Raw genomic sequence first — 55,020 nt, forward strand, 5'->3', positions numbered from 1 at the left:
GGGCTCCGTCTCGAACAAGACAGAAGGACTGGAGGATTTGCGTGCCGCCGTCGATGCAGTCAGCGACCGGTTAGGACGTAGGCTGAAGTTCCTTGTCGGCAAGCCTGGTTTGGACGGGCACTCGAATGGGGCCGAACAGATCGCCTTCCGCGCGCGCGATTGCGGTATGGATATCAGCTATGAAGGTATTCGCCTGACACCCGAGGAAATCGTAAGCGCGGCACAGGAAGAAGACGCCCATGTCATTGGCCTGTCCATCTTGTCAGGAAGCCATTTGCCGCTGGTCAAGGACGTCATGACGCGACTGAATGCGGCCGGCCTGAGCGACATCCCCGTCATTGTGGGCGGGATCATCCCTGATGAAGATGCCGAAGTGTTGCGGTCCATGGGGGTGGCTAAAATCTACACTCCCAAAAACTTTGAATTAAATACAATTATGGGAGATATCGTAACTTTGATTGACCCAAAGGAAATCGCCGCTGAGTAGAAATTAATTCTGCAAACATCTCCAATTCTATTTCCCAAATGTAAGGAATAGCGATATTTGGGAAAATAGAGCTTCCTTTGCATTCTGTGGGGGAATAATCGGAATGGAGCAAAATATGGCAATCGACTTAGAAAAAATGTCACGCAAAGAATTGCTCGAATTGCGCAATCGGGTCGAAAAAGCAATAAAGAGCGCTGAAACACGGGAACGAAAAGAAGCACTAAAAGCTGCCGAAAAGGCAGCGGCCGAATTCGGGTTTTCACTGTCCGAATTATCCCCAGATGGCGCAAAATCATCTAAAGGTGCAAAGGCAAAGCCGAAGTACCAAAACCCAAACGATCCGTCCCAAACCTGGACCGGGCGGGGTCGTAAACCGCAGTGGATTCATGATGCGCTGAAATCCGGCACTGACATATCTGATCTTGAAATTTGAGCTGGGGCATTTTGAATGACAATTCATATTGGTGCTGAAAAAGGCGCGATAGCCGAGACAGTTCTGCTACCTGGCGATCCATATCGCGCAAAATGGGCAGCCGAGACGTTTCTGGACGACGTCAAACTGGTTAATAACGTGCGTGGCATGCTGGGTTTTACCGGCACCTGGAACGGAAATCGCGTCACAATTCAGGGCAGTGGCATGGGGATGCCGTCACTGTCGATCTACGTAAACGAATTGATCCGTGACTACGATGCAAAGACTCTGATCCGGATTGGTTCATGCGGTGGAATGCAAAACAGCGTGAATGTGCGCGATGTCATTCTGGCGATGACGTCGACCACGCTCAGCACACCCTCGCGCGGGATCATGAAAGAGATGAATTTTGCCCCCTGTGCTGATTGGGGTCTACTGCAGGCTGCAGCGCAAGCGGCACAAGCCAAAGGCACACCGACCCATGTGGGCGGTATCTATTCGTCCGATGTTTTTTATGACGAACGCCCGGACCTGAATGAACAAATGGTTCGGCACGGAATTCTTGGAGTCGAGATGGAAGCCGCCGAGCTTTACATTCTTGCCGCACGCCACAAGTGCCGCGCATTGGCAGTGCTGACAGTTTCCGACCATTTATTAACCGGCGAGGCCCTGCCCTCCTCGGATCGGGAGAGCAGTTTTGGTGACATGGTAGAAATCGCGCTTCAGGCCGCCTTTCCCTCCAGTTGAACCTTAACGAGCCTAACGCCCATGCGTGCCGTCATATCCGTTGCGCGCGGGGCTGCTCCAACCCTCAAGTGCGCCTTCGGTCGGGGCAAAGGTCTCGACCAGTAAAGGATGGCACGATGCCGTATCCGATGAGTGCTCTGACGAGCAATCACCGCCGGGGCACGCGCTGAGAGTTCCCAGCAGATCAATCTCAGCAAAAAACTCAAGATAGTCACCGGGGCGAACGGGCGAAGCCTTCATGAAATACTGCCCTGTATCGCGCGTGAAGCCGGTGCACATGAACACGTTCAACACGTCATGAACGGCAGGTTCTGCTTCGGCCAACGAAATACCCAAATGATCCGCCAGCGCGCGCGTCAGGTTCGAGTGACAACAGTGATGATACTGAGTTCCTGATAGCAGATTGCCGGTATAGGGATCGCATCGCGTGCCGATCACGTCATGAACCGACCCGCCAAATGCGTCAATCCCGTACCAACCCAGCGTATCCGCAACGATGGTCGCCATGGGGCGTGTGTGCGGAAAACTTGACCACATACGCTCACCCGTCGTGATGTGTGTACCGTGCAGTGCACGTGTCTTGCCGGAATAGAACCGCTCGGACAGATCCTTGAGGTTCCACAAATTAAGGTCGCCAACCTGCGAACCCTCGACCGAGGTGATCCGAAAGAAATGCCCGGCTGGCACCTCAAAACAACCTGCATCCCGTGGTGGGACCAACACCTCACCTGTTTTCTGCGCACCAGCGCGAGCGGTCTGGTAAAGTCCAAGATCGGGTTTTGGCAACCCATCGTTCGGGTAGCAGACAACAGGTGCGATCGCGCGGCGCGCTTCAGCATCTGCGGGCGGGCGGGGAGTGTTCCGAGATTCTGTCATGGGCGGACAGTGGCTCAGTTCATCCCGACGGAAAAGCCCAAACTGCAGTTATTGCCCTTTCAAACATTGTGTTGGCTCGGCATCAGAATGCGAAACCGCACCACAGAACGCGCATCGCCACTCGCCCTCGCTTCGATGCTGCCGCCACCTGCAGTCGCGCGTCAGAGACGACGTGCGGGACCGCCAAAGGAAATAGGCAAAAACACCGGCGGCAAGAAGAAGCAGAAAAATAGGCATGCATCTGCTTTGCCGATTGCGGCGAGTTTATCAAGCCCGCACTGAACCGTCAGGCGGCATTGGCACAAACGCATTGCTTAGTATTACAGCGACAACATGCACTTGCCGAGATCCGGCAAGTGCTGTGTCACAAGTCAAACTGCCCGATCAACCATCATCATTTTGATCTCGGCAATCGCCTTGGCGGGGTTCAGGCCTTTGGGACAGGTTTTGGCACAGTTCATAATTGTGTGGCAGCGGTAGAGTTTGAAGGGATCTTCAAGCTCATCCAAACGCTCACCCGTCGCCTCATCCCGGCTGTCGATAATCCAGCGATAGGCATGCAGCAGCGCGGCAGGGCCGAGATAGCGATCCCCGTTCCACCAATAACTCGGGCACGAAGTTGAGCAGCTGGCGCACATCACGCATTCATACAAGCCATCCAGCTTCTTGCGGTCTTCGATCGACTGCTTCCACTCTTTCGCCGGACGGTTGGTCTTGGTTTCCAGCCACGGCATGATCGAAGCGTGCTGGGCATAGAAATGGGTCAGGTCAGGGATCAAATCCTTGACCACGGGCATATGCGGCAGCGGATAGATTTTAACGTCGCCCTTGATTTCATCCATGCCGTAAATACAGGCCAGCGTGTTGATCCCGTCGATGTTCATCGCGCAAGACCCACAGATACCTTCGCGGCATGAGCGGCGGAAGGTCAGCGTCGGGTCGATCTCGTTCTTGATCTTGATCAACGCGTCCAGAACCATCGGTCCGCAGGTATCCATGTCGACGAAATATGTATCGACGCGCGGGTTCTGCCCATCATCGGGGTTCCAGCGATAGATCTGGAACTTGCGCACATTGGACGCGCCTTCGGGCTTGGGCCAGGTCTTGCCGGTGGTGATCCGGGAATTCTTGGGGAGGGTCAGTTGTACCATTAGTTCCTCTCCTTAGAACGTACGCGCTTTGGGCGCGATTTTCTTCAGGCTGATGCCGCCTTCGGCTTCGGTGCTCAGCGGGTCGACGATCACGGGGCGATAACTGAGATCGACCTTGTTGCCTTCGACACGGCTGATGGTGTGTACGCGCCAATTCTCGTCATCACGCTCGGCAAAGTCTTCGTGGGCGTGTGCACCGCGGGATTCCTTGCGCGCCTCAGCCCCTACGATTGTCGCAAGCGCACTTGGCATGAGGTTGGTCAGCTCCAGCGATTCCATCAGGTCGCTGTTCCAGACAAGACTACGGTCTGAGACTTTCAGGTCATCCATCTTGGCCGCAATCGCGGTCATCTTTTCAACGCCTTCAGCCATGGTTTTGGCGGTACGGAAGACGGCCGCATCTTCTTGCATAGTCTTTTGCATCTCGAGCCGCAGATCGGCAGTCGGCACCGAACCGCTTGCGTTGCGCACCGCATCAAAGCGGTCGAATGCCTGATCAACCGACGGCTGGTTCAGTACAGGGTTCGGCGCCTCTGCATCCACCACCTTACCGGCACGGATAGCCGCCGCTCGACCAAACACCACTAGGTCAATCAACGAATTCGAACCCAAACGGTTCGCGCCATGGACCGACGCACAACCAGCCTCACCCACTGCCATCAGGCCAGGGACTACTGCAGTCGGGTCGTCAGCCGTTGGATTCAACACCTCACCCCAATAGTTGGTCGGAATGCCACCCATGTTGTAGTGAACCGTCGGCAGAACCGGGATCGGTTCTTTTGTGACATCCACGCCAGCAAACACGCGTGCGGATTCAGAAATCCCCGGAAGGCGTTCTGCCAACGCCTCAGAAGGCAGGTGGCTGAGGTTCAGGTGAATGTGATCACCGTTGTCGCCATGGCCTCGGCCTTCACGAATTTCCATAGTCATCGAACGCGAGACATAGTCACGCGGCGCGAGGTCCTTGTACTGGGGCGCGTACCGCTCCATGAACCGTTCACCTTCCGCGTTGGTCAGATAACCACCCTCGCCACGTGCACCTTCAGTGATCAGGCAACCCGAGCCGTAGATGCCCGTCGGGTGGAACTGAACAAACTCCATATCCTGCAGCGCCAGGCCCGCGCGGGCCACCATGCCACCACCATCACCCGTGCAGGTATGGGCCGAGGTCGCGCTGAAATAGGCGCGGCCATAGCCGCCGGTCGCCAGCACCACCATCTTGGCGTTGAACACATGCATCGTGCCATCGTCGAGCTTCCAGCAGACAACACCCTGACATTGCCCATCCTCGGACATGATCAGGTCGATGGCAAAATATTCAATGTAGAATTCGGCGTTGTTCTTCAGGGACTGGCCATAGAGCGTGTGCAGGATAGCGTGGCCGGTTCGGTCGGCGGCGGCGCAGGTCCGCTGCACGGCAGGGCCTTCACCAAATTCGGTGGTGTGGCCGCCGAAAGGGCGCTGGTATATCTTACCTTCTTCGGTCCGGCTGAAGGGAACTCCGTAGTGCTCAAGCTCATAAACCGCCTTTGGAGCTTCGCGAGCGAGGTATTCCATTGCGTCCGTATCACCCAGCCAGTCCGAGCCCTTTACGGTGTCATACATGTGCCACTGCCAATGGTCGGGGCCCATGTTCGAGAGAGAGGCGGCGATGCCACCCTGCGCCGCCACAGTATGGGAACGGGTTGGAAATACCTTGGTCACACACGCGGTGCGCAGTCCCTGTTCCGCCATGCCCAGAGTTGCGCGCAGACCCGCGCCACCGGCACCGACAACCACCACGTCATATTCGTGGGTTTCGTATTCATATGCTGCTGTCATCTTAGGTGATCCTTACCGCACGTTCTCAAAGGGCGAGCTTAACAAGGGCGAAAAGCCCCGCAGCAATCAGCGTGTATCCGAAAGCCGCCACCGCCATCAGGCTCAGTTTTTCAGCGACGCCGTGAACGTAATCTTCGATTGCTACCTGCGTTTCACGCACAAGGTGAAGAACGACGACAACCAATGTCAAAGCTGTCACGATGGCTGGAAAGGGACGGCTGTAGTAGGCCAGTACCTCTTCGTAGGTTCCACCCAGCCCAGCGGCAAAGGTGAACACGAATAAAGGAACCAGAAAAACCAACGCTGTTGAGCTGGCCATCATCTGCCAATGATGATGGGTGCCTTGACGGCCTGCTCCCATACCCTGTGCGCGTTTGCGTTCCGTGAGGTATTGCATGGCGAAACTCCTTATACCGCAAGCGCTGTGATGAAGGTAAGGATGGTGGCCAGCACGAACATGCCGATTGCCAGCTTCTCGGACACCTCGACATTCACGCAATAGCCCAAATCCCAGATCACGTGCCGCAACCGCCCCAGCATGTGATAGAAGATCGCCCAGGTTGCTGCGAACATGACCAGATCGCCCAGCCAACTGCGCATCAGGCCATCGATAAATGCAAACGCACCTTCAGATGTCGCTGCCGCCAATAACCACCAAACAACAAAAAAGGCGATCAACAACGACGCGATCCCAGTTATGCGGACCATGATCGAAGATATCGATGTCATCTGCGGACGATAGATCGACAGGTGCGGTGAAAGAGGGCGATTGCCCCGATTTACATCGGCCATGTTGGCTCCTTTTCGGTTGGCTACCGAATGTTTTACTGGTTTTTGCGACCCTGTCACGTGCTGCACGTGCAAAATCCAGTAAATTTAACGCAAAACCATCGATTAGGCACTTTTGTGATCACGCGAAATAATCTCGTGATCACAAATGGTGTCTGATACAGCCAATGTTAGCGATTTCAACGATAAAGCGATGTGATCACGAATCTATTGCAAGGGTGATCCCACGTGTGCCGTTTGCTGAGTGACTTCGCGCAAAAGCTTCTTTCGAATACGCTCGGGGTAGTCGGCGAAGCCCGCGGCTGAGACAACAAAAGCGCCCTCACCCACGATGACATTTTCGAAGAAATAGGCGGTGAGCTCTGGTTCACTTTCTTCGATTGCGATTGCATTCACGGTAATCCCGCTATCCCTCAGTTTGGCGTGCAGCTTTGCGGGTTCGACGCCTTCGTTTGAAACACCGTCGCCTGACAGATCAATCAAGTGTCGTTTGCACATGGACATGTCACCAAAACTGGCAATGGTGGTCTCAAGCGCCTCACCAATCGCTGTCGAGAAATTGCGCCAAACACGCGGGTCATTGGCGACCTGGTTTGCAAAACCGTCGAGCGCTGTAAAGCTGTCGATCCGGGTCCAGGGTATCGTAATCCGTTGGCGCGAACTGCCAGTCCACTGCACTAGCATCAATTGTGCCTCACCTCGTACCAGTGCTTCGGACACAACCGGATCCCGCAATCCGGCGGCAAGCCCGTCCATCTGTATGCGATATTCCTCGGAATCAACCGACCCTGACACATCTACAGCCAATGCAAGAGCCAGATCACAGGCATAGGCCTGCGAAGTCAAACAAAGCGTCGTAACAAGTGACCGCAACACTATCATGACCCGAACGTATCATGAATTTCGTTTAGCGCGATCACTTCGACGTCACTGGACAGGCTGTTGACCTACACTGGCATCAAGGCCCAGTAGTCCAGATCAAGCAACACGTTAGGCAGGTATTTGCCTTCTTCGTTACGCAGTTCAAATGGCGTCCCGCCTTTCGTGGCGACCAGACGTAGACGCACAGCACCGACACCGACACCGGGCGTAACGGTTTCAGCCTTGTCCAACACCTCGGACCAGGCTTTGATCGTGTCGCCAGCAAAGCAAGGATTGGCATGCGCACCGCCATTCAATCCCACGATCATCTGCGCATTTGCCAAGCCGTTGAACGATAAGGCGCGCGCCATCGAGATTACATGGCCGCCGTAAATCAGCCGACCTTCAGGGCGGAATGTCAGGTCGAAATGCACCTTCGCGGTGTTCTGCCAAAGGCGAGTGGCCAGCATATGCTCGGCCTCTTCGACGGTCACGCCATCGACGTGATCGATCTTCTCGCCTGTTTCGTAGTCCCCCCAGCGATGCACCTCACCCGCCTGAGTGAAATCATAGTTTGAGAAATCAAGACCATGAGGCACATCAAGATCGCTGACATCCAGCGCCTTTTTTAGATTGGGCACAACCGACTTGGGCGCGGGCGCATCGAGGTTCGATTTGCGCACCATCACCCAGCGCACATATTCGATAACGACCTCATCGCGCTGGTTCAGGCCGCGCGTACGAACCCAGACAACCCCGGTCTTGCCGTTCGAGTTCTGCTTGAGGCCGATCACCTCGGATTCGGCGCGCAGTGTATCGCTGGGATAGACCGGTCGCAGCCAGCGCCCTTCGGCATACCCCAGATTGGCCACCGCATTCAGCGAAATATCGGGCACCGTTTTGCCGAAGACCACATGAAGGGCCGCCAAATCATCAATCGGGCTTTGCGGCAGTCCGCAATTCCGGGCAAACTCATCCGAGGAATAAAGCGCGTGACGCGCCGGGTAGAGCGCGTGATACAGTGCACGCTCGCCATTTGTCACGGTGCGCGGCACGGCGTGATGCAGCACCTGTCCGACAGAATAATCCTCAAAAAAGTTACCCGGATTGGTTTTTGCCATTATTGCTGTCCCAATTTCATCTCAGCGGAATAGTCGGAATCGACCTCTTTGATAACCGCCTGAGCGCATCGCATCACGTTATTGGCAGCGTCGAACGCATAAGAGGGATCGCCATACAGCTCCCACCCCTTTGCCAATGCGTCTGAGACCTTGTGGCAGAAAGCCGATGTGTCTTCCTCAGTCAACAAACGATATAGTTTCGCCATTGTATCAACCTCTTACCCGCCGAACGGAGATGGGCCAACCAGCCCGTGAATATAACCCACGATGCCCAGCAATACGATGGAGGCCACAAAGAACATCGCGTCCTTGCCATAGGTGCCGGGCTCACCCGGGGTCCACTCTGGCTCGGATTTATTGATTACGATCACTTCGACTACAGCCCAGGCCAGCAAGCCGCCAAACAGCACAATTGAAGCCAGATCGCCATTCACCAACAAATGCGCAAACGCCCAAAGCTTGAAGCCGCCCAGCATCGGATGACGAAGCTTGTTTAGAAGGCGGCCTTTCTGACCTGCCGGACTCATCATATAAAACGCGATCAACATCAGCAGATTATTGATGTGAATCAAGAAGGTTGGCGGTGCCCAGACATAGATGAAATCGGTCATGCGATAGCCGAAGATCATCAGTAGAATCGACGCAACCAACGCCAGCGCAACCACGCCTTTGCCGCCATTGCCCAGCGCCGCACGCTGCGCAGGCATCACGCGTTTGAACAGATGTGCGGCCCACCACAACGCCACACCAAGAATCAGAAGAACAAAGCCCATGCTGGCTTACCCCGCTTGCAAAGCTGTTATCGCCTTTGCTTTTGCCAGAGTTTCACGGGCAGTTACAACGTGTAGGTTTTCAACAATCTTGCCATCAACAACAGCGACGCCCTGCCCCTGTGCCTCGGTCTCTTCAAAGGCGGCGATCTGACGGCGGGCCAGATCGATCTCATCTTCCGAGGGCGCAAAGGCCGTATTCGCGATCTCGACTTGCGCGGGGTGGATCAGCGTTTTGCCGTCAAAACCCATATCGCGGCCTTGGGTACATTCGGCCTGCAGACCATCGGCATCCTTGAAAGCATTGTAGACGCCATCGACGATGATCAGACCTTCTGCCTTTGCGGCCAGCAGACAAAGACCTAGCGAAGTCATCATCGGCAGGCGATCGGGGCGGAAGCGGGTCTGCAGCTCTTTCGCGAGATCGTTGGTGCCCATGACGAATCCTGCCATCAGCGGATGTGCTGCGATTTCAGCCGCATTCAGCATGCCACGCGACGTTTCCATCATCGCCCAGATCGGCAAGTCTCCGGTTATGGCAGCCAGCGCGTCCACATCCGCGGCCGAGTTCACCTTGGGCAGCAGAACGACATCCGCATCCATATCGCGGACTGCTTCAGCATCGGCGCGCCCCCATTCGGTGTCCAGACCGTTGATCCGCACGATCTTGACCCGTGCGCCGTAATTGCCCTCGGCCAGAGCCGCGTTCAAAGTCTCGCGTGCGTTTTCTTTTTCATCGGCAGAAACCGCATCTTCGAGGTCAAAGATGATCGCATCCACGGGCAATGTGCGCGCTTTATCTAAAGCCCGATCTCGTGAGCCGGGGATATAAAGTACGGAACGATAGGGGCGTTGGCGCGGATCCACGGGACTCTCCCATTGAAATAATATTGCGCGGAATGGGGCATTTTTTGATGGAAAGTTCAAGAGCAAAATCGCCGCAGCGCAGCATCCCAGCATCGTGACGCAACGCGCGCAGCCTTAACGCGATTTATTTCAGCCTGCAGCACGCTGTTTTCAGAAGGGAATCGAAAGGGGTGACTGATGAAGAAGATATTGCTGAATACGACGATCGGGTTGGGCATCATGGTATTGGCTGCGCAGCAGGTCAGCGCACAAAGCTGCGCGCCGCGCGCGGATGTGATCAAACGATTGGCGAAAACCTATGGCGAAACCCGCCGAGGCATTGGAATCGCGCGTCGGGGTGCGGTGATGGAGGTTTTTGCCTCGGATCAGACCGGCAGCTGGACCATTGTTGTAACCTTGCCCGAGGGTGTGACCTGTCTGATCGCCTCGGGCCGATCCTATGAGACATTGGCCGAGGCGTTGCCGCCCAACGCCTAGACCAAGGCGTCCCAGATCAATTTGCTTCCGGTCAGGGTCAGCAGGACATAGGCGATGCCAAAGAACAGGCGTTCGGATAGCATGAAATGTGCCCGGACGCCCAGCCAAGCGCCAAGGATGGCGAACGGGGTGAGCAGCAGATCAGCCAGAGCGGTGTGCCAGGTGAACAGGCCCAGATATGCGAAGGGCACAAATTTCGCCGCGTTGATTACCCAGAAGACCAGCACCGTCGTGGCCTGAAATTCGGTTTTCGACAGGCGTTGGGACAGCAGATAGACGGCGGCGGGCGGGCCACCCGCGTGGCTGACAAAACTGGTAAATCCGGCAACCAGCCCGGCAAACAATCCTGCCGAAGGTGGCAAGTGATTGGTAAAGCCGCGCACCCAGCCCCTTGTCTGGGCAACGTGCCAGATCACAAAGCCAACCGAAATCCCGCCGATCAGCAACCGCAGCAGATCGTCATCGGTTGCCCGATAGAGCCACGCGCCCAGCGCAATGCCAGGCACTGCACCAAGGATCAGCAGGCGTGAATCCGGCCAGCTCCAGCGCTTCCAATAAGGCTTTAGGGTTGCAAGGTCGATCACCATCAGGATCGGTAGCATCAACGCCAACGCCTGCCCGGGTGTCAGTATCAGCGCCAGAATCGACGAAGACGCAAAGGCCACGCCGGACCCAAAACCGCCCTTGGATATCCCTGCAAATATCACCGCCGGGATCGCCACCGCAAAAAACATCAGGTTCAGTTCGAACATGCGACGTCCCTTGATTTGACCTGTCTCACAAGACCTTTAGCGCAATCCGGTCAGGCGCCGCAACGGTATGCGGTTGCATGCCGCGCCGCTGGACCCTTGCAACAAAGCCATTTAGCGACTAGCACAACCGCGATTTCAAAACCCATCGGAGATTTTCCAAATGGCCAGACCCAAGATCGCGCTGATCGGCGCAGGTCAGATCGGCGGGACACTCGCCCACCTCGCCGCAATGAAAGAACTTGGTGACGTTGTCCTGTTCGACATCGCCGAAGGCACCCCGGAAGGCAAGGCGTTGGACATCGCCGAATCTGGCCCGTCGGAAGGCTTCGATGCCAATCTGAAAGGCACCCAGTCCTATGAGGACATCGCGGGCGCCGACGTCTGCATCGTGACCGCCGGTGTCCCCCGCAAGCCGGGCATGAGCCGCGACGACTTGTTGGGCATCAACCTGAAAGTCATGAAGTCGGTCGGCGAAGGTATCGCTGCCAATGCTCCGGATGCGTTCGTTATCTGTATCACCAACCCGCTGGATGCGATGGTCTGGGCACTGCGTGAGTTCTCGGGTCTGCCGCATAACAAGGTCTGCGGTATGGCGGGCGTTCTGGACTCGGGCCGTTTCGCCCATTTCCTGTCGGAAGAGTTCAACGTCTCGATGCGCGACGTCACCGCGTTCGTTTTGGGTGGTCACGGCGATACGATGGTGCCATCAGTGCGCTATTCGACCGTTGCCGGCATCCCGCTGCCCGATCTGGTCGAGATGGGCTGGACCACGCAGGAAAAACTGGACGCCATCGTTCAACGCACCCGTGATGGCGGCGCCGAAATCGTTGGCCTGCTAAAAACCGGTTCGGCCTTCTACGCGCCTGCCACCTCGGCTATTGAAATGGCCGAAGCCTACTTGAAAGACCAAAAACGCGTTCTGCCCTGCGCCGCCTATTGCGATGGCGAGCTGGGTGTGAGCGGCATGTATGTCGGCGTGCCCACAGTTATCGGTGCCGGTGGTATTGAGCGTATCGTCAACATCAAGCTGAACGAAGAAGAACAGGCCGGTTTCGACAACTCGGTCAACGCCGTGAAAGGCCTGATCGAGGCTTGTAAGGGCATCGATGGCTCGCTGGCCTAAGGTCGGGTAATCCTGACTATCGACTTGAATGCGCGTCTTCGGACGCGCATTTTTCTTTTTTGAACTACAGAGGAGAAGTTTTAGTGTTCACTACCATCTTCTTGATAACACTAAAGCTCACTCTCTATGTTTTGGCTTTACCAGCACTCTTACTTTTGTTGATATGGCAGACCTCCGGCAAAGCTCGGGGCATTTTCACTACAGTTCTTAAGGCCTACTCGGCGCTATGCATCGTACTTGGGGTCGGGCTGATCCCGGTATTTTTCCTCGCGTTCGGAATCGGTGGAGGAAACCCAACTGTGATGGACCTGTTGCTCGCAGCCATTATACGAACCGCGCCACTTTTCTTGGCGGGAGGGATTTCATTTTATCTGTGGTTTTTACAGAATCGTTACTTTCTGAAAAACTAGCTCAATGCACGCGCGTATATTTTTGTGATCACACCCGAAAAACCTGTGATCACAAATACTGAAAATCTTCGGCAATTTCCCATAACACGTCAAAAAACTCTTTATATTTGGCGCTTAGACACCCCTACTACGGTGTAATCGTAGTCAGACGGGACAATGTCGATGAACATTCACGAATATCAGGCCAAAGCTCTTTTGCGCAGCTATGGCGCTCCGGTCTCCGATGGTCGCGCAGTTCTGCGCGCTGAGGAAGCCAAAACCGCAGCCGGTGAACTGGATGGCCCTCTGTGGGTCGTCAAAGCACAAATCCATGCGGGTGGGCGCGGCAAAGGCTCGTTCAAAGAGACTGATGCCGGCGAAAAGGGCGGTGTCCGTCTGACCAAATCGGTGGAAGAAGCTGCCGAGGAAGCCAAAAAGATGCTGGGCCGCACGCTGGTCACCCATCAGACCGGCCCAGCAGGCAAGCAGGTGAACCGCATCTATATCGAGGCCGGCTCGGGCATCGAGACCGAGATGTATCTGGCCCTGCTGGTGGATCGCCAAACCAGCCGCATTTCGTTCGTTTGCTCCACCGAAGGCGGCATGGACATCGAAGAAGTGGCCGCCGCGACGCCCGAGAAAATTCTGTCCTTCTCGGTTGACCCCGCGACGGGTTATCAGCCCTATCACGGCCGTCGCATCGCGTTTTCGCTGGGCCTGCAGGGCGCGCAAGTCAAGCAATGCGTCAAACTGATGAGCCAGCTTTATGCCGCCTTCGTCGAGAAGGACATGGAGATGCTGGAAATCAACCCGCTGATCGTCTCTGACAAAGGCGACCTGAAAGTGCTGGACGCCAAAGTCAGTTTTGACGGCAACGCGATGTATCGCCACCCGGATATTTCGGAACTGCGCGACACAACCGAAGAAGATTCCAAGGAATTGGAAGCGTCGAAATACGACCTGAACTACATCGCGCTGGATGGTGAGATCGGCTGCATGGTCAACGGTGCCGGTCTGGCGATGGCGACGATGGACATCATCAAGCTCTATGGGGCCGAGCCTGCCAACTTCCTCGACGTGGGCGGCGGTGCCACCAAAGAGAAAGTGACCGAGGCGTTCAAGATCATCACCTCGGACCCGCAGGTCAAAGGCATTCTGGTCAACATCTTCGGCGGCATTATGCGCTGTGATGTCATCGCCGAGGGCGTTGTGGCTGCGGTGAAAGAGGTCGGGCTGCAAGTGCCGCTGGTCGTGCGTTTGGAAGGCACCAATGTCGAGAAAGGCAAAGAGATCATCAACACCTCGGGCCTGGACGTGATCGCAGCGGACAACCTGAAAGACGGTGCCGAGAAGATCGTGAAGGCGGTTAAGGGTTGAGGCAAGTGACCGAAGGTTTTCGCCATTCTCTTGCAACTGCTTGCCTAGTTTTGATGTCAGCGTTCTTCGGGTCTTCAGCCTCAGCTCAAGATCTCGAACCAGGCACCAAAGGCTTGGGCTTGGAGGACACTGCGAACTTGTTTATCGGTGTCTGCGCTAAAACTTATCCGAACTTTCGTAAGGCTAAGAAAGTGCTTGTCCAAAACGGGTTTCAAGCTCACTCGAAAACGGGAACGTTTTACGATGGCAAGCGAGATGTGTCTTTTAAACTGACGCGTAGCTCGTCCGGCAAAGTTTGCTCCATGGTTTTCTCGTCGAAAGAGAAACCAGAGGAGCTCGGTTTACTGCTTGCTGTAGGAAGTACACAAGGAACTGACGGTAATGCGAAAATCGACGTTGATCCGAACACCTACGCGACTCGAACAAACTCGCGCGGAGGTTCGGTTATGAACTTCACACCCACGATTGTGAACAACGGCAAACAATACTTTCGTGCGTCCTTGAGCGCATCAAACTGACAAGGAGACTCCAAAATGGCAGTCCTCATCGACGAAAATACCAAAGTGATCTGTCAGGGCTTCACCGGCTCGCAGGGCACATTCCACTCTGAACAGGCCATCGCCTATGGCACCAAGATGGTCGGCGGCGTGACCCCCGGCAAAGGTGGGATGACCCATCTTGACCTGCCCGTGTTCAACTCGGTCCATGAGGCCAAGTATTTGACCGAAGCCAATGCCAGCGTGATCTATGTGCCGCCGCCGTTTGCAGCAGACTCGATCCTTGAGGCGATTGATGCCGAGATGGAAGTGATCGTCTGCATCACCGAAGGCATCCCGGTTCTGGACATGATGAAGGTGAAGCGCGCGCTGGAAGGCTCAAGCTCGCGCCTGATCGGTCCGAACTGCCCCGGTGTCATCACACCCGACGCCTGCAAGATCGGCATCATGCCCGGCCACATCCACAAGCGCGGCTCGGTCGGCGTTGTGTCGCGTTCGGGGACCCTGACTTATGAGGCCGTCAAGCAGACTACGGACGTGGGTCTGGGTCAGTCCACCTGTGTGGGCATCGGCGGCGACCCGATCAAAGGGACCGAGCATATCGACGTGCTGGAATGGTTCCTGGCCGATGACGAGACTCACTCGATCATCATGATCGGTGAGATCGGCGGTTCGGCCGAGGAAGAAGCCGCGCAGTTCCTTGCGGATGAAGCCAAGAAGGGTCGCTCCAAGCCGACGGCGGGTTTCATCGCTGGTCGCACAGCCCCTCCTGGCCGCCGCATGGGCCACGCGGGCGCCATCGTCGCTGGCGGCAAGGGCGGTGCCGAGGACAAGATCGAAGCCATGCGCACAGCCGGTATCGTCGTGGCCGAAAGCCCGGCGCAGCTGGGTGAGGCTGTGCTGGAAGCGATTGGGTAAGCTGTGAGCCGGGGCGGTAAATTTCTGTATTGTCTAGTGGCTGCCATTGTGGCAGCCGCGCCCGTCTCTGCTATTGCCAGCAACACTGACATCGCCTCTGAAACTGTTGCCGCTTGCCAGTCGATAACCGATATGGCGACGCTAACCGATGCGGTCATTACGATTGGCTGGACGCCCAGCGTTCCCGCCGATCTTGATGACCGCGCGATACAGTCCTATGCGGCTACGCTACTTTCAGATCAATTTGGATTTGGTGACGTACCGGACCCACGCATAGCTAAAACATGGGAGCTTGCTCTCAAGAATGCGGCAGGCGTGCGCAATCTAAAGATTGTCGACGGGACACAAAAAAAAGACCGTTGGTTTGTTCTCGAACACAGCGGAAGCATTTTGCGCGTCGACAGTTTTGAACATGAGACATTCGGCCAAGTGAATTGCGTGATCGCACTGAAAGATGGGGACTCGCCAATTTCATTTCAAAAGCTGCTTGGGGATTCCGGACGTGACCCGCAGAAACTTCCGCCGGTGTACCGTCTTCGACCTCAATCATTTGAAAGCGATGGCCTCAAACGGAGTTTGAACGGAGCAATTCTGAATATCGAGCGTATTTCGGCTGTATCAGGTACCGAAGTTGACGTTTCATCCGTCTACTCGAGTTATGCCGTGACACAACCGGAGATATCAGAATGACCTTCTCCGACGCCATCCGCACCTGTTTCGCCAAGTTCTTCACCTTCTCGGGCCGTGCCTCACGGCCCGAATACTGGTTCTTTTTCCTGTTCATCGTGATCTGGAGCATCATTGCCGGGATCATCGACCTGCAATTCTTCACTCAGGTCGCAGTGACCGAGACCGCGACGTCCAAATCTGTCTCGGCCACGTCCTCTGGACCGGTGCAGAGCATCGTTGGCCTGATCGTGTTCTTCCCACATCTGGCCGTCGCGTGGCGGCGGATGCATGATAGCGGGCGCAGTGGGCTGTATGCTCTGTTACCGATCCTGCTGATTGTCGGGGCGTTTGCCGTTCTGATCTTTGGCATTGGTCTCGCCTCGCATTTCCAGCATGGCGGCAGTTTGGACATTCTGTTCACCCGTGCCACGCTGTTGATTGTCCTACCGACACTTCTCGTTCTGTTTGTGTCGCCCCTTCTGGTGCTGTGGTGGCTGGCCCGCCCCAGTCAGCCAGGCACCAATCAATACGGTCCCAACCCATATGAGGTAGCCCCATGACCGAACACTCGCCCAACGATCAGTTCCACGCCTCCAGCTTCATGCAGGGGCATAATGCCGAATATCTGGAACAGTTATACGCCCAGTACACCAGAAACCCCGGCGCTGTGGATGCAGCCTGGGCCGAATTTTTCAAGGCCATGGGTGATGCCACGCCAGATGTGCAGCGCGAGGCCGAGGGGCCATCGTGGGCGCGCAGTGACTGGCCACCGATGCCGGCGGACGATCTGACAGGGGCGTTGACAGGCGAGTGGGCCGAGATTGACGCCAACGCTGCCGGACAAAAGATTAAGGACAAGGCCGAGGCCAAGGGAGTCGCGGTAAGTGATGATCAAATCAAGCGCGCGGTGCTGGACAGCCTGCGGGCTCTGATGCTGATCCGGGCTTATCGCATCCGCGGCCATCTGGCCGCTGATCTGGATCCGCTGGGCATGCGTGCGGCCAGCACGCACCCTGAGTTGGACCCCAAGACCTACGGCTTCACCGATGCAGACATGGACCGGCCGATCTTTATCGACAACGTCTTGGGCCTGCAGATGGCCAGCATGCGCCAGATCGTCGAGATCGTGAAGCGGACCTATTGCGGCACCTTCGCGCTGCAATACATGCATATCTCGAATCCAGAAGAGGCTTCGTGGCTGAAGGAACGGATCGAGGGTTATGGTAAAGAAATCGCTTTCACCAAGGAGGGCCGCAAGGCGATCCTGAACAAGATGGTCGAGGCCGAAGGCTTCGAGAAATTCCTGCACGTCAAATACATGGGCACCAAGCGATTTGGTCTGGATGGCGGCGAGGCGCTGATCCCTGCGATGGAGCAGATCATCAAGCGCGGCGGTGCCTTGGGCCTCAGCGATATCGTCATCGGGATGCCACATCGGGGTCGTCTGAACATTCTTGCCAACGTGATGGCCAAACCATACCGCGCCATCTTCAACGAGTTTCAGGGCGGCAGCTTTAAACCCGAGGATGTCGATGGCTCGGGCGATGTAAAATACCACCTCGGGGCGTCATCAGACCGAGAATTTGATGGCAATTCGGTGCACCTGTCGCTGACGGCCAACCCATCGCACCTTGAGGCGGTGAACCCGGTGGTTCTGGGCAAGGTCCGCGCCAAACAGGATCAGCTGAACGACACTGATCGCACCAAGGTCATGGCCATTCTGCTGCACGGCGATGCGGCCTTTGCTGGTCAGGGCGTGGTTGCCGAAGGGTTCGGCCTGAGCGGTCTTAAGGGCCACAAAACCGGTGGTACGATGCATATCGTGGTGAACAATCAGATCGGCTTTACCACCGCGCCGCATTTCAGCCGATCAAGCCCGTATCCCACGGATATCGCGCTGATGGTTGAGGCGCCGATCTTTCACGTCAATGGCGACGACCCCGAAGCGGTGGTACATGCCGCGAAGGTGGCGACCGAGTTCCGCCAGAAATTCCACAAGGACGTGGTTCTGGATATCTTCTGTTATCGCCGGTTTGGGCATAACGAGGGCGATGAGCCCATGTTCACCAACCCGATCATGTACAAGAAGATCAAGACGCATAAGACCACGCTATCGCTGTATACCGAACGTCTGGTCAAAGACGGTCTGATCCCCGAAGGCGAGATCGAGGACATGAAGGCCGCCTTCCAGGCACATCTGAATGAAGAATTCGACGCGGGCAATGATTATAAGCCCAATAAAGCCGACTGGCTGGATGGGCGCTGGTCTCATCTGGACAAAAACAAAGAAGAATATATGCGCGGCGAAACCGCGATTACGCCGGACACACTGGCTGAGATCGGCACGGCACTGACCGGGGCCCCGGATGGATTTGCCTTGCATAAAACTGTGGGACGTCTTCTGGACCACAAGAAAAACATGTTCGAGAGCGGGACCGGCTTTGACTGGGCCACCGGTGAGGCTCTGGCCTTCGGTTCGTTGCTGACCGAGGGCTACCCAGTGCGTCTGGCCGGTCAGGACGCCACACGCGGCACATTCAGCCAGCGTCATTCCGGCTTTATCCATCAGGAAACGGAAGAACGGTATTATCCGCTGAATGGCATTCGGGCCGGGCAATCGCAGTATGAAGTCATCGACTCGATGCTGTCAGAATATGCGGTATTGGGTTTCGAGTATGGCTATTCTCTGGCCGAACCTAACGCGCTGGTTCTTTGGGAAGCACAGTTCGGCGATTTCGCCAACGGAGCGCAGATCATGTTCGACCAATTCATCAGTTCGGGTGAATCGAAATGGCTGCGGATGTCGGGCCTGGTCACCCTGCTGCCGCACGGGTTTGAGGGGCAAGGCCCTGAACACTCTTCCGCAAGGCTTGAACGATTCCTGCAGATGTGCGGTCAGGACAACTGGATCGTGGCAAACTGTACGACGCCTGCGAACTATTTCCATATCCTGCGCCGTCAGCTGCACCGGACATTCCGCAAACCGCTGATCCTGGTGACACCCAAGTCGCTTCTGCGCCACAAGCTGGCGGTCAGCACTGCGGAAGATTTCACCACGGGCTCCAGCTTCCACCGGGTGCTGTGGGACGACGCACAGAAGGGAAATTCGGACACCAAACTGGTCGCGGATGACAAGATCAAGCGGGTCGTCATGTGCTCAGGCAAGGTCTATTTCGACCTGCTGGAAGAACGTGATGCGCGTGGGATTGACGATGTCTACCTGATGCGGATCGAACAATATTACCCCTTCCCCGCCCATTCGTTAATCAACGAGCTTGAGCGCTTCAAAGGGGCCGAGATGGTCTGGTGTCAGGAAGAACCCAAAAACCAGGGGGCCTGGACATTTATCGAACCCAACATCGAATGGGTTCTGACCCGCATCGGCGCAAAACATACACGTCCGGATTATGCCGGGCGCGCCACCTCGGCCTCGCCTGCCACGGGTCTGGCCAGCCAACACAAATTCCAACAAGAAGCGCTGGTGAACGAAGCGCTGAGCATCAAAGGAAATTAAGCGATGACGATCGAAGTTCGTGTTCCCACGCTTGGCGAGTCGGTGACAGAGGCCACCGTTGCAACCTGGTTCAAGAAACCCGGAGATGCCGTGGCCGTGGATGAAATGCTGTGTGAATTGGAAACCGACAAAGTTACTGTTGAAGTTCCTTCGCCTGCCGCTGGCGTAATGGGTGAGATTGTCGCCGCCGAAGGTGAAACCGTGGGGGTTAATGCCCTGCTGGCCACGATCGCCGCCGGCGAAGGGGCAGCACCCGCTCCGGCCCCTGCGGCTCCGACCCCTGCCGCGGCAGCTCCGGCAGCTGCAGCAGGTAGCGTCGACGTCATAGTGCCGACGCTGGGTGAATCCGTGACCGAGGCGACCGTCTCGACATGGTTCAAACAGGTTGGTGACAGCGTCGCGCAGGATGAAATGCTGTGTGAGTTGGAAACCGACAAGGTTTCGGTCGAGGTTCCGGCCCCAGCCGCGGGCGTTCTGGCCGAAATCGTAGCACCTGAGGGCGGCACGGTAGACGCCAGCGCCAAACTCGCAGTGATTTCGAGCGCGTCTGCAGGGGCCGCAGCAGCTCCGGCGGCAGTGACCGAGGCTCCGGCAGCGGTCAACACCGGGAAAGACGTGGCGAACGCGCCGTCGGCTGAGAAAGCTATGGCCGAGGCCGGTTTGTCTGCCGATCAGGTCACCGGAACGGGGCGCGATGGCCGCATCATGAAAGAAGACGTGGCAAACGCCGTTGCTGCAGCAGCTACGGCCCCAGCGCCTGCGGCGACTGTGCCCGCCCCCGCTGCCCAAACTCCGCGCGCGCCAGTGGCAGCCGAGGATGCCAACCGTGAAGAACGTGTGCGCATGACCCGCTTGCGCCAAACCATCGCCAAGCGCCTGAAGGACGCACAGAACACCGCCGCAATCCTGACCACCTATAACGAGGTGGACATGACCGAGGTGATGGCCCTCCGCAATGAGTACAAAGAGCTGTTCTTGAAAAAGCACGGTGTGAAGCTGGGCTTTATGTCCTTCTTCACCAAGGCTTGCTGCCATGCGCTAAAAGAAGTGCCCGAGGTGAATGCCGAGATTGACGGCACTGATATCGTCTACAAGAACTTCGTACATATGGGCGTGGCAGCCGGCACGCCGCAGGGTCTGGTGGTTCCAGTGATCCGCGACGCAGACTCGATGTCCTTTGCTGAGATTGAGAAAGCTATCGCTGAAAAGGGCAAGCGCGCCCGTGACGGCAAGCTTTCGATGGCCGAGATGCAGGGTGGTACCTTCACGATCTCGAACGGTGGTGTCTATGGCTCATTGATGTCTTCGCCGATCCTGAACCCTCCGCAATCTGGTATTCTGGGAATGCATAAAATTCAGGATCGCCCAATGGCCATCAACGGTGAGGTCAAAATCCGTCCGATGATGTATCTGGCTCTATCCTACGACCACCGGATCGTAGACGGTAAAGGTGCAGTAACCTTTCTTGTCCGCGTGAAAGAGGCGCTGGAAGATCCACGCCGCCTGCTGATGGATCTGTAATCATGGCGACACATGTACTCTGGCAAGCCGACGTTGCCGATTTCGATGTCTGGCTGAAAGTGTTCCGCGAGGACAAGCCGATGCGCAAGGCTGCGGGTATCCGCGATCTGCATATCTGGCGCGACCCGGATCAGCGCGATCACGCTATCGCAATGTTTGAGGTCATGGATCTGGACAAGGCCAAGGCCTTTTTCGGGTCCGAAGAATTGGCGATGCACCACGAACGTGGTGGTATCGCCCATATTTCGATCAAGCTGCTGGAACCGGTTTGAAGTAGCGTATTCTATGACCGCGTCGCACAGGGTATGCAGATACCCCGCGATCCGGTCGATCTAGGAGAGTATAATGGCAAACTACGATGTCATCGTAATCGGAGCAGGCCCCGGCGGCTATGTCTGCGCCATCCGGTGCGCCCAACTGGGCCTGAAAACCGCCGTGGTCGAAGGGCGCGAGACGCTGGGCGGTACATGCCTGAATGTCGGCTGTATCCCATCCAAGGCTCTACTGCATGCCAGCCACCAGCTTCATGAGGCCGAGCATAACTTTGCCAAGATGGGCCTGAAGGGCAAAAGCCCTTCGGTCGATTGGAAACAGATGCAGGCCTATAAGGACGAGGTCATCGACGGCAACACTAAAGGCATCGAGTTCCTGTTCAAGAAGAACAAGATCGACTGGCTGAAAGGCTGGGGATCGATTCCCGCTGCGGGCAAGGTCAAGGTTGATGACGAGGTGCATGAGGCTAAAAACATCATCATCGCATCGGGGTCCGAGCCTTCAGCGCTGCCCGGCGTGACTGTGGATGAAAAGGTAGTAGTGACCTCGACCGGGGCACTGTCGCTGGGCAAGGTCCCTAAAAAGATGGTTGTGATCGGCGCAGGTGTGATCGGGTTGGAATTAGGCTCGGTCTACAGTCGATTGGGTGCCGAGGTGACGGTGATTGAATTCCTCAAGGAAATCACACCGGGTATGGACCCTGAGGTGCAAAAGACCTTTCAGCGCATCCTAAAGAAGCAGGGCTTGAAGTTTGTCATGGGTGCTGCGGTGCAAAAGACCGAGGCGACTAAGACCAAGGCCAAGGTGACTTACAAGCTGCTTAAGGATGACAGCGAGCATGTCATCGATGCCGATACCGTACTGGTGGCCACCGGACGCAAGCCCTATTCGGATGGTCTGGGGCTGGACACTCTGGGTGTCGAAATGACGCCGCGCGGCCAGATCAAAGTCGGTGCCGACTGGCAGACCAATGTGCCAGGCATCTACGCCATCGGTGACGTGACAGAAGGCCCGATGCTTGCCCACAAGGCCGAAGACGAAGGCATGGCCGCCGCCGAGCAGGTCGCAGGCAAGCATGGCCACGTGAACTATGGCGTCATTCCGGGGGTGATCTACACCTGGCCCGAAGTCGCCAATGTGGGCGAGACCGAAACGACCCTCAAGGAACAGGGCCGTGCCTACAAGGTCGGTAAGTTCATGTTCATGGGCAATGGTCGTGCAAAAGCAAATTTTGCCGCTGACGGGTTCGTTAAAATTTTGGCCGATAAAGAAACCGACCGTATATTGGGCGCGCATATCATCGGACCCTCAGCGGGTGATTTGATTCACGAGGTCTGCGTTGCCATGGAATTCGGGGCCTCAGCCGAAGATCTGGCCCTGACCTGCCATGCCCACCCAACCTATTCAGAGGCGGTTCGTGAGGCCGCCCTGGCCTGTGGTGATGGACCGATTCATAGCTGAATACAGGCGTAAATGATCTAGAACGGCGGGCCAATGGACCCGCCTTTTTCTTGCCATACACGAGCCCAAATTTTGCTCTGCCATAGATTGAAATATTCAAATTATGGAGTGCTTTAGATTGTCGTAAGCTCTCCATGATTCCGAATTTGATTTGAGGCAAAAGAATGCGATTTCTAGTATTATGTGCAACAGCGATTACGGTTTCGTTGTTTTCGGGCAGTGCGGCCCAGGCTAAAAGAGCTGGCGGCTTCTGGGGCACATCCGAACAGCTGAGTTTGGTGACCGAAAGCCAGATTACAGACAATAAAGATCAACCTCTATCTCTGTGCCATCTCACGGAAAAAACCCACATCATCTTTGCGGGTGTCTGGCGTAGCTCCAAGGGATACGCGATGGCCACCAACAAGTGTGATGCCGATAGCTACTTTCCGGTTAGTGCAGAGCAACTGGCAATGGGCAAAGTGCTGGGAGATTTTCCCGAAGATCTACCAGAGCAGCCATCTATGTCACGCGGCGACCTGATATCAGGATTTTGGGGCCTGGGTGCAATCATCCTCTTGCTTGCGTTGGCCGGGATCAAGTGGGCAGGCAGAACCGCGCGCACGAGCAAACGGACGGCCGAAATGAAAGGTGCAGTTCCTGCGGCCATCAAGGCCATGGATGCGATGTGCCATGCGGCAAAGGCTGATGGTAGATTGGACAACAGTGAAATCGCGCTGATGGCCGACATTGCCAAGCAGATGACCGGAGAGAATTTCGACGAAGCGCGCATCCGCCGGATGTATGACCTTGCCGAGGAAAAGCCGACAGACCATCAGTTCGCTGGGTTCGGCAGCGGATTGACACCTGATCAGAAACGATTGGTTATGCAGGCCGTACTAATGGTCATCGGCGCGGATGGTGATCTGGATAAACGCGAAACAGCCTTCGTTCAGAGGCTCGCGCATGGATTGAAGATCAGCGGTGACGACGTCAAAGCCCTGTTTCAATCAATCCACGCAAAGCCTGCGTAAACGACTTTAAAAGGGGTGCCTACCACATCGTTTTTGCGGCGCGGGCACCCCATTCCTGATCGTAATTTGCGCCGCCTTCCTCTCCTTGTGTCATTTCCGACAGGATTTCACCGGCGGTCGGGAGGTTACTACTTTCATCACGCCCGCTCCATGTTGCAGCGCGCATCAAGGCGCGGGCGCATTGAGTGTAAATCTCGGATATCTCGATCACGATAACAGTCGCGGGGCGTTTCCCGTGTTTTTCGAAGCGCGCGCGCAGATCATCATCGGCGGTCACTTGAGCCGTGCCAATCACCCGCACAACGGTGTTCGAACCGGGGATCATGAACATCAGCGATACGCGCGGATCACGCACAATGTTGCGCAATGAATCCAAACGGTTGTTGCCGCGCCAATCCGGCAAGGCTAACAGGCCTGGATCAAGCTCCAATACGACTGGCCCGTCATCTCCGCGCGGGCTGCCATCGACCCCCTCGGGGCCGACTGTGCTGAGGATACAAAGGCGCGATGCCATGATCCACTTGCGGTACAGCGGTGTAAGTTGCCGCGCCACCTTGCGCGTGGATGCTGCACCCGGCGTTCCGTAAAGCGCCTCAAGCGCGGTAATGTCCTTAATGAATTCCATCTGGTTCAAACCCCACTTCTCGCATCAATTCGTTTGAACGCGTCTCGATCACGTTTTCCAGCCGCTCTAGAAATTCATTTCGCGCAACGCCGGGTTCGATCGGTTCAAGAAAGTCGACAATTGCCGTTCCGGGTTTGCGCAACACACCCGAGCGGGGCCAGAATACCCCCGCATTGGTCGCAACTGGCACACATGGGAAAGCAAGCCCTTCATACAGGACCGCAGTACCGACCTTATAGGGTTTATGAGCCCCCGGTGCGACGCGTGTTCCCTGCGGGTAGATCACTAGCTGACCGGGCTCACTAAACTCGCGGGCCACATCCTTGACCATCTTGGCCACAGCAGCGCCCCGTTTGCCGCGATTGACGGGGATACAGCCCAGACGCCGCGCATACATCCCGATCACCGGCGTCCACAGAAGTTCGCGTTTCATGATGAACTTGCCATGTGGGATGGCGTCGAAAATCATGATAATATCCAGAAACGACTGATGCTTGGCGCCGATCACGACCTCGCCATGAGGTACGTTCCCGCGCACTTCGCAGCGAATACCAACCAACCAACGGGCCAGCCACATCGTTGTGTGCGCGTAGGTCTTGCAGGCCCGAAGTGCCCCGCTTTTGGCAAACAGCGCATATGGCGCGAAGACGATCCCCAGGATTAGCATCCAAGCGTAGATTGCGATCATGAAGATCAGCGACCGCACCCATTGAATGGCCATGAGCATCACGAAAGCTCCTTTAACTTGCGTTGCGCAGCTGACCATGTAGCCAGAAACGCAACCGCTGCGCCCAACACCGGAATCAGCACCGGCAAGACCCAGCCAATCCCCTGAAATCCAAGACCGGTGAGAAAACCACCCGCGTCCGAGGCTTCGGGCAGCAGCAAAACACCTGACATGCCCAACAGGGTTCCAACGGCCGCCCCAAAGAGCGCGCGAAAGGTGAACCGACGCACGAATGCCCCGGCGATGAACCGATCACGCGCACCAACCTGTCGCAAAACTTCGATAATCTGTGCATTGGCGGCAAGCGACGCATTGGCGGCGAGGGTGATCATGGCAGCCGTCGCCCCACCAATCAGCAGGATCGAAACCCAGCCCAGACGCCGCAGCGACATGGCCGCATCAACCAGCGGCTCGCGCCAGCGGGTGTGATCATCCAGAACGGCGCCCGGCACTTCGGCACTCAGACGCAGGCGCAGACCTGCCGCATCCAATCCAGGCTCACCTTCGATGATCTCGATCAGTTGCGGTATGGGCAAAGCGTCCAAGGGCAGATCAGGGCCGAACCACGGCGACAGCAGGTCCGCCTGCTCTTCCGTTGTCAGCGCGCGGGCCGATGCGACACCCGGCGTTTGCTGCAAAACGTTCAGCGCGGCCTCGGTCTGTGCCGCCCGCTGATCGGCGGGCGCGTTGATCCGCAATGTTGCCGCACCTGCAAGTTCGGACGCCCAGCGATCTGCCAAACGGCCCGAGGCCAGCGACAGGGCCAGCGCAAACACCGCCAGAAACGCCATCGCACCGGACACAAACAGGGTCAGCTGTGCGGTGAAGCCCGTCGGCGGCACCACCCGGTCGGCACGTTTGTCGCGACGCAACAGATTGCGGATCGTGCCCTTGCTCATAGATCCGCCCCCGCAAGTTGCACTTGGCGTTGCGCTATCCGAAGAACACGGGCTTGAACCTGGCTTTTGGCAGCCCGGATCAGGCTCAGGTCGTGGGTGGCGATAAGCACGGTTTTTCCCATTCGATTCAATTCGATCAGCAGGTGCAGAAGGCGTTGAGACATTTCCCAATCCACATTGCCGGTTGGCTCATCGGCGAGCACCACATCGGGTGACAAAATAACCGCTCGGGCCAGCGCGGCGCGCTGACGCTCCCCACCCGAAAGCTCGGGTGGGTGCGCCTCGAGCCGGTTGCCAAGCCCGACCCACCCCAAAAGTTCGGTCAGGTTTTCCTGTGTGCCGTTCTCACCCCGCCCCGACACCATCAACGGAAGGGCGACGTTTTCAGCCAACGTCATGTGATCCAGAAACCGGCAATCCTGATGTACCACACCAATCCGACGGCGCAGCAGGGCCATCTGATCCCGGTCCATCCCGGCAATATCGTCATCAAAGGCCAAAAGCCTGCCCGAAGTCGGCAACAACGCGCCATAGCAAAGCTTCAGCAAAGTGGTCTTGCCTGCGCCGGAAGGGCCAGTCAGAAAGTGGAACGACCCGGGTTGCAATTGCAGCGAAACATCGCTCAGCAATTCGCCGCCGCCGTAGTTATAGCTGATATTGTCCAGCTCGATCACGCCTGCCCCCATTGTTCTGCTCATCTCATGCCCGAGCGCAGCGTTGGATTCAATGCCTCGGGCGGGGCCAATTGGCGACACTTGGCCCGCGAAACCTAAAACACGCTTTGCTGTTGGGTCTTAACGGAATATCATCCCTTAAAAAACTATTATCAGGCCGGTCTTGAAGACCAGGAGGCAGAATGCGTTTAACGTGTCCGAATTGCAGCGCTCAATACGAAGTCCCGGACGAAGTGATCCCTGAGGACGGGCGCGAAGTTCAATGTTCCAATTGCGAAAAGACATGGTTCCAAGCGAAACACGCTGATGCCAGCCCGACAGATGCTGAACCAGACGCCCCTGCCGAGGAAACTGCTGTTGAACCAGAGGAAGATGCGCCGGAGCCCGAGGAGGCCAAGGCAGAACCCGATGCGACCGAAGGAAAGAGTGTCGGCAATGTAGATCCCGGGATTTCCAGCATTCTAAGGGAAGAGGCCGCCCGCGAGGCTGAACTGCGCGCGCGTGAAGGCAGCAATCTGGAAAGCCAGCCCGATCTGGCCCTGGATCCCCCCGAAGAGCCCGAGGTCAAACCCAAACGACCATCTGCCACGGAAACCGCTGCCGACGCAGGCCAAAAGGATGAGCTGCCGGATGTCGAGGCGATCAACTCGGGCCTGCGTAGTGAACTAAAGACTGACGAGGCCGATACGGCTACTCCAACTCGAAAATCTGGCGGGTTTCTTCGCGGTTTTGCGCTGATCTTGATTATCGCCGTCATACTGTTTCTGATCTACGGCAACGCAAATCAGATCAGCGAGGCGGTTCCGCAAGCTGATCCGATGCTGAAATCATATGTCTCACTGGTCGATCAGGCGCGCCTGTGGCTTGAAGCACAAACCGGGGGCGGGGCGCAGAACTAGAACCGTTCAAGCAGTCGTTTAAGGTACTCCAGCTCGATCTGCGGCCGATCCTGTTCGCCTGTTCGGCGGCGGATTTCATCCAGCAGTTCGCGCGCACGGCGATAGACGTCTTCACCCTGCAACAGGTTGTCATCGGTCGAGATTGAGCCCGCCGATCCCGGCGCTCGACCCAGCGGGTCGCGATTGTTGGCCTGCATGTCGCCCGCTTCGGTGCCTTGCCCCGGCTGGTTCTGCTGGTTTTGCGCCATGGCTTCACCCAGAGATCGCATCCCCTCGCGTAGGGCTTCCATCGCTTCGGACTGGCGGTCAATCGCCTCGGCCAGATCATCGTTGCGCAATGCGCCCTCGGCCTCGTCCATGGCGCGGCCCGCGCGACCCAGCGCTTCGCGCGCTGCGTCCCCTTCGGGCGTGCCACCACCGGGCAAACCTTGTTCTTGACGGCTGAGTTCATCCCGCAGCGCCTGCTGACGGTCAGCGAGTGAGCCGCCTTGACCCTGCTGACCATCGCCTGCCTGATCCTGTCCTTGACCGCGGCCACCCTGTCCTTCGTGACTCTGACCCCGGCCCTGACCACCCGATTGGCCTTCGTTGCCCTGACTTTCACCTGCCTGCGCGCCGGGATTGAACTGTTCCTGCAGATCGCGGAACGCCTGATCGCTAAGGCCCTGCTGTTCTCGCAAGGTTTCCGCAAGACCTTCCATCGCCTGCTGACCTTCGGATTGACCACCTTCGCCCTGCCCTTGGGTGACGCGCATGTTTTCCATCATCTGCTGGAACTCTTCCAACGCCTGCTGCGCCTCGGCCATACGGCCCTGTTCCATCAACTCTTGAATGCGATCCATCATCCGCTGCAAGTCATCCTGAGTCATTTGCAGCGTTTCGCCATTCTGCCCCTGCTGGTTTTGCGAATCTCCATTTTCCTGTGCCAGTCGCTGGAGCTGTTGCATGTAGTCTTGCGTCGCTTCGCGCAATTCCTGCATCAGCTCGGCGATCTCTTCGTCACTTGCACCGTTTTGCATCGCTTCGGTCAGACGTTCCTGCGCCCGGCGCATCCGTTCCAACGTATCGGCCAATGTTCCGTCCTCGATCAGAACGGCCAGGTCCCAAAGGGCCTGCGCAATCTCTTCCTGCTGTTTGAGGTTCAGCGCACCAAATTGGTCGAAGGTTTCCAACCGGCGCAAGATCACGCGCAGGCGCAGATACGCCGTATCCGAGCGGAACAGGTCTTCGGGCAAATGCGAGACCGCCCGCAGCAACTGCGCCACGCGCAACGCATTTTCGCGAGACCAAAGCAGATCACGCCGTTGTTCGGCCACCGCCGCGGCCAGCGGGTCAAAGAATCGCCGCGCGGGCAGTTCTGTCAGATAGGGCTTGGCAATCGTCTCCTGATCCGCCGCATCGGCGGCCATGAGGGTAATTCTCACCGGCAAATGTGCCCAGGGGTGTTGTGAAAAATCTTCGATCAGATCTTCGGTGAACTCGGTCCGGTCGCCGGTGATTGGCATCGGCAGCTCGACCGTGATGATCTCGCGCGGTTCGGGCTCGGTCGCCAGACCAAATTCGCGGTTCACGGCGGGCAGGTTCAACTCGATCCTAGCTAAACCTGAAACAATGCCATAATCATCTGCCGCAGAGAAAGGCAGCTTCATCTGGCCGCCTGCCTCAGATTCGGCCGACCCTACCACTTCGATCTGTGGTTTAGTGTCCGCGAGTATGTCCAACGCCCAATCACGCCCGGCGGGGCCGTCGATCCGCAGCTCACCCGAGCGTTCGGCAACAAAGTCCTGCTCTGGCTCGGTTGCTGCCTCGGTTCCAAGCGGCGTCGTCGTCTCGGTCAGGCTGTGTGCACCAATCTCGCCGTAGAACCTTAGCGTGATGCGGCTGCCTTTGGGCACCGTAAGTGTCGGGTCCGTCTGATCTGCGAGATAGAGCGTTGGTAGGCCAGTATAACGCGGCGGTTCCACCCAGCCTTCCCACGTTGGTCCTTGCCCAGCCTGCGCCGTGCCCGGTGTCATGTCGGCCACTGATCCAATCCGCCAGAATGATCCGAACAGCGCCGCAACCACCAAGGCCAGCAACGCAGCATAGCGCAAGGCATACGGATCACGAGAGGCCAGCCGTAGGTCCGGTTTGACCGGATCCGCTTTCGATGCTCGTTCGGCCATGCGGGCCTGATGCGCGTGCCACAGCGCTACCGAATCCGCATCCATTGCACCGATGGCCTGATCATCCATTAGCGCCTGAATCGGACGCCCGGGAAGGGTTTCATCCAGCCGAACCAGCGCCGCAGCACGCGTTGGCACATGAAACCTTCTAATACCGAGAATCGCTGTTGTGATCAGAGCGAGCGATCCGATCCCTGCACAAACCCACACGGTCTCAATGCGCACAAGGTCCTGCAGCCCCAGCATAAGAGCGGCCAGCAGTGCCATCAGAATCGAGAAAAATGGCCAGAACGCGCGCATCACCTGCTCGGCCAGCATCCCCGCATGCGTCAGCCACACGGACAGTCTTGGAATCGGCAGGGTCTGGTTGTCGCGCAAGGCGGGCCTCCTGATCGGCCCACGCGCCTATCGCGTCAGAGCCATTCTGGTATGGTATCGCGGTTTATGATTTCGTCAAAGCTTGGCCGTTCACGAATTACGGCAAATTGATCGCCATTCACCAGAACTTCGGGGATCAAGGGGCGGGTGTTGTATTCGCTGGACATCACCGCGCCATAGGCGCCGGCACTGCGGAATGCGATCAGATCACCCGATTTCAGGGGCGGCATATTACGCTGCTTGGCAAATGTATCGCCGGATTCGCAGACCGGGCCGACGATGTCATAGGGGCGCTGCTCGACCCCGACGGCGGGTTCTTCGACCGCGACGATGTCATGATGCGCTTCGTACATCGCCGGGCGGATCAGGTCGTTCATTGCGCCATCAAGGATCAGGAAATCGCGGTCTTCTCCGGATTTGACATATATAACCTTTGATACCATCAGGCCCGCATTGCCTGCTATCAGGCGGCCGGGCTCGATCTCGATCTCACAACCCAGATGACCCAGTGTTTTCTTGATCATTGCACCATATTCGACGGGCAAGGGTGGTGCGTCATTTGAGCGGGTATAAGGAATGCCCAAACCACCGCCCAGATCAAGGCGGCGGATATTGTGCCCTTCCGAGCGCAAGCGCTCGGTCAGCTCCGCAACCTTGTTGTAGGCCAGTTCAAAAGGCTCCAGCTCAGTCAATTGCGAGCCGATGTGGACATCGATCCCGATCACCTCAAGCCCTGGCAGGCTGGCGGCTAGCGCATAAACCTCTCTAGCGCGAGAAATCGGAATACCGAACTTGTTCTCAGATTTACCTGTGGCGATCTTGGCATGGGTCTTTGCATCCACATCTGGGTTCACCCGCACGGTGATCGGCGCAACTTTGCCCAATTCAAGCGCAACCGCGTTGATCACCTGCATCTCGGGCTCGGATTCGACGTTGAACTGTCGAATACCACCGGTCAAAGCAGTGCGAATCTCATCCGCAGTCTTGCCTACGCCAGAGAACACAATCCTGGCGCCCGGCACGCCTGCGGCCTTGGCACGCATATACTCGCCGCCCGAGACCACATCCATCCCAGCACCCGCCTGTGCCAGTGTTTTCAGTATTGCCTGATTACTGGCCGCTTTCATCGCATAACAGACAAGGTGATCGGTGCCCTCAAGCGCGTCATCAAACAGCTTGAAATGCCGCAACAGAGTCGCCGTCGAATAAACATAAAACGGGGTTCCGACCGCAGCAGCGATTTCGGAGATTGGCACATCCTCGGCGAAAAGCGCGCCGTCGCGGTAGAGAAAATGATCCATACCGCGCGCTTAGACCAAAAGAGGCATGTGGATCAAATGATTCCGCTGGTGCTGTGGTCACCCGTCGCGGTTCAGAAGGTCTTTGACGCGCCCACCCGTGCGTATCCTGAAATCGAGATCCCGGACCCGCTGGGCGCGGCTGATGGTTCTGTTCGGGGTGTACCTGACGAGTCGCAAGCTGCAAGTACGGCAAGGCAGAGGATCAGGCCGATAGGTCTCATGCTATTTCTCTTTGTCATTCAGGAGATGTTTGATGCAAATGGGTGTGCGTTCCGGAAATTGCAAATTCGGAACTTTAGAGACCCAGATAAACACCCAGCCCACCGCGGCGCACGCCGACGCCCACAGCGCCGTGGGTGCCACTGCTGCCGACACCAACACTGGCGTTCATCGTCGGCTGAATGGGCTCACCATCCGCGCCACACCCTGCCAGAACGGCGCCACCTGAGATCAAAAGCATTATTCGCAGTATCCGCATCACACCAATGCCTTCCATCGCTTGATCTGGGCCCTCACCTGATCTGGTGCTGTGCCACCATAAGACTGGCGTGAGTTTACCGAATTTTCGACCGTAAGAACAGAATGGACGTCATCGGTGATGTCTGCGTGGACCGATTGCATGTCCTCGAGCGTCAGATCGGGCAAGTCACATCCCTTGCCCTCTGCCATAGCTACCAACGATCCGGTAACGTGGTGGGCATCACGGAAAGGTAGGCCCAGTACGCGCACCAGCCAGTCGGCCAGATCGGTTGCGGTTGAGAATCCAGACCCAGCAGCGGCGGTAAGGCTGTCGCGATTGGCGGTCATGTCCTTGACCATGCCCTCCATCGCAGCCAGCGCTAGCATCCAGTTGTCCGCAGCATCAAAAACCTGTTCTTTGTCTTCCTGCATGTCCTTGGAATAGGCCAGTGGCAGCCCCTTCATGACCATCATCAGTGCGGTGTTTGCGCCATAAATGCGGCCTACCTTGGCTCGGATCAGTTCTGCGGCATCAGGGTTTTTCTTCTGCGGCATGATCGATGAGCCGGTCGAAAATCGATCCGACAGTGTGACAAAGCGGAACTGGGCCGAAGACCAGATCACCAGTTCCTCTGCAAAGCGCGACAAGTGCATTGCGCAGATCGAGGCGGTCGACAGGAACTCCAGCGCGAAATCGCGGTCGCTTACTGCGTCCAGCGAGTTGGCGGCGGGGCGGTCAAAGCCCAGCGCCTCAGCCGTCATCTGCCGGTCGATAGGGAAGGATGTGCCTGCGAGCGCAGCAGCGCCCAAGGGGGATTCGTTCATCCGGGCACGGGCGTCGCGAACGCGGCTGAGGTCACGGCCAAACATCTCAACATAGGCCATCATGTGGTGGCCCCATGTCACTGGCTGCGCGGTCTGCAGATGGGTGAAGCCGGGCATCACCCAATCAGCACCGGCCTCAGCCTGCGCCAAAAGCGCGCGGATCAGGGCCAGCAGGCCGGATTCAGCCGCATCCAACTGATCGCGGACCCACAGTTTGAAATCGGTCGCCACCTGATCATTGCGCGACCGGCCTGTGTGCAATCGACCTGCGGGTTCGCCAATCACTTCTTTCAGCCGCGCCTCGACATTCATGTGGATGTCTTCCAGCGCTGTCGAGAACAGAAATTGCCCATTCTGGATTTCTGACAAAACGGTGAGCAGCCCTTCCCGAATGGCCTGCGCATCACTATCAGTTATAACGCCTGTGGCAGCCAACATGGCGGCATGGGCGCGCGAGCCTGCGATGTCCTGGGCTGCCATCCGCTGATCGAACCCGATCGAGGCATTGATTGCCTCCATGATCGCGTCTGGACCGGCGGCAAAGCGGCCGCCCCACATCTGGTTCGAAGATTGATCGGTCATGTAAGAAAACCCGGAGTTGATATGCGCCTATTTCGTCTGATCCCCCTTTATATGGCCCTTGCGCTGGGTGCAAACGCGGCTTTGGCCACGGATGCCGAGACTCTGGGCCCGCTGCGTGAAGGTACGTTGAAACGGCTGATCCTGCACACAGAGCCAAAGCCCGCCAAGACCATCGAGTTCCAACTGGAAGACGATGGTGGCGTGGGCACACTTGAAGATTATGCGGGCAAATATGTGCTGGTGAATTTCTGGGCCACGTGGTGCGCCCCCTGTCGCAAGGAGATGCCACAAATTGCTGAGCTACAGGAAGAGTTCGGCGGTGACAAATTCGAAGTTCTGACGTTGGCCACCGGGCGCAACACCCCTGCCGGGATCAAGAAGTTCTTTGATGAGAACGGCATCGGAAACCTGCCGCGCCATCAGGATCCAAATTCCGCCGCCGCGCGCGAGTTTGGCGTAATTGCGCTTCCGATCACTGTCATCCTGAACCCCGAAGGTCAGGAGATTGCACGGCTTATTGGCGACGCCGAGTGGAACTCGGATAGCGCGAAGGCGATTGTGTCCACACTCGTAGGCGGCGAAAGCTGAGAATTTTGCCTTAAAATCAACGAATCATGATAGGCTCTCCTGCATTTCATCAGGGGGTCTATTATGACACGTTCGATTTCTTTCATTGTAATTGCAACCACGTTGGCAATCGCCGGGGCGGCTCAGGCGGACTATAAGCGCGTCAAAACCGCCGATCAGTTCAACGCGCAACTGGCCGGGAAAAAGCTGATCGATGAACAGGGCAACGTCTTTGTTGCCAATCCGGACGGGACGATTTCGGCCAAGCTCGTGAGCGGGAAAAAATTCAGCGGAAGCTGGGCCTGGAACAAGAGATTCTGGTGCCGCAATGGCGTGCTGGATGGCAAGGCTTTGGGGACCGATTGCCAGGTTTTTGAAGTCGACGGTAATTCGGCCCGAATGACGCGCGAAAAAGGCAAAGGCAGTACGACGGTCTACAGGATCGAATAACGGGCCATATCGCCTTAGCCATGCTGCGGCTGACGCAACGCCACCTTTGACACTTTTCCCCCTCCTTTGCAGTTTGACTGCAGGAGGATGGAATGTCGCTGGAAATTCTTTTGGTGCTGGTCGTCGGCGGCATCGCCGGGATCACGCTGCTACTGCACATGTCGGGCAAGTCCCGCTTGCATTTGTTGACGTCCGAAACCGCACCGGATCAATGGTTACGACATTTTCCAGAGGATGTGGTGATCGATGTGACGGTGACCCATGACGGGCATGCCGCGCTGGTCCGAACGGAATCCGGGGCTGGGCTGCTTTGGTCTTTTGGGGCCGATACGGTCGCGCGGCACTTGCGGGATTTCGACTGGCTTGAGACCTCCGATGGCTTTGAGGTCCTGTTCCACGATTTCAGCACCCCTCGCGCGATCATCCACCTCGACGAAACCGAGCGCCAGCAGTGGCAACACCTGATGGATCCGGAATGACTGACCAGATGACCTTTCCCGACGCGGTTCAATGGGCCGTGCCCTTCTTCATCGCCGCCATTCTGGCCGAGTTCCTGTGGATCGCTGTCAAAGGACGCGGCGGGCGTTATGAGACGCGCGATGCCGTGACCTCGCTGATCATGGGGGCGGGCAATATCGCCTCGGGCTTTCTGCTCGGGTTTATCGCTTATGCGTTTTTCATGTGGTTGTGGCAGATCACGCCTCTAGATCTCGGTACGTCAATCCCGGTGATCATCCTGTGCTTTGTACTGGATGACCTGCGGTATTATTGGGTGCACCGGTTCGGGCATCGCATCCGTTGGGTTTGGGCCAGTCACGTGAACCACCACAGCTCGCAGCATTACAACCTGACTACGGCATTGCGGCAGACATGGACCTATACGTTCACGTTCATGATGGTGGTCCGCGCGCCTCTGATTCTGCTGGGGTTCCATCCTGCGATGGTGCTGTTTGTTGGTGGCCTGAACCTGATCTATCAATTCTGGATCCACACCGAGGCCATCGGCAAGATGCCGCGTTGGTTCGAAGCGGTCATGAACACCCCCAGCCACCACCGTGCCCATCACGGACGCAACGCACGGTATCTGGATTGCAACTATGCCGGTGTCTTCATCATTTGGGACAAGATGTTCGGCACATTTGTCCCCGAGCAGGAAGAGGACAAGGTCGACTACGGGCTGGTTCACAATATTGGCACCTTCAACCCACTGCGCGTTGCGTTTCACGAATGGGTCGGCATCTGGAAAGATGTCACCCAACCGGGGCTGACACTGCGACAAAGGTTCGCATATTGCTTCGCCCCACCCGGTTACAGCCATGATGGCAGCCGCGACAATTCCGAACAGATCAAGGCCAAACACGTTGCCCGGCACCCTGAAGATCGCGGAACTCCGGGGTTTGAGCGGTTCGATACGGAACCCCACGTTACAACGGCAGGGCAGGTCTAGGTCTTAGAAAGACCTTTTCTGTGCTTGAATTTTGGCACAAGCGCTCCATATCCGAGAGGTGATTTAAGTACGCATTTCCGGAGCCCCGCATGTCAAAACTGCTGAGAATTTCTACCGCTACAGGCTTGCTGGGTCTTGTTATCACCATGACCGCCGCGCTTAACGGAGCAGTCCCAACAGTTTTGGGGCTTGGGTTCGTCATGGCCGCGCTTGGGCTAATCGGGGCCCTGGTTGGTGCGGCGGCGTCTCTGCGTCATGCCTGGCAGTCCTCACACTGATCCTCGGGCAAATCACCGAAGATAAATGCTTGCTCGTTAACTCCGGTTTTACCTGTCTTCCCTGAAACTGATGCCCGGACCCTAGGCGTCGGGATCAGAGGAACGGTAGATCATGGGAAACAGGACACGCGTGGACCTGCCTGAGGGCTCGGATAATCCGTTGAGCGCTGCCGTCACCTCTCGGGATCAGTCGGTCGTCCAGATGGCGACCGAGGCGGTAAAGCACAAACAATGCCGGTTGGCCTTTCAGCCAGTCGTGCAAGCGCATCCTCCGCAAGGCGTCGCCTTCTACGAAGGGTTCATCCGCGTTCTGGATGAAACCAGTCGTGTCATCCCCGCACGTGAGTTCATGCCGCAGGTCGAAAACACACCTATCGGCCGTGATCTCGATTGTGTCGCGCTTGAGATGGGGTTGCGCACCCTGATCCGAAACCCGGGCATCCGCCTTTCGATCAATATGTCAGCCCGGTCCATCGGCTATGCCCGCTGGTCGCGCGTGTTGGACAAGTTTCTGAAAAAAGACGCAAGCGTGGGCGAGAGGTTGATACTGGAAATCTCGGAAAGTTCGGCAATGCAGGTACCTGAACTGGTGGTTGATTTCATGGACCGCCAACAATCCCGAGGTATCGCCTTTGCGCTGGATGATTTCGGGGCCAGCAACTTCAGCTTTCGTCATTTCCGCGAGTTTCTGTTCGACGCAGCCAAGATCGACGGGCAGTTCATACGCGGGATCAGCAGCAACCCCGACAACCAGGCACTCGTGCGGGCATTGATCGCTGTCGCGCGTGAATTTGAAATTCTTGTCACTGCCGAATCGGTCGAAAGCGCCGAGGATGCCAGTTTTCTGATCGCCAATGGCGTGGATTGCCTGCAGGGCTTCTTATATGGCGCGCCGTCGGTCGCACCGCCCTGGAAACAGGAAAAACCCGCGAAAACGGGCAGTTGAGCGTGGCATCGCGCGCAGAACACCGCCACAGATTACGCTGAGACAACCTATCCGTTGCTGCAGATGCAGCATTACGCTATTGCAGAAGGTGCTGGAGCGGGGGATCACAAGGCGCTCTTGCATTCGGAGAACCCCTCTCCATGACCTGCGCCGTCAGATTTCCCACAGGACCATGACGGTAAAGGATTGACTGTATGACCAACGTAGTAATCGCATCCGCCGCACGTACGGGCGTCGGTAGCTTTAGTGGTTCGTTTGCGAACACCCCTGCACATGATCTGGGCACTGCCGTCCTAGAAGCGGTTGTCGAACGCGCCGGGATCGACAAGGGTGAGGTAAACGAAACCATCATGGGTCAGGTCCTGACCGCGGCGCAGGGACAAAACCCCGCCCGTCAGGCGCATATCAATGCGGGCCTGCCGCAGGAAAGCGCCGCCTGGAGCATCAACCAGGTGTGCGGCTCTGGCCTGCGCGCTGTCGCACTGGGCGCTCAACACATTCAGTTGGGCGATGCCGACATCATTGCCGCGGGTGGTCAAGAAAACATGACCTTGTCACCCCACGCTGCTGCCTTGCGCGCCGGTCACAAAATGGGTGACATGAAATACATCGACACCATGATCCGCGATGGCCTATGGGATGCGTTCAATGGCTACCACATGGGTCAAACGGCCGAGAACGTCGCCGAGAAATGGCAAATCAGCCGCGATATGCAGGATGAATTCGCCGTCGCATCGCAGAACAAGGCCGAAGCCGCCCAAAAGGCTGGTAAGTTTGCCGACGAAATCGTGCCCTTCACCATCAAGACCCGCAAGGGCGACATCGTGATGGACAAGGACGAGTACATTCGCCACGGCGCAACCATGGAAGCCATGGCCAAGCTGCGCCCGGCTTTTGCCAAGGACGGTTCGGTCACAGCGGCAAATGCCTCGGGCCTGAATGACGGTGCAGCGGCGACGTTGCTGATGTCGGCCGAGAACGCCGAAAAGCGCGGGATTGAACCGCTGGCCCGGATCGCATCTTACGCGACCGCTGGTTTGGACCCGTCGATCATGGGTGTTGGTCCGATCTATGCCTCACGCAAAGCGCTGGAGAAAGCTGGCTGGTCCGTTGGTGACCTAGATCTGGTAGAGGCCAACGAAGCCTTCGCTGCGCAGGCCTGCGCGGTGAACAAGGACATGGGTTGGGATCCGTCGATCGTGAACGTAAACGGCGGCGCAATTGCCATCGGCCACCCGATCGGCGCGTCAGGTTGCCGGGTTCTCAACACCCTGCTGTTCGAAATGAAGCGCCGCGATGCGAAGAAAGGTCTGGCGACCCTTTGCATCGGCGGAGGCATGGGCGTCGCGCTGTGTGTGGAGCGCGACTAAGTGCGCTGAAAACTAATTACAAAAGGGCGTCCTCCGGACGCCCTTTTTTGTTACAATCGGATCATATCCCTTAAATGCGACAATATCGCCGGACAGAAAGACAAAATCTATCACGAAACGATATTGCGCATCCTCAACTCTCAGAGTAACAGAATTACCAAGACGACTAAATTTGGAGGAGTCCTAAATGGCACGTACAGCACTCGTAACCGGCGGTTCCCGCGGCATCGGCGCAGCAATTTCCAAGGCGCTAAAAGCCGAAGGATACAATGTTGCCGCCACCTATGCAGGCAATGACGAAGCCGCCGCAAATTTTACAGAAGAGACTGGTATCAAGACTTACAAATGGAATGTTGCGGATTACGACGAATCCAAAGCGGGCATCGAAAAGGTTGAGGCCGAAGTTGGCCCGATCGATATCGTGGTTGCGAACGCAGGCATTACCCGCGATGCACCCTTCCACAAGATGACGCCCGAACAGTGGCATCAGGTGATCGACACCAATCTGACTGGTGTGTTCAACACCGTACATCCCGTATGGCCGGGCATGCGCGAGCGCAAGTTCGGCCGCATCATAGTGATCAGCTCGATCAACGGTCAGAAAGGCCAATTCGCGCAGGTGAACTATGCTGCGACCAAGGCGGGCGATCTGGGCATCGTGAAATCCCTGGCGCAGGAAGGCGCGCGCGCGGGCATCACTGCAAACGCGATCTGCCCCGGCTATATCGCGACCGAAATGGTGATGGCGGTGCCGGAAAAAGTACGCGAATCGATCATCGGCCAAATCCCCGCAGGCCGCCTGGGTGAGCCGGAAGAAATCGCCCGTTGCGTAGCGTTCCTGGCTTCGGACGATTCACAGTTCATCAACGGCTCGACCATCTCGGCCAACGGTGCACAGTTCTTCGTCTGAACAAGTTGTATCAGAATGAAAACGGGCCGGTCCAATCAGGACCGGCCCTTCTTTTATCCCGTAAGACCGCGCGCGCAGCGGTCAGCGGGAACCGAAAATCAATCTCCAGATGCTTCTGACCGCTTTGCCACGCTCGGAATGCGCCCTTTGAAAGGCACGCTGGACAGATGGATGGGTTGTCATCTCAATCATATTAGCCTCTTTCCCGGATCAGTTTCATTTGACTTAAATTGATATTGAGGCTTATTTTTCCTACGTACAAACGAGGATTTTCGAGGCTACAGTTAAGGAAATTTTAACTGACATGAGTGACCGCCTACCCCCGCTGACAGCGCTGCGCGCCTTTGATGCCGCCGCGCGGCACATGTCCTTTGCCAAAGCCGCCGAAGAGTTGCACGTTACCCCGGCCGCGCTGTCCTTTCAGATCAAATCGCTGGAGGAGCACCTGGGGCAGCCACTGTTTCGCCGCCTGAACCGGGCCGTCGAACTGACCGAGACGGGGCGTACATTGGCCCCCGGTGCTGCAGAGGGCTTTGCAACGCTACAAACGGCATGGGCGGCGACACGCAGACTGCAGGACACCAAGACGCTAACCCTCACCGCTGGGCCGGCGTTGACTGCCAAATGGCTGGCCCCGCGGCTGTTTGAATTTGCACGCCTCCACCCGGATATCGAACTACGGCTATCCGCGTCGCTTAAAGTCGTGGATTTACGGCGGGATGATGTGGACGCGGCGATCCGTTTTGGAACTTCGGACGATACAGACCTGGCTTCATATGCTGCCCGTCCAGATTGGGTGACGCCAATCATGACACCAGAGCTGTATGAAAGATTTCAAACACCGGATTCGCTTCGCGAGGCGCCGCTCATATTTGACGATTCGCTCTTCAACGTAGCGCCGGGCTGCGATTGGCCGTCGTGGTTCCGTGCCGTCGGAATGTCGTTTGCGCCGACAACGGGTACACATTTTTCTCAGCCTGATCATGCCATTGATGCGGCCTGTGCCGGGTTGGGGGTCGCGTTGGGACGACGGCCATTGATTATCAAGGATGTACGCGAAGGTCGGTTGATTGCCCCCTTCAAAGTGGCTGTTCAGACCAAAGCCCGGTTCCGCTTTATCTGCCTACCAGAATCCAAAGATCGCCCGCAAATTGCGGCTTTCCGAGACTGGTTCTTTGCAGAAATCGAAAAAACCGCACATATGTGGGATGACTTCGAGATCATTCCCGAAAAGGAACTGAGATACTCATGACCCGTTCTCGTGCGACCGCAATCGGCTTTGTCGCCGTATTGCTGTGGTCTCTGCTGGCCCTGTTCACTGTTGGCTCATCCCCAACACCCCCGCTGCTGCTGAACGCCATTTGTTTTACAATCGGCGGCATTTTAGGCCTGATCTGGACCGCAGCGAACGGCGGACTTGGGCAATTGCGTCACATCGCGTGGACGACCTACCTTTTTGGAACAATCGGGCTTTTCGGCTATCACGCACTTTATTTCTCGGCCTTGCGCATGGCCCCTGCGGCCGAAGCGGGATTGATCGCCTATCTATGGCCCTTATTGATTGTCCTGCTGTCTGGCCTGCTGCCCGGAGAGCATCTGAAACCTGGCCATCTGATCGGGGCCTGCCTTGGCTTTGCCGGAGCGGCTGTCATCATCACTGGTGGCGGAAGTGCGGGGTTTCAAGCGCAACACCTGCCCGGCTATGGGCTGGCTTTGCTGTGCGCGCTGACATGGTCTGGCTATTCGGTTCTGTCGCGTCGGTTGGGCGACGTGCCTACAAGCTCGGTCGCGGTGTTCTGCATCTTGACGGCCATTGCTTCATGGATCTTGCATTTCGCAGTAGAAGAGACGGTCTGGCCGCAAAGCGTATTGAGCTGGGCCTCGACCGTTGCATTGGGTCTGGGTCCCGTTGGGCTGGCGTTTTATGTTTGGGATATTGGGGTCAAGCGCGGGGATATTCAAATCCTGGGCACCGCCTCATACGCGGCACCTTTGCTTTCCACGCTGGTGCTGGTTCTGGCCGGGATCGCCGCCCCGTCCTGGGGTCTGGCGATCGCGGCTTTATTTGTCACCGGTGGCGCTGCCATCGCGGCCCGCGCCAGCCTGAAGGCTTAGGCCGACAGGCGCTCGATCTCTTCTTTCAGCTTCAGCTTCTGTTTCTTGAGCTGTGCGATATGGAGATCGTCGATACCAGGTGAGCGTTGCGCTTCTTCCACTTCAAGACCAAGAGTTTCGTGTTTCTTCTTCAACTCCGTCAAATGTGCGCTCACGCTCATGGCGGTCCTCCTTCTCTGGTTTGTAAGTGTCACGTAAGAAGTTGATCACATCATTTCCAGCCTGTCACGCTGCAGACGCACAGAATCTGTAACAAATCCGACAAATTCGGCTGGTCATTGCCGATCAAGCGAACAGCCCGGTCAACGCCGCCCCATCACGCAGCACGGCTGAAACCTGAGGAGTGTAGCTTTCGCCATCCTCAACGTGCCGGTCACCCGCATGCAGAACCAGCGGTGCATGCAACCGGAATGCAGCACGTCCACCTTTTCTGGCGCGCAGGATTACCAGTTCAGCGGCACGATTCGCCCGGGGTGACAAGGGCAGAACCTCGACTGAGCCCAAGCGCCCAGCGCAGCCCGTCAGCAAGTCGGGCAGTCGATCCGCTTTCTGGATCATGTGCAGATACCCACGCGGAGCCAGCCGCCGGGCAGCGACATCGATCCAATCCTGCAACGGCGTGTTCTCACCCAACGCAACCCGTCGCCCCGCATCGGTCGCCGGGCTGTACGCGCCGGGGCGGTAATAGGGGGGATTGGCGATGACATGATCGAACTGCATCTGGCGCAGATCTTCTGGCAGGGCGCTCAGGTCGGCCTCAACTATGGTCAGGTTGGTATTTTCATCCGCGTTCCGGCGCGCCAGTTCCGCGTAGGCCGGTTGCAGCTCGACTCCCGTCGCCTGCAGCAGCGGTACGCGCGCCATCAGGCATTGGATCGCCGCCCCCGCCCCGCAGCCCAGTTCCAACACGAACTGGCCTGCGCATGCCGGGACCGAAGCCGCCAGCAAAACCGGATCGACCCCTGCGCGATATCCTGAGCGCGGCTGCCACAGACGCACACGGCCGCCCAGAAAATCATTGCAGGTCAAATCGCTGTCGGAAAAGCTGCTCATCGCCCCAATGGGATCTCATTGTCGCGCATGACCCGTTCGGCACGGGTCAGATCGTCGGTGCGGACCATCAGACGGCGGGGGAAGATTCCGATGCCCCCTTCGAGGATGCTCATATTTACGTCCATCTGAAAGCAGTCTATATCCTCGCCCTTAAGAAGGGCAGTTGCAAAAGCCAGGATAGTCGGATCGGTGCTGCGCAATAGTTCTTTCATGGGGGTGGATGTAAGGGCAAGGTGAGCCGGAAGTCGAGCCTTGTATCAGGAGTGTGATGAGCATCAGCACAATCTCGAAACCGCACGAGCGTCTGGCAGAGATGCTGGCGGGTGAAATGGCCGCGGTGAATACGTTGATTCGGACGCGCATGGCGTCGGAACACGCGCCGCGCATTCCCGAAGTGACCGCTCATTTGGTTGAGGCCGGTGGCAAGCGCCTGCGCCCGATGCTGACATTGGCTGCGGCGCAGCTGTTCGGGTACGCTGGCGACCATCACGTCAAGCTGGCTGCTACGGTCGAGTTTATTCACACCGCGACCCTGTTGCATGACGATGTCGTTGATGAAAGCGGGCAGCGTCGGGGTCGTCCGACCGCAAACCTGCTTTGGGACAACAAATCCAGTGTTCTGGTAGGTGATTACCTGTTTTCCCGCAGCTTCCAGTTGATGGTCGAAACTGGCTCACTTCGCGTTTTGGATATTCTGGCCAACGCTTCTGCAACCATTGCCGAAGGCGAGGTGCTGCAGATGACCGCATCGACCGATCTGGGCACGGATGAAGGCGTGTATCTGCAAGTCGTGCGCGGCAAGACTGCTGCGCTTTTCTCAGCCGCAACCGAGGTGGGCGGCGTGATCGCTGGCGCGTCTGACAGGCAGATCAAGGCACTATATGACTATGGTGACGCGCTGGGGATTGCGTTCCAGATCGCAGATGATTTGTTGGATTATCAAGGTAATAGCGCAGCGACGGGTAAGAATGTCGGTGACGATTTCCGTGAACGCAAACTGACCTTACCTGTGATCAAAGCCGTCGCCCAAGCGAGCCCCGAAGAATATGCGTTCTGGGAGCGCACGATCAGGCGTGGCCGTCAGGAAGAGGGCGATCTGGATCATGCCCTGTCACTGATGGGGAAATATGGCACGCTGGACGCGACCCGCGCGGATGCATTTGATTGGGCCGCCAAGGCCAAATCAGCGCTGGCGGCGCTTCCTGATCACGAGATTCGCATTCTGTTGGGTGATCTGGCCGATTACGTCGTTTCGCGCCTCAACTGAGCATCGTCGCGCGGCACCACCAGCCGGGTTGCGCGGCACCGATCTCATAAGCGGCGAAATGAGCTGCCTTCAACGTGGGGTAAAGCGCGAAACAGGTTGAGCCTGAGCCCGACATGCGCGTCAGAAGCACATCTCGTGTATCGCGCAAAGCATCGATGACATCCGCAATACCGGGTGCCACGGATCGCGCAGGTGCCTGCAGGTCGTTTCGTTGACCCAGCAACCAATCAGCACAGTCTTCTGGTGTTTTGAATCCGGGAATGTCTGCTGGCATCGGTGTGTTTTCACGGCTCCGCAAGGCGGAGAAGATTGCCCCAGTCGGCACTGTGATGCCCGGATTGACCAGAAGCGCAGGTAGGGGCGGCAGTGTGATCGGCTCAACCTTTTCGCCAATCCCCCGCATCCGCGCCGCTGTGGCTTGCATGCAGACCAGAACATCCGCGCCAAGCGACAGCGGTGCGGTTTCGGCCATCTCGATCCCCTGCGCGATAATAGTGCGCAAGACCGCCGCAGCGTCAGAGGACCCCCCGCCGATGCCGCCGCCATGGGGCAGGTGCTTTTCCAGATGAATACTGCCAGTCCATCCTATGGCTTCGGCGGCTTGCCATACCAGATTGCGATGACCGGTGGGAACACCGTTCGAAAACTCACCGGCAATCGAAAGCATCAGCTCGGGGCCGGATATAAGGTTCAAGCGATCGCCGATATCCGCAAAGGCAACAAGCGAATCCAGAAGATGATAACCATCTTCACGCTGGCCGGTCACGTGCAGGGTCAGATTGATCTTTGCAGGCGCAAATGCCTCAGCCTTCATTGGCAACCTTCAGTGGTTCCCCGCCTTCCTCAACCAGAACGGCATCCAACCCAACCTCAATCTTGCGACGGATGCGTTCGGGATCGGCCTCACCGTCCGTATCTTCGGGATCAATGAAGGATAGGGCTCGTTTCCACTGGAATTCGGCCTCACGCGCGCGGCCGACGGCCCAATAGACATCGCCCAGATGATCATTCACCACCGGATCGACGGGCATCAGCTCAACCGCGCGCTCCATATGATCTACCGCTTCATCATATCGACCTAGACGGAACAGCACCCATCCCAGACTATCGACAATATAGCCACTATCCGGGCGGGCCGAGACCGCGCGTTCGATCATGCCCAGAGCCTCGTCCAGCTTTTCCTTCCGTTCGACCAGCGAATAGCCAAGATAATTCAGCACCTGCGGCTGGTCAGGGTTCAACTCAAGTGCACGACGGAAATCAGCCTCGGCCTGTTCCCAATTCTTGAGGCGCTCATGGGAAATCCCACGGGCGTAGTGCAGGAACCAATTGCTACCTGCACCTTCCTCGGTCAGGGCAATGGCTTTATCATACGAACTGACCGCGGCGACGTAATCTTCCTGCTGACGTCGAAGATCCGCCAATGCCACATGTACACCGGGTAAATCAGGGTTTTGAGCTGCAAGGTTTTGCAGCACTTCTGCGGCCGCATCTTTGCGATCTGAACGGCTGAGCACTTCGGCGCGGCCCAATTCAGCGGCATGATAGTCACTGCTGCCCGGAGGCACCTGCCGATAGACGTCAACAGCCAGATCATATTGCTCAAGCCCGTCCAGTAACTCAGCGCTCAGCAGGATCGCGTCGATATGGTCGGGGCGCAGGAAGGTCGCGGCCCGAACGTAGAGCAGAACATAGTCTTGCGACGCCTCGGCACTCAAAGCGGCACCTACTGAATAGAACACTTCGGCCATGCCGTCCTGGGCTGATCGTACATGTGTGAAAGGCAGTGTTTCGCCCGCCGTCAGGCGTTGAACATACCCTTCTATGGTTGGATCGCTTCCCGCAGCAAACACTTCGTCAAGGAACTGCAGCGCATCTTCGTTGCGATCCAATTGCGACAATACTTCGGCCCGCGACAGCGCCGCCCGCCGAGAAAACCGGGCGACCACACCGTTATCTGCCGTGAAAATTGCCTCAGCGCCTTCAATATCACCGACCGAAGCCAAGGCCAAAGCCTTGTGATAATGCGCGAATTCTTTCAGACCTTCCTGGGTTGAGACAGCATCGAAATGCTCCATCGCTTTGGACATGGCACCTTGCGCCATATGGGTCCAAGCGATCAGCAAGCCATCAACCAGGGGGCCAACCCCTTGTGATTCAGGGTCACGGGCCAGAAATTCATCCAGCTCTCCGCTTGCCAGCAGATTGGCCGAGATCACCATACGGGCGGCCTGACTGGGCAGATCTTGCTCTTCTATAGCAAACGCAACCGGTAATGCGCGTTCGATTTCGCCAAGAGCCAGCCGCGCCACCACGACGTTCTCCAACAGCCTTCCGTTTTCGGGATCAGCCTTCAAAGCCTCCGAATAATATCGTTCGGCGGCTGGATAGTCGCTTTGATATATCGCCTGCCGCCCTGCCAGATACGATCCCGATCCGGTATCTGATACTGCCGGTAGCGCCATTGCCGAGCTGAGGATTACGGCCAGTGCCGCGCGTCTTATCGGGGAAACCACCAATTGCCTGCCTTGCTGTCGTTGCCTGAACGACAAGCTAGGGCTTTGGTGGGCCAGAGGCAATGGCAGAGCCTTCACGACCCCGCCAGTACCCATGTTCTCGCCTACATATTGGGGTAGTTCGGGCCGTCGCCACCTTGCGGCGTGGTCCAGGTGATATTCTGGCTGGGATCCTTGATGTCACAGGTCTTGCAGTGAACACAGTTCTGAAAGTTGATCACGAATCGCGGTTCGCCATCGTCCTCGACCATCTCATAGACACCCGCTGGACAATACCGCTGCGCCGGTTCGTCGAATTTAGGCAGATTGACCTTAACCGGAATTTCCGGATCGGTGAGGCGCAGGTGGCAGGGCTGGCTTTCCTCATGATTGGTCGCGGCAAACGATACGTTTGTCAGGCGGTCGAAGGACAGCACGCCGTCGGGTTTCGGGTAATCGATTGGCTGGTGCTTGCTGGCATCTTCGGTCGACTCAGCGTCGTTCTTGCCATGTCCAACCGTACCAAACAGCGAAAAGCCCAGCGTGTTCGTCCACATGTCCAGACCGCCCAGCATCAGACTGGCGGTCAGGCCCCATTTCGACCAGATCGGCTTGACGTTGCGCACTTTCTTCAGGTCTGCGCCGATTGGGCCGTCGCGTACATCAGTCTCGTAGGTGGTCAGCTCATCACCCGAACGCTCGGCCTTGATTGCATCATAGGCGGCCTCGGCAGCGGCTTTGCCCGACAGCATCGCATTGTGGTTGCCCTTGATGCGCGGCACGTTGACCATACCCGCCGAACAGCCCAGCAGCGCCACGCCCGGGGCAACCAGCTTTGGCATCGACTGATAGCCGCCTTCGGTGATTGCACGGGCGCCGTAAGCCACGCGTTTGCCGCCTTTCAGCAACTCTGCCACCATCGGATGATGCTTGAAGCGCTGGAATTCCATGTACGGATACAGATGCGGATTTTTGTAGTTCAGATGGACCACAAAACCGACATAAACCTGATTGTTCTCAAGGTGGTAAATGAACGACCCGCCTCCCGCGTTGCTGCCCAGCGGCCAACCCATCGTGTGGGTGACGGTGCCTTCCTTGTGCTTGTCTGGATCGATCTCCCAGATCTCTTTCATGCCGACGCCATATTTCTGCACTTCTTTGCCAGCAGACAGATCGTATTTGGCGATCACTTCTTTGGATAGCGAGCCACGCACACCTTCTGACAAGAAGACATATTTGCCGTGCAGTTCCATGCCCGGCTCGGTGTTGGGGCCATAGGAGCCGTCTGGCTCCAGACCAAACACACCTGCCACAACGCCTTTGACTTCACCGTTTTCGCCATAGACCATTTCAGAGCAGGCCATGCCGGGGAAAATCTCTACGCCCATCTCTTCGGCCTGTTCGGCCATCCAGCGGCAGACATTGCCCATTGAGACGATGTAGTTACCGTGGTTGTTCATCAGCGGCGGCATCGGGAAGTTGGGGATGCGGATCTGGCCCGCCTCGCCCAGCATATAGAAGTTGTCTTCTTCGACCGGTACGTTCAGTGGCGCGCCTTTTTCCTTCCAATCGGGGATCAGCGCATCCAGACCGCAGGGGTCCAGCACAGCACCCGACAGGATATGCGCACCCACTTCCGAGCCCTTTTCCAGCACGACGACATTCAGATCAGCATCCAGTTGTTTCAAACGGATGGCCGCAGACAGACCGGCAGGGCCTGCGCCCACGATCACCACGTCATATTCCATCGCTTCGCGTTCAATCTCGGCCATCGCGGGCTCCTTCGCTTACTTTCCGAATTGGCGCTTTTCTCATGCGGTCCGCGCAATATTGTTTCACAGCTGGTTACATGCTGGAAAAGACCTTGGTCAATCGAAACACGGCGTAACAATGACGCTATTCGACAATTCAGCCCTCTGGCGTATCCCCCATAAGGTATCTGGGACCGCTACCAAGGGATTTGGCCCGGTCATCGGGGTTATAGAGCTTACATTTGGGCAGACTGAGACAGCCGCAACCGATGCAACCATCCAGATTGTCGCGCAGTCGCATCAGCGTGTCGATTCGCTGATCCAGACGGGTGCGCAACACTTCGCTGATAGTCTTCCAGTCATGGGGCGTTGGTGTGCGATTTCCCGGCAGTCCCGACAGAACCTCACGGATCTCGGGCAACGTCAGGCCGAATTGCTGCGCGATCATCACAAAGCTCAGCCGCCGAATATCGGCACGCTGATACCGCCGCTGCCCGCCTGCATTCCGCCACGGTGAAATCAAACCCTGTGCCTCGTAATACCGGATTGCCGAGACGGCCAACCCGGTACGCCGGGCCAGTGCGCCAATCGCCAAACCTTCGGAAACTGCCATAACGAACTCCGGAAAAAATCCCTTGACCTAAAGTTAGGTTCAGAAATTACAGTGAGTCGGGACAAACCTCAAGCAAAGAAGGAGAACCCATGATGGCGACCTTGGAACATACCAACTTTACCGTCCGTGACCCGAAGGCATCCGCGGCATGGATGCAGGACGTCTTCGATTGGAAAACGCGCTGGGAAGGCCCGGCAATAGCAGGCGGCTATACCGTGCACGTGGGCAGCGCACACACCTATCTGGCACTTTACACCCCCGATGATCCGAAGCCCGCCGTAGAAAGCAGCTACGATATCTTGGGCGGGTTGAACCATGTGGGCGTGCTGGTCGAAGATATTGATGCAACCGAGGCCAAGGTTCGAAAAGCAGGGTTCGAACCGCATAACCACGCTGATTATGAACCCGGACGGCGATTCTATTTTCGTGACGATAACGGCATCGAGTTCGAGGTGGTTCAGTATGATTGAGATGCTGTGGCTTGCGCATGATGCCTGCCGCTGGCGACGAGGTGAGTTGTTGGGACAGCGCCATAGGCGCGCCCAACCCCCTCAAAGGCGGCGCTAAGTCGCGAGTTTGCTGACAAGGTGCGCCTCCCCTCTTGCAATTCACGCCTCATTTGGGTCAGGTAATTGCCAACCCATCCTTCGCCCCGACGCTGACCCATGCGGCGGGGCGTAACAATTTCTGCGTGGACGACAAGACTATGGAAAAGATCCCCATGACGCCTACGGGCAATGCCGCGCTCGGGGCGGAGCTGAAAAACCTGAAATCCGTCGAGCGCCCGGCCATCATCGAAGCGATTGCAACGGCACGCGAACTCGGTGACCTGAAAGAGAATGCCGAATATCACTCGGCCCGCGAAAAACAGGGCTTCATCGAAGGCCGCATTAAAGAGCTTGAAGGCATCCTTTCACTGGCCGATGTCATTGATCCGGCCAAACTGTCGGGTGCGATCAAATTTGGTGCCCAGGTGACGCTGGTTGATGAAGATACCGATGAAGAAAAGACCTGGCAGATCGTGGGTGAGTATGAGGCCAACATCGAGAAAGGCCTTTTGAACATCAAATCCCCTATCGCGCGCGCCCTGATCGGCAAGGAAGAAGGCGACAGCGTCGAGGTTCGCACCCCCGGCGGCGTGCGTTCCTACGAAGTCCTGAGTATCAAATACGCCTGAGCGGAGCGTTTGTCATGTCAGGGTCTGAACCTGAGCAGGAAACCGAAAAGCCAACGTCGCTGGGTATCTATGACCGCCCCGCGCACAGCTCGGTCACCGAGATCGAGATCGCGGCTGTTGTGCTCAGCCTGATCTGGCTGGTGGTATCGGTTGTGTTTCTGGTGCTCCCCGGCGCACAGCAAGGCGGGTTCATCGTAACGTTCCTGGCGGTGTTCATGCCCGTGGCGATGATCTGGGTCGCTGCCCTGGCCATGCGCGCCAGTCGTGTGATGCGCGAGGAAAGCGCCCGCCTGCAGACCGCAATCGACGCGATCCGAAACAGCTATGTCGTTCAACAACAGCGCGCCGCCAGCACTTATGAGCCGACAGTCGGCAAAAAGCTTGACGAAATCGCCGAAAGCGCGAAAAAGACTGAAAGCGCACTGGCGACATTCTCGACCAACCGCGACGAGCCTGCGCGGGTCAGTAAGCCCACATCTGAGGCCGCCAACCAAACCTCGTTGGAACTCGGGACACCGGCGGAAGACATTGCACCCCCGCTGCCTACCGATATCTTTATCCGCGCCCTGAACTTCCCCGAAACGCAAAGCGATGAAGCTGGTTTTGATGCGCTGCGCCTCGCTCTGAAAGACCGCAAGACATCGCAACTTGTGCAGGCCTCACAGGATGTTCTGACCCTGCTCAGCCAGGAAGGCATTTATATGGATGACCTGCGCCCCGATATGTCCCGGCCAGAGGTCTGGCGGCAGTTTGCCCAAGGCGCGCGCGGGCGGTCGGTGGCCGCATTGGGAGGTATCCGGGACCGGTCATCACTTGCACTGACGGCGGCACGGATGAAACAGGACCCGATTTTTCGCGATGCGGCCCACCATTTCCTGCGTCGCTTCGATCACATGATCGTCGAGTTCGAGCCCGAAGCCAGCGACGCTGAGCTGACAGCACTGGGTGAAACCCGCACTGCACGGGCCTTCATGCTGCTGGGGCGGGTGGCAGGGACGTTTGACTAAGGCGCTTTGAGTTTTCTCGGAACAATTAAAAAGCAATGCTCCTCAGAGCCCAAAGCTTCCGTATGGAATAAATCGCACCAAATCGCCCTGCTTGATATCTCGGGCACCGTCCTCAATTTCCACAAGACCTTCGGCCCAGCTCAGCCCGCTGATCCGGCCCGACCCTTCCGAATGAAACACCTCGGCCTTTCCATCGCGGATACGGGCGCGCAGATACTCGCGGCGGCCCGGTTTCTTGCGCTTTTCAAACGCGGCAGGCATGTCGAACCCTTGGGGTTCCTGCCAGCCTGCGCCAGCCATCAAGCTCAGCGCAGGGCGTGCAAAGATCAATGTGCAGACCATCGCTGCCACGGGATTGCCCGGCAGACCGAAAACGGGTGTTTGCCCCCACATACCCAACGCCAGAGGCCGGCCGGGCTTAAGTGCGATGCGCCATTCCTGCATCGCCCCAGCCTCACGCAACAGCGCCGAGACGTGATCTTCATCACCTGCAGACGCCCCGCCACTTGTCAGGATTACATCCACCCGCTCAGCCGCTTGATCCAGATGCAGCTTCAATGCCTCGCGGTCATCAGTCGCGCGCCCAAGATCAACCGGATCAAAACCCATACGTTCTACCAGCGACAACAACATTGGGCGGTTGGCATCATATATCTGCCCCGGCCCAGCACTGTCGCCCGGCTCGACCAGTTCATCCCCGGTCGACAGCACGCCCACGCGCAACGTCTTGCGCACGGATACCTCGGCCACCCCGACTGCCGACAAAAGCGCCAAATCCGCTGACGTCAACCGCCGACCGGCAGGCAAGGCCAATGCGCCTTCGACTACGTCTTCACCTGCATTTCGCGTATTGGCACCCTGTTTCAATGGGCCTCGGAAAGCGACGTGCCCGCGTTCAAACGTCACGTCCTCTTCCAGGATGACCGTATCAACACCCTGTGGCAGGGCGGCCCCGGTCAGAACACGCACAGCATGGCCTAAAGGAACCTCACCGCTAAACGGAATACCCGCAGCAGCCCGCCCATCGACTAACGGCAAAACGCAGGAACCATCTGGCACAGGCCCGGCGAATCCGTACCCATCTACAGCCGTGTTTGCCTGTGGCGGATTTGACCGTTTGGCCAGCTCATCCGATACCAGAATGCGACCCGCGGCCTGCATCAACGGCACGCTCTCGATCCTGGTCACTACCGTCAATCTATCCCGCAACAGCGCCAGAGCTTCGTCAACCGGCGTCCAGTTCACCCCGGCGGGCAGGGCAAAGCAATCATTGCGCAAGGGTGGCGGTGCAATATCCGGCTTACTCATAATCCGACCTCCCCAAGGATGAAATCTGCAATGGCCATCGTATCACCCAGATCGAATACGGGGCGATCCAGTTCCAATGACGTATCGCTGGCAACCGCGCGGATCGAGTCATCATTTGCTGCAATCAGCGGATTGCCGGGCTCTGCGCGAAAAGCCTCGACCTTGGGATGACGTTCGCGTTTGAAACCTTCGACCAGCACCAGATCGACCGGTGACAAACGGGCCAGCAACGCGTCCAGCTTTGGTTCCGGCGCGCCGCGCAGCTCCTGCATCAAGGCGATACGCTGATCTGATGCCAGCAACACCTCGGATGCACCTGCCACACGATGACGGTGGCTGTCCGTGCCCGGCTGGTCGACATCAACGCAATGATGCGCGTGTTTGACCGTGGAAACGCTAAAGCCACGCCCGCTGATCTCGGCCACCAGCCGTTCCATCAGCCCGGTTTTACCTGCGTTTTTCCAGCCGGTGACGCCGTAAACCTTCATGCTTGCTCCAACAATGTTTCGGCGCGTGCCAAATCTTCGGGCGTGTTGACGTTGAAAAACGGATCAAAAGGTTCGGCTGAGAACAAGGCTTCACGCCCCTCATGCTGGTCGGTCCACAGGACAACCTTGCGCAAACCACCCTCAAGCGCCACTCGCAGATCATTGCGCAGGGCGACTGGCCAGAGGCCAAATGTCGGGTGCCGATTGACCCGCTTGCCGCCACCAGATTTCAACGCATCATCCCCAGTACGCGGCGTGGTAGCGAGAACAAGTGGATGCTGTTGCCCATCAGCGGCCAGCAACAATTGCGCCACCAGATCACGCGAAAAAAACGGCGTATCCGCCGCTACCGTCACGATGGAATGTGCACCTTGTTCAGCAGCCCAATCGAGACCTGCGAGAACACCGGCCAACGGCCCTGCGAAGCCTACAATCGAATCCGCAATCACAGGTAGACCCAGCTTTGAAAACCGCGATGCGTTCCCGTTGGCATTCAGTGCCAGTCCGTTAACCTGAGGTGATATCCGTTCGATCACACGATCCAACAGGCTTTGCCCGCCGATCTGCAACAACCCTTTGTCGCCTCCGCCCATGCGGGTTGCGAGGCCACCCGCAAGAATGACACCTAATGGTTTCTGCTCCCAATCAGCCATTGGCGCTCTTCCTGCGATGTTTCTTGTCCTCGACTGCTACGGTCGCGGGATCAACGTCACGCACCAAACGGTCCTCACCCGAAAGGCAGACATACCGCTGCCCGCGCATGCGGCCGATCAGGGTCAGACCGACTTCGCGCGCGATCTCCACCCCCCATGCGGTGAAACCTGAACGTGAGGCGAGTACCGGGATGCCCATCATCGCCGTTTTGATCACCATTTCCGAGGTCAGGCGACCGGTTGTATAGAGGATTTTGTCCGCCGCACCCTCGCCTTCGGACAACATCCAACCCGCGATCTTGTCGACAGCGTTGTGGCGGCCCACGTCCTCCATATAGACCAACGGGCGGTTTTCGCGGCACAGCACCGTGCCATGAATCGCCCCGGCCTCAAGATAGAGCGAGGGCGTACGGTTGATCTTGGCGGCCAGATCATACAGCCACGAGGTGCGCACGGAGACCTGCGGCAGGCGCACGTCCTCCAGCCCTTCCATCATATCACCGAACACAGTGCCCACGGCGCATCCGCTTGTGCGGGTTTTTTTCTTCAGCTTGTCCTCATACGAGGTCTCGCGCGCCGTGCGGACAATCACGGTTTCTAGATCATCGTCGTAGTCGACTTGCTTTATTTCGTCGTCGGCCAACAGCATCCCCTGATTGCGCAAGAACCCCAGTGCAAGGTATTCGGGATAATCGCCGATGGTCATCGCGGTCACGATTTCCTGCGCGTTGAGGAAGATGGTCAGCGGACGTTCCTCAACCACCGAAATCTGGCTGACCTCACCATTCTGATCCACGCCTTGTACCGCGCGGGTCAGGCGGGCTGCACCGGGATCGGGTGCGATAAGGTATTCTGACAGATCGATTTCCGTGGCCAATTGCAACCCTTTCACAAGACGGCTACTGCTGCTTGCGTCACCATAGGATTTAGCCATGGCTTCCGCCACATCCAAGTCTTACTTCTGGAAAGGTTTTCGCGACGGTTCGCCCTTCGTATTCGTGGCGATTCCCTTTGGCACCTTGTTCGGCGTGTTCGCGACCGAGGCGGGCTTGAACATCGTCCAAACCATGGCCTTTTCCGCCACAGTATTCGCCGGGGCAGCGCAATTTACCGCACTGCAGCTGCTGCAGGACAACACCCCTACGATCATCATTCTGATTTCTGCGCTGGCGGTGAATCTGAGGGTTGCGATGTATTCGGCTTCGCTGACGCCCTATCTGGGGGCGGCGCCGCTGTGGCAGCGCGCCTGCGCCGCCTATCTGATTGTGGATCAGTCCTATGCCTGTTCCGTCGTCCGGTTTGAGAAAGAGCCGGACATGTCGGTGCCCCAACGCATGGCCTATTTTGTCGGCTCGGTCACGCCGATCACTCCGCTTTGGTTGATTGCAACGTATCTGGGGGCAGTTCTGGGGACGCAAATTCCAGACAGCTGGGCGCTGGATTTTGCCCTGCCCATTACGTTTCTCTCGATGATTGGGCCGATGATGCGCACGCTTGCCCATGTTGTTGCAGCACTGGTGGCGATTGTCGTGGCGCTGCTGACGGTTGGAGTTCCGTTCAACCTCGGCCTGCTGATCGCTGGCGCGGCCGGTATGATTGCTGGTGCGCAGGCAGAGTTGCAGCTGGATCGGAAGAAAACATGACCCAAGTCGACCCGACCACTATTTGGATCATCATTATCGGTCTGGCAATTGGCAGCTATGCC

The 55,020-nt window shown here is 57.3% G+C and carries 63 protein-coding genes (2 of these 63 running past the window's edge); 33 read left to right on the top strand and 30 right to left on the bottom strand.

The features are described from left to right. The 3 genes from Q1B46_RS08620 to deoD all read left to right on the top strand — a co-directional run. Positions 1-487 carry the 3' end of a protein meaA gene (locus Q1B46_RS08620; RefSeq protein WP_299946967.1) on the top strand. Its footprint begins 1,481 nt before the window's first position, so 487 of the gene's 1,968 nt are visible here — the last part of the coding sequence; its start codon lies beyond the left edge, outside the window; it ends in the stop codon at positions 485-487. Between the two features lie 115 nt (positions 488-602). Beyond that, complete coding sequence (locus Q1B46_RS08625) at positions 603-920, top strand: H-NS histone family protein (protein ID WP_299946969.1); 318 nt, start codon at positions 603-605, stop codon at positions 918-920. 15 nt (positions 921-935) lie between these two features. Then, positions 936-1,646 carry a purine-nucleoside phosphorylase gene (deoD, locus tag Q1B46_RS08630; RefSeq protein WP_299946971.1) on the top strand — a complete coding sequence of 237 codons (711 nt, stop codon included), beginning with the start codon at positions 936-938 and terminating at the stop codon, positions 1,644-1,646. Between the two features lie 12 nt (positions 1,647-1,658). On the opposite strand, the gene Q1B46_RS08635 is transcribed toward deoD, so the two are convergent. The 10 genes from Q1B46_RS08635 to Q1B46_RS08680 form a co-directional block, all read right to left on the bottom strand. Continuing rightward, positions 1,659-2,522, bottom strand: coding sequence for a DUF1989 domain-containing protein (locus tag Q1B46_RS08635; protein ID WP_299946974.1), 864 nt, complete (start codon positions 2,520-2,522; stop codon positions 1,659-1,661). A gap of 371 nt (positions 2,523-2,893) precedes the next feature. Next, a complete protein-coding gene (locus tag Q1B46_RS08640; protein WP_299946977.1) occupies positions 2,894-3,673 on the bottom strand; it encodes a succinate dehydrogenase iron-sulfur subunit in 780 nt (259 codons plus the stop codon). Positions 3,674-3,685: 12 nt separating this feature from the next. After that, entirely contained in the window at positions 3,686-5,494 is a 1,809-nt protein-coding gene (sdhA, locus tag Q1B46_RS08645) for a succinate dehydrogenase flavoprotein subunit (protein ID WP_299946979.1), read from the bottom strand. Between the two features lie 25 nt (positions 5,495-5,519). Next, complete coding sequence (sdhD, locus tag Q1B46_RS08650; RefSeq protein ID WP_299662916.1) at positions 5,520-5,891, bottom strand: succinate dehydrogenase, hydrophobic membrane anchor protein; 372 nt, start codon at positions 5,889-5,891, stop codon at positions 5,520-5,522. A gap of 11 nt (positions 5,892-5,902) precedes the next feature. Then, positions 5,903-6,286, bottom strand: coding sequence for a succinate dehydrogenase, cytochrome b556 subunit (gene sdhC / locus Q1B46_RS08655; protein ID WP_299946981.1), 384 nt, complete (start codon positions 6,284-6,286; stop codon positions 5,903-5,905). Between the two features lie 204 nt (positions 6,287-6,490). Then, on the bottom strand, positions 6,491-7,165 hold the full coding sequence (locus Q1B46_RS08660) for a DUF1194 domain-containing protein (RefSeq protein ID WP_299946984.1): 675 nt from the start codon (positions 7,163-7,165) through the stop codon (positions 6,491-6,493). Positions 7,166-7,230: 65 nt separating this feature from the next. Then, the gene (locus Q1B46_RS08665) at positions 7,231-8,265 is read right to left on the bottom strand and encodes a MaoC family dehydratase (RefSeq protein ID WP_299946986.1); all 1,035 of its coding nucleotides are present in this window, start codon (positions 8,263-8,265) and stop codon (positions 7,231-7,233) included. After that, positions 8,265-8,471: a DUF1737 domain-containing protein gene (locus tag Q1B46_RS08670; RefSeq protein WP_299662912.1), complete on the bottom strand. Its 207-nt coding sequence runs from the start codon at positions 8,469-8,471 to the stop codon at positions 8,265-8,267. Before Q1B46_RS08670 ends, Q1B46_RS08665 begins: the two co-directional genes overlap by 1 nt. Positions 8,472-8,483: 12 nt before the next feature. Beyond that, a complete protein-coding gene (locus Q1B46_RS08675; protein ID WP_299946989.1) occupies positions 8,484-9,038 on the bottom strand; it encodes an NnrU family protein in 555 nt (184 codons plus the stop codon). 6 nt (positions 9,039-9,044) lie between these two features. Beyond that, a complete protein-coding gene (locus Q1B46_RS08680) occupies positions 9,045-9,902 on the bottom strand; it encodes a CoA ester lyase (RefSeq protein WP_299946990.1) in 858 nt (285 codons plus the stop codon). Positions 9,903-10,079: 177 nt separating this feature from the next. Here Q1B46_RS08680 and Q1B46_RS08685 point away from each other — a divergent pair, with 177 nt between their 5' ends. After that, positions 10,080-10,379 (top strand): hypothetical protein, encoded by a 300-nt coding sequence (locus Q1B46_RS08685; RefSeq protein ID WP_299946993.1) that lies wholly within the window; start codon positions 10,080-10,082, stop codon positions 10,377-10,379. Here Q1B46_RS08685 and Q1B46_RS08690 read toward each other — a convergent pair. Beyond that, positions 10,376-11,131, bottom strand: a complete 756-nt coding sequence (locus Q1B46_RS08690; RefSeq protein WP_299946995.1) for a sulfite exporter TauE/SafE family protein — start codon at positions 11,129-11,131, stop codon at positions 10,376-10,378. The genes Q1B46_RS08685 and Q1B46_RS08690 overlap by 4 nt on opposite strands. Positions 11,132-11,291: 160 nt before the next feature. On the opposite strand from Q1B46_RS08690, the gene mdh reads away from it, so the two are divergent. The 12 genes from mdh (at position 11,292) to Q1B46_RS08750 (ending at position 23,886) form a co-directional block, all read left to right on the top strand. Further along, complete coding sequence (mdh, locus tag Q1B46_RS08695) at positions 11,292-12,254, top strand: malate dehydrogenase (RefSeq protein ID WP_299946997.1); 963 nt, start codon at positions 11,292-11,294, stop codon at positions 12,252-12,254. Positions 12,255-12,337: 83 nt separating this feature from the next. Next, positions 12,338-12,664: a hypothetical protein gene (locus Q1B46_RS08700; protein ID WP_299946999.1), complete on the top strand. Its 327-nt coding sequence runs from the start codon at positions 12,338-12,340 to the stop codon at positions 12,662-12,664. Positions 12,665-12,826: 162 nt separating this feature from the next. Next, positions 12,827-14,020 (top strand): ADP-forming succinate--CoA ligase subunit beta, encoded by a 1,194-nt coding sequence (sucC, locus tag Q1B46_RS08705; RefSeq protein ID WP_299947002.1) that lies wholly within the window; start codon positions 12,827-12,829, stop codon positions 14,018-14,020. Positions 14,021-14,025: 5 nt separating this feature from the next. Further along, entirely contained in the window at positions 14,026-14,538 is a 513-nt protein-coding gene (locus Q1B46_RS08710; RefSeq protein ID WP_299947005.1) for a hypothetical protein, read from the top strand. Positions 14,539-14,553: 15 nt separating this feature from the next. After that, the gene (gene sucD, locus Q1B46_RS08715) at positions 14,554-15,435 is read left to right on the top strand and encodes a succinate--CoA ligase subunit alpha (protein ID WP_299947008.1); all 882 of its coding nucleotides are present in this window, start codon (positions 14,554-14,556) and stop codon (positions 15,433-15,435) included. 36 nt (positions 15,436-15,471) lie between these two features. After that, positions 15,472-16,125 carry a hypothetical protein gene (locus tag Q1B46_RS08720; RefSeq protein WP_299947010.1) on the top strand — a complete coding sequence of 218 codons (654 nt, stop codon included), beginning with the start codon at positions 15,472-15,474 and terminating at the stop codon, positions 16,123-16,125. Further along, on the top strand, positions 16,122-16,664 hold the full coding sequence (locus Q1B46_RS08725) for a DUF805 domain-containing protein (protein WP_299947013.1): 543 nt from the start codon (positions 16,122-16,124) through the stop codon (positions 16,662-16,664). The genes Q1B46_RS08720 and Q1B46_RS08725 overlap by 4 nt, the downstream gene beginning before the upstream one ends. Next, entirely contained in the window at positions 16,661-19,618 is a 2,958-nt protein-coding gene (locus Q1B46_RS08730) for a 2-oxoglutarate dehydrogenase E1 component (protein ID WP_299947016.1), read from the top strand. The genes Q1B46_RS08725 and Q1B46_RS08730 overlap by 4 nt, the downstream gene beginning before the upstream one ends. A 3-nt stretch (positions 19,619-19,621) precedes the next feature. Further along, positions 19,622-21,139, top strand: a complete 1,518-nt coding sequence (odhB, locus tag Q1B46_RS08735; RefSeq protein ID WP_299947019.1) for a 2-oxoglutarate dehydrogenase complex dihydrolipoyllysine-residue succinyltransferase — start codon at positions 19,622-19,624, stop codon at positions 21,137-21,139. 2 nt (positions 21,140-21,141) lie between these two features. Further along, entirely contained in the window at positions 21,142-21,411 is a 270-nt protein-coding gene (locus tag Q1B46_RS08740) for a hypothetical protein (protein WP_299662896.1), read from the top strand. Positions 21,412-21,484: 73 nt separating this feature from the next. Continuing rightward, positions 21,485-22,873 carry a dihydrolipoyl dehydrogenase gene (gene lpdA, locus Q1B46_RS08745; protein WP_299947021.1) on the top strand — a complete coding sequence of 463 codons (1,389 nt, stop codon included), beginning with the start codon at positions 21,485-21,487 and terminating at the stop codon, positions 22,871-22,873. A gap of 164 nt (positions 22,874-23,037) precedes the next feature. Further along, the gene (locus tag Q1B46_RS08750; protein ID WP_299947024.1) at positions 23,038-23,886 is read left to right on the top strand and encodes a TerB family tellurite resistance protein; all 849 of its coding nucleotides are present in this window, start codon (positions 23,038-23,040) and stop codon (positions 23,884-23,886) included. Between the two features lie 19 nt (positions 23,887-23,905). Here Q1B46_RS08750 and Q1B46_RS08755 read toward each other — a convergent pair whose 3' ends face one another. The 4 genes from Q1B46_RS08755 to Q1B46_RS08770 are packed head-to-tail and all read right to left on the bottom strand — an operon-like array spanning position 23,906 to position 26,811. Next, complete coding sequence (locus Q1B46_RS08755) at positions 23,906-24,511, bottom strand: pyridoxamine 5'-phosphate oxidase family protein (RefSeq protein WP_299947026.1); 606 nt, start codon at positions 24,509-24,511, stop codon at positions 23,906-23,908. Continuing rightward, a complete protein-coding gene (locus tag Q1B46_RS08760; RefSeq protein WP_299947027.1) occupies positions 24,498-25,238 on the bottom strand; it encodes a lysophospholipid acyltransferase family protein in 741 nt (246 codons plus the stop codon). The genes Q1B46_RS08755 and Q1B46_RS08760 overlap by 14 nt, the downstream gene beginning before the upstream one ends. Then, entirely contained in the window at positions 25,238-26,137 is a 900-nt protein-coding gene (locus Q1B46_RS08765; protein ID WP_299947029.1) for an FtsX-like permease family protein, read from the bottom strand. The genes Q1B46_RS08760 and Q1B46_RS08765 overlap by 1 nt, the downstream gene beginning before the upstream one ends. Further along, positions 26,134-26,811 (bottom strand): ATP-binding cassette domain-containing protein, encoded by a 678-nt coding sequence (locus Q1B46_RS08770; protein ID WP_299947551.1) that lies wholly within the window; start codon positions 26,809-26,811, stop codon positions 26,134-26,136. Before Q1B46_RS08770 ends, Q1B46_RS08765 begins: the two co-directional genes overlap by 4 nt. A 182-nt stretch (positions 26,812-26,993) precedes the next feature. Here Q1B46_RS08770 and Q1B46_RS08775 point away from each other — a divergent pair, with 182 nt between their 5' ends. Next, complete coding sequence (locus Q1B46_RS08775) at positions 26,994-27,710, top strand: zinc-ribbon domain-containing protein (protein WP_299947031.1); 717 nt, start codon at positions 26,994-26,996, stop codon at positions 27,708-27,710. Here the strand turns inward: Q1B46_RS08775 and Q1B46_RS08780 are convergent. From Q1B46_RS08780 to argH, 4 genes are all read right to left on the bottom strand, one after another. Continuing rightward, a complete protein-coding gene (locus Q1B46_RS08780; protein ID WP_366871463.1) occupies positions 27,707-30,253 on the bottom strand; it encodes a TIGR02302 family protein in 2,547 nt (848 codons plus the stop codon). The genes Q1B46_RS08775 and Q1B46_RS08780 overlap by 4 nt on opposite strands. A gap of 35 nt (positions 30,254-30,288) precedes the next feature. Further along, the gene (gene lysA / locus Q1B46_RS08785) at positions 30,289-31,554 is read right to left on the bottom strand and encodes a diaminopimelate decarboxylase (RefSeq protein WP_299947034.1); all 1,266 of its coding nucleotides are present in this window, start codon (positions 31,552-31,554) and stop codon (positions 30,289-30,291) included. Positions 31,555-31,849: 295 nt separating this feature from the next. Then, complete coding sequence (locus Q1B46_RS08790; RefSeq protein WP_299947037.1) at positions 31,850-32,014, bottom strand: argininosuccinate lyase; 165 nt, start codon at positions 32,012-32,014, stop codon at positions 31,850-31,852. A gap of 17 nt (positions 32,015-32,031) precedes the next feature. Next, complete coding sequence (argH, locus tag Q1B46_RS08795) at positions 32,032-33,420, bottom strand: argininosuccinate lyase (protein WP_299947039.1); 1,389 nt, start codon at positions 33,418-33,420, stop codon at positions 32,032-32,034. A gap of 21 nt (positions 33,421-33,441) precedes the next feature. Between argH and Q1B46_RS08800 the strand changes: the two genes are divergently transcribed. From Q1B46_RS08800 to Q1B46_RS08845, 10 genes are all read left to right on the top strand, one after another. Beyond that, complete coding sequence (locus Q1B46_RS08800) at positions 33,442-34,008, top strand: TlpA disulfide reductase family protein (protein WP_299947041.1); 567 nt, start codon at positions 33,442-33,444, stop codon at positions 34,006-34,008. Positions 34,009-34,071: 63 nt separating this feature from the next. After that, positions 34,072-34,437, top strand: a complete 366-nt coding sequence (locus Q1B46_RS08805) for a hypothetical protein (RefSeq protein ID WP_299947044.1) — start codon at positions 34,072-34,074, stop codon at positions 34,435-34,437. A gap of 92 nt (positions 34,438-34,529) precedes the next feature. Next, positions 34,530-34,916, top strand: coding sequence for a hypothetical protein (locus tag Q1B46_RS08810; RefSeq protein ID WP_299947047.1), 387 nt, complete (start codon positions 34,530-34,532; stop codon positions 34,914-34,916). Then, positions 34,913-35,884, top strand: a complete 972-nt coding sequence (locus Q1B46_RS08815; protein ID WP_299947049.1) for a sterol desaturase family protein — start codon at positions 34,913-34,915, stop codon at positions 35,882-35,884. The genes Q1B46_RS08810 and Q1B46_RS08815 overlap by 4 nt, the downstream gene beginning before the upstream one ends. Positions 35,885-35,973: 89 nt before the next feature. After that, on the top strand, positions 35,974-36,162 hold the full coding sequence (locus Q1B46_RS08820) for a hypothetical protein (protein WP_299947051.1): 189 nt from the start codon (positions 35,974-35,976) through the stop codon (positions 36,160-36,162). A gap of 112 nt (positions 36,163-36,274) precedes the next feature. Further along, the gene (locus tag Q1B46_RS08825) at positions 36,275-37,108 is read left to right on the top strand and encodes an EAL domain-containing protein (RefSeq protein WP_299947054.1); all 834 of its coding nucleotides are present in this window, start codon (positions 36,275-36,277) and stop codon (positions 37,106-37,108) included. A gap of 194 nt (positions 37,109-37,302) precedes the next feature. Beyond that, on the top strand, positions 37,303-38,478 hold the full coding sequence (locus Q1B46_RS08830) for an acetyl-CoA C-acetyltransferase (RefSeq protein WP_299947056.1): 1,176 nt from the start codon (positions 37,303-37,305) through the stop codon (positions 38,476-38,478). A 187-nt stretch (positions 38,479-38,665) separates the two neighbouring features. Beyond that, positions 38,666-39,388, top strand: a complete 723-nt coding sequence (gene phbB, locus Q1B46_RS08835; protein WP_299662864.1) for an acetoacetyl-CoA reductase — start codon at positions 38,666-38,668, stop codon at positions 39,386-39,388. A 304-nt stretch (positions 39,389-39,692) separates the two neighbouring features. Further along, positions 39,693-40,640: a transcriptional regulator GcvA gene (locus Q1B46_RS08840; protein ID WP_299947059.1), complete on the top strand. Its 948-nt coding sequence runs from the start codon at positions 39,693-39,695 to the stop codon at positions 40,638-40,640. Next, a complete protein-coding gene (locus Q1B46_RS08845; RefSeq protein ID WP_299947062.1) occupies positions 40,637-41,503 on the top strand; it encodes an EamA family transporter in 867 nt (288 codons plus the stop codon). The genes Q1B46_RS08840 and Q1B46_RS08845 overlap by 4 nt, the downstream gene beginning before the upstream one ends. Here the strand turns inward: Q1B46_RS08845 and Q1B46_RS08850 are convergent. The 3 genes from Q1B46_RS08850 to Q1B46_RS08860 form a co-directional block, all read right to left on the bottom strand. Then, a complete protein-coding gene (locus Q1B46_RS08850; RefSeq protein WP_008756591.1) occupies positions 41,500-41,664 on the bottom strand; it encodes a DUF465 domain-containing protein in 165 nt (54 codons plus the stop codon). The two genes, Q1B46_RS08845 and Q1B46_RS08850, sit on opposite strands and share 4 nt — an antisense overlap. 124 nt (positions 41,665-41,788) lie before the next feature. Beyond that, positions 41,789-42,556 (bottom strand): methyltransferase domain-containing protein, encoded by a 768-nt coding sequence (locus Q1B46_RS08855; protein WP_299947066.1) that lies wholly within the window; start codon positions 42,554-42,556, stop codon positions 41,789-41,791. After that, positions 42,553-42,768 (bottom strand): DUF2007 domain-containing protein, encoded by a 216-nt coding sequence (locus tag Q1B46_RS08860; protein WP_299662854.1) that lies wholly within the window; start codon positions 42,766-42,768, stop codon positions 42,553-42,555. The genes Q1B46_RS08855 and Q1B46_RS08860 overlap by 4 nt, the downstream gene beginning before the upstream one ends. 56 nt (positions 42,769-42,824) lie before the next feature. Between Q1B46_RS08860 and Q1B46_RS08865 the strand changes: the two genes are divergently transcribed. Then, a complete protein-coding gene (locus Q1B46_RS08865) occupies positions 42,825-43,823 on the top strand; it encodes a polyprenyl synthetase family protein (RefSeq protein ID WP_299947070.1) in 999 nt (332 codons plus the stop codon). Here Q1B46_RS08865 and Q1B46_RS08870 read toward each other — a convergent pair. The 4 genes from Q1B46_RS08870 to soxR form a co-directional block, all read right to left on the bottom strand. Beyond that, entirely contained in the window at positions 43,816-44,637 is an 822-nt protein-coding gene (locus tag Q1B46_RS08870; RefSeq protein ID WP_299947073.1) for a 4-(cytidine 5'-diphospho)-2-C-methyl-D-erythritol kinase, read from the bottom strand. The genes Q1B46_RS08865 and Q1B46_RS08870 overlap by 8 nt on opposite strands. Beyond that, complete coding sequence (locus Q1B46_RS08875) at positions 44,627-46,288, bottom strand: tetratricopeptide repeat protein (RefSeq protein WP_299947555.1); 1,662 nt, start codon at positions 46,286-46,288, stop codon at positions 44,627-44,629. The genes Q1B46_RS08870 and Q1B46_RS08875 overlap by 11 nt, the downstream gene beginning before the upstream one ends. Positions 46,289-46,443: 155 nt before the next feature. Continuing rightward, a complete protein-coding gene (locus tag Q1B46_RS08880; RefSeq protein ID WP_299947076.1) occupies positions 46,444-48,090 on the bottom strand; it encodes an electron transfer flavoprotein-ubiquinone oxidoreductase in 1,647 nt (548 codons plus the stop codon). A gap of 136 nt (positions 48,091-48,226) precedes the next feature. Continuing rightward, positions 48,227-48,682: a redox-sensitive transcriptional activator SoxR gene (gene soxR, locus Q1B46_RS08885; RefSeq protein WP_299947079.1), complete on the bottom strand. Its 456-nt coding sequence runs from the start codon at positions 48,680-48,682 to the stop codon at positions 48,227-48,229. Positions 48,683-48,771: 89 nt separating this feature from the next. On the opposite strand from soxR, the gene Q1B46_RS08890 reads away from it, so the two are divergent. The 3 genes from Q1B46_RS08890 to Q1B46_RS08900 all read left to right on the top strand — a co-directional run bounded on the left by Q1B46_RS08890 (position 48,772) and on the right by Q1B46_RS08900 (position 50,866). Continuing rightward, positions 48,772-49,152 carry a VOC family protein gene (locus Q1B46_RS08890; protein ID WP_299947082.1) on the top strand — a complete coding sequence of 127 codons (381 nt, stop codon included), beginning with the start codon at positions 48,772-48,774 and terminating at the stop codon, positions 49,150-49,152. Between the two features lie 236 nt (positions 49,153-49,388). Next, positions 49,389-49,859: a transcription elongation factor GreA gene (gene greA / locus Q1B46_RS08895; protein WP_299663098.1), complete on the top strand. Its 471-nt coding sequence runs from the start codon at positions 49,389-49,391 to the stop codon at positions 49,857-49,859. Positions 49,860-49,873: 14 nt separating this feature from the next. Further along, complete coding sequence (locus tag Q1B46_RS08900) at positions 49,874-50,866, top strand: hypothetical protein (protein ID WP_299662844.1); 993 nt, start codon at positions 49,874-49,876, stop codon at positions 50,864-50,866. A gap of 42 nt (positions 50,867-50,908) precedes the next feature. On the opposite strand, the gene glp is transcribed toward Q1B46_RS08900, so the two are convergent. The 4 genes from glp to Q1B46_RS08920 are packed head-to-tail and all read right to left on the bottom strand — an operon-like array spanning position 50,909 to position 54,249. After that, positions 50,909-52,174, bottom strand: a complete 1,266-nt coding sequence (glp, locus tag Q1B46_RS08905; RefSeq protein ID WP_299947086.1) for a gephyrin-like molybdotransferase Glp — start codon at positions 52,172-52,174, stop codon at positions 50,909-50,911. Next, the gene (mobB, locus tag Q1B46_RS08910) at positions 52,171-52,662 is read right to left on the bottom strand and encodes a molybdopterin-guanine dinucleotide biosynthesis protein B (protein ID WP_299947089.1); all 492 of its coding nucleotides are present in this window, start codon (positions 52,660-52,662) and stop codon (positions 52,171-52,173) included. Before mobB ends, glp begins: the two co-directional genes overlap by 4 nt. Beyond that, positions 52,659-53,315: a molybdenum cofactor guanylyltransferase MobA gene (gene mobA / locus Q1B46_RS08915; protein ID WP_299947092.1), complete on the bottom strand. Its 657-nt coding sequence runs from the start codon at positions 53,313-53,315 to the stop codon at positions 52,659-52,661. The genes mobB and mobA overlap by 4 nt, the downstream gene beginning before the upstream one ends. After that, a complete protein-coding gene (locus Q1B46_RS08920) occupies positions 53,308-54,249 on the bottom strand; it encodes a formate dehydrogenase accessory sulfurtransferase FdhD (RefSeq protein WP_299947094.1) in 942 nt (313 codons plus the stop codon). The genes mobA and Q1B46_RS08920 overlap by 8 nt, the downstream gene beginning before the upstream one ends. On the opposite strand from Q1B46_RS08920, the gene Q1B46_RS08925 reads away from it, so the two are divergent. Both Q1B46_RS08925 and Q1B46_RS08930 read left to right on the top strand, forming a co-directional pair. After that, a complete protein-coding gene (locus Q1B46_RS08925) occupies positions 54,248-54,958 on the top strand; it encodes an AzlC family ABC transporter permease (RefSeq protein ID WP_299947095.1) in 711 nt (236 codons plus the stop codon). The two genes, Q1B46_RS08920 and Q1B46_RS08925, sit on opposite strands and share 2 nt — an antisense overlap. Then, positions 54,955-55,020 carry the beginning of an AzlD domain-containing protein gene (locus tag Q1B46_RS08930; protein WP_299662839.1) on the top strand. The gene runs 267 nt beyond the window's last position, so the window shows 66 of its 333 coding nt (coding positions 1-66); it begins with the start codon at positions 54,955-54,957; its stop codon lies beyond the right edge, outside the window. The genes Q1B46_RS08925 and Q1B46_RS08930 overlap by 4 nt, the downstream gene beginning before the upstream one ends.

It is taken from the genome of uncultured Ruegeria sp., assembly GCF_947500045.1.
Taxonomy (GTDB): Bacteria; Pseudomonadota; Alphaproteobacteria; order Rhodobacterales; family Rhodobacteraceae; genus Ruegeria.

Bases quoted from the DNA above. Each gene is read 5' to 3' on its own strand.
- Q1B46_RS08625 (WP_299946969.1), top strand. From the start codon at position 603: ATGGCAATCGACTTAGAAAAAATGTCACGCAAAGAATTGCTCGAATTG.
- deoD (WP_299946971.1), top strand. From the start codon at position 936: ATGACAATTCATATTGGTGCTGAAAAAGGCGCGATAGCCGAGACAGTT.
- Q1B46_RS08635 (WP_299946974.1), bottom strand. From the start codon at position 2,522: ATGACAGAATCTCGGAACACTCCCCGCCCGCCCGCAGATGCTGAAGCG.
- Q1B46_RS08640 (WP_299946977.1), bottom strand. From the start codon at position 3,673: ATGGTACAACTGACCCTCCCCAAGAATTCCCGGATCACCACCGGCAAG.
- sdhA (WP_299946979.1), bottom strand. From the start codon at position 5,494: ATGACAGCAGCATATGAATACGAAACCCACGAATATGACGTGGTGGTT.
- sdhD (WP_299662916.1), bottom strand. From the start codon at position 5,891: ATGCAATACCTCACGGAACGCAAACGCGCACAGGGTATGGGAGCAGGC.
- sdhC (WP_299946981.1), bottom strand. From the start codon at position 6,286: ATGGCCGATGTAAATCGGGGCAATCGCCCTCTTTCACCGCACCTGTCG.
- Q1B46_RS08660 (WP_299946984.1), bottom strand. From the start codon at position 7,165: ATGATAGTGTTGCGGTCACTTGTTACGACGCTTTGTTTGACTTCGCAG.
- Q1B46_RS08665 (WP_299946986.1), bottom strand. From the start codon at position 8,265: ATGGCAAAAACCAATCCGGGTAACTTTTTTGAGGATTATTCTGTCGGA.
- Q1B46_RS08670 (WP_299662912.1), bottom strand. From the start codon at position 8,471: ATGGCGAAACTATATCGTTTGTTGACTGAGGAAGACACATCGGCTTTC.
- Q1B46_RS08675 (WP_299946989.1), bottom strand. From the start codon at position 9,038: ATGGGCTTTGTTCTTCTGATTCTTGGTGTGGCGTTGTGGTGGGCCGCA.
- Q1B46_RS08685 (WP_299946993.1), top strand. From the start codon at position 10,080: ATGAAGAAGATATTGCTGAATACGACGATCGGGTTGGGCATCATGGTA.
- Q1B46_RS08690 (WP_299946995.1), bottom strand. From the start codon at position 11,131: ATGTTCGAACTGAACCTGATGTTTTTTGCGGTGGCGATCCCGGCGGTG.
- mdh (WP_299946997.1), top strand. From the start codon at position 11,292: ATGGCCAGACCCAAGATCGCGCTGATCGGCGCAGGTCAGATCGGCGGG.
- sucC (WP_299947002.1), top strand. From the start codon at position 12,827: ATGAACATTCACGAATATCAGGCCAAAGCTCTTTTGCGCAGCTATGGC.
- sucD (WP_299947008.1), top strand. From the start codon at position 14,554: ATGGCAGTCCTCATCGACGAAAATACCAAAGTGATCTGTCAGGGCTTC.
- Q1B46_RS08725 (WP_299947013.1), top strand. From the start codon at position 16,122: ATGACCTTCTCCGACGCCATCCGCACCTGTTTCGCCAAGTTCTTCACC.
- Q1B46_RS08730 (WP_299947016.1), top strand. From the start codon at position 16,661: ATGACCGAACACTCGCCCAACGATCAGTTCCACGCCTCCAGCTTCATG.
- odhB (WP_299947019.1), top strand. From the start codon at position 19,622: ATGACGATCGAAGTTCGTGTTCCCACGCTTGGCGAGTCGGTGACAGAG.
- Q1B46_RS08740 (WP_299662896.1), top strand. From the start codon at position 21,142: ATGGCGACACATGTACTCTGGCAAGCCGACGTTGCCGATTTCGATGTC.
- lpdA (WP_299947021.1), top strand. From the start codon at position 21,485: ATGGCAAACTACGATGTCATCGTAATCGGAGCAGGCCCCGGCGGCTAT.
- Q1B46_RS08750 (WP_299947024.1), top strand. From the start codon at position 23,038: ATGCGATTTCTAGTATTATGTGCAACAGCGATTACGGTTTCGTTGTTT.
- Q1B46_RS08755 (WP_299947026.1), bottom strand. From the start codon at position 24,511: ATGGAATTCATTAAGGACATTACCGCGCTTGAGGCGCTTTACGGAACG.
- Q1B46_RS08760 (WP_299947027.1), bottom strand. From the start codon at position 25,238: ATGCTCATGGCCATTCAATGGGTGCGGTCGCTGATCTTCATGATCGCA.
- Q1B46_RS08765 (WP_299947029.1), bottom strand. From the start codon at position 26,137: ATGAGCAAGGGCACGATCCGCAATCTGTTGCGTCGCGACAAACGTGCC.
- Q1B46_RS08775 (WP_299947031.1), top strand. From the start codon at position 26,994: ATGCGTTTAACGTGTCCGAATTGCAGCGCTCAATACGAAGTCCCGGAC.
- lysA (WP_299947034.1), bottom strand. From the start codon at position 31,554: ATGGATCATTTTCTCTACCGCGACGGCGCGCTTTTCGCCGAGGATGTG.
- Q1B46_RS08790 (WP_299947037.1), bottom strand. From the start codon at position 32,014: ATGCTTTTGATCTCAGGTGGCGCCGTTCTGGCAGGGTGTGGCGCGGAT.
- argH (WP_299947039.1), bottom strand. From the start codon at position 33,420: ATGACCGATCAATCTTCGAACCAGATGTGGGGCGGCCGCTTTGCCGCC.
- Q1B46_RS08800 (WP_299947041.1), top strand. From the start codon at position 33,442: ATGCGCCTATTTCGTCTGATCCCCCTTTATATGGCCCTTGCGCTGGGT.
- Q1B46_RS08805 (WP_299947044.1), top strand. From the start codon at position 34,072: ATGACACGTTCGATTTCTTTCATTGTAATTGCAACCACGTTGGCAATC.
- Q1B46_RS08810 (WP_299947047.1), top strand. From the start codon at position 34,530: ATGTCGCTGGAAATTCTTTTGGTGCTGGTCGTCGGCGGCATCGCCGGG.
- Q1B46_RS08815 (WP_299947049.1), top strand. From the start codon at position 34,913: ATGACTGACCAGATGACCTTTCCCGACGCGGTTCAATGGGCCGTGCCC.
- Q1B46_RS08820 (WP_299947051.1), top strand. From the start codon at position 35,974: ATGTCAAAACTGCTGAGAATTTCTACCGCTACAGGCTTGCTGGGTCTT.
- Q1B46_RS08825 (WP_299947054.1), top strand. From the start codon at position 36,275: ATGGGAAACAGGACACGCGTGGACCTGCCTGAGGGCTCGGATAATCCG.
- Q1B46_RS08830 (WP_299947056.1), top strand. From the start codon at position 37,303: ATGACCAACGTAGTAATCGCATCCGCCGCACGTACGGGCGTCGGTAGC.
- phbB (WP_299662864.1), top strand. From the start codon at position 38,666: ATGGCACGTACAGCACTCGTAACCGGCGGTTCCCGCGGCATCGGCGCA.
- Q1B46_RS08840 (WP_299947059.1), top strand. From the start codon at position 39,693: ATGAGTGACCGCCTACCCCCGCTGACAGCGCTGCGCGCCTTTGATGCC.
- Q1B46_RS08845 (WP_299947062.1), top strand. From the start codon at position 40,637: ATGACCCGTTCTCGTGCGACCGCAATCGGCTTTGTCGCCGTATTGCTG.
- Q1B46_RS08850 (WP_008756591.1), bottom strand. From the start codon at position 41,664: ATGAGCGTGAGCGCACATTTGACGGAGTTGAAGAAGAAACACGAAACT.
- Q1B46_RS08855 (WP_299947066.1), bottom strand. From the start codon at position 42,556: ATGAGCAGCTTTTCCGACAGCGATTTGACCTGCAATGATTTTCTGGGC.
- Q1B46_RS08860 (WP_299662854.1), bottom strand. From the start codon at position 42,768: ATGAAAGAACTATTGCGCAGCACCGATCCGACTATCCTGGCTTTTGCA.
- Q1B46_RS08865 (WP_299947070.1), top strand. From the start codon at position 42,825: ATGAGCATCAGCACAATCTCGAAACCGCACGAGCGTCTGGCAGAGATG.
- Q1B46_RS08870 (WP_299947073.1), bottom strand. From the start codon at position 44,637: ATGAAGGCTGAGGCATTTGCGCCTGCAAAGATCAATCTGACCCTGCAC.
- Q1B46_RS08875 (WP_299947555.1), bottom strand. From the start codon at position 46,288: ATGGCGCTACCGGCAGTATCAGATACCGGATCGGGATCGTATCTGGCA.
- Q1B46_RS08880 (WP_299947076.1), bottom strand. From the start codon at position 48,090: ATGGCCGAGATTGAACGCGAAGCGATGGAATATGACGTGGTGATCGTG.
- soxR (WP_299947079.1), bottom strand. From the start codon at position 48,682: ATGGCAGTTTCCGAAGGTTTGGCGATTGGCGCACTGGCCCGGCGTACC.
- Q1B46_RS08890 (WP_299947082.1), top strand. From the start codon at position 48,772: ATGATGGCGACCTTGGAACATACCAACTTTACCGTCCGTGACCCGAAG.
- greA (WP_299663098.1), top strand. From the start codon at position 49,389: ATGGAAAAGATCCCCATGACGCCTACGGGCAATGCCGCGCTCGGGGCG.
- Q1B46_RS08900 (WP_299662844.1), top strand. From the start codon at position 49,874: ATGTCAGGGTCTGAACCTGAGCAGGAAACCGAAAAGCCAACGTCGCTG.
- glp (WP_299947086.1), bottom strand. From the start codon at position 52,174: ATGAGTAAGCCGGATATTGCACCGCCACCCTTGCGCAATGATTGCTTT.
- mobB (WP_299947089.1), bottom strand. From the start codon at position 52,662: ATGAAGGTTTACGGCGTCACCGGCTGGAAAAACGCAGGTAAAACCGGG.
- mobA (WP_299947092.1), bottom strand. From the start codon at position 53,315: ATGGCTGATTGGGAGCAGAAACCATTAGGTGTCATTCTTGCGGGTGGC.
- Q1B46_RS08925 (WP_299947095.1), top strand. From the start codon at position 54,248: ATGGCTTCCGCCACATCCAAGTCTTACTTCTGGAAAGGTTTTCGCGAC.
- Q1B46_RS08920 (WP_299947094.1), bottom strand. From the start codon at position 54,249: ATGGCTAAATCCTATGGTGACGCAAGCAGCAGTAGCCGTCTTGTGAAA.